Annotated in this window: 49 protein-coding genes and 4 pseudogenes (2 of these 53 running past the window's edge); 35 read left to right on the top strand and 18 right to left on the bottom strand. The window is 71.0% G+C overall.

The window, feature by feature from the left end; all coding sequences use genetic code 11:
• From AMK16_RS28340 to AMK16_RS28285, 12 genes are all read left to right on the top strand, one after another.
• Positions 1–391, top strand: the 3' end of a protein-coding gene (locus tag AMK16_RS28340) for a hypothetical protein (RefSeq protein ID WP_073920162.1). It extends 623 nt beyond the left edge of the window; 391 of the gene's 1,014 nt are visible here — the last part of the coding sequence; its start codon lies beyond the left edge, outside the window; the stop codon is at positions 389–391.
• Positions 388–1,557: a hypothetical protein gene (locus AMK16_RS28335; RefSeq protein WP_073920161.1), complete on the top strand. Its 1,170-nt coding sequence runs from the start codon at positions 388–390 to the stop codon at positions 1,555–1,557. Before AMK16_RS28340 ends, AMK16_RS28335 begins: the two co-directional genes overlap by 4 nt.
• A 3-nt stretch (positions 1,558–1,560) precedes the next feature.
• The gene (locus AMK16_RS28330; RefSeq protein WP_073920160.1) at positions 1,561–2,499 is read left to right on the top strand and encodes an ABC transporter ATP-binding protein; all 939 of its coding nucleotides are present in this window, start codon (positions 1,561–1,563) and stop codon (positions 2,497–2,499) included.
• Positions 2,500–2,510: 11 nt separating this feature from the next.
• A complete protein-coding gene (locus AMK16_RS28325; RefSeq protein WP_158071260.1) occupies positions 2,511–3,251 on the top strand; it encodes an ABC transporter permease in 741 nt (246 codons plus the stop codon).
• A complete protein-coding gene (locus AMK16_RS28320; protein WP_073920159.1) occupies positions 3,248–4,138 on the top strand; it encodes an ABC transporter permease in 891 nt (296 codons plus the stop codon). Before AMK16_RS28325 ends, AMK16_RS28320 begins: the two co-directional genes overlap by 4 nt.
• Before the next feature lie 26 nt (positions 4,139–4,164).
• Complete coding sequence (locus AMK16_RS28315; protein WP_073920158.1) at positions 4,165–5,451, top strand: ATP phosphoribosyltransferase regulatory subunit; 1,287 nt, start codon at positions 4,165–4,167, stop codon at positions 5,449–5,451.
• 96 nt (positions 5,452–5,547) lie between these two features.
• Positions 5,548–6,930 carry a UDP binding domain-containing protein gene (locus AMK16_RS28310; protein WP_242438969.1) on the top strand — a complete coding sequence of 461 codons (1,383 nt, stop codon included), beginning with the start codon at positions 5,548–5,550 and terminating at the stop codon, positions 6,928–6,930.
• A 98-nt stretch (positions 6,931–7,028) separates the two neighbouring features.
• A complete protein-coding gene (locus AMK16_RS28305) occupies positions 7,029–7,946 on the top strand; it encodes an NAD-dependent epimerase/dehydratase family protein (protein ID WP_008741300.1) in 918 nt (305 codons plus the stop codon).
• Entirely contained in the window at positions 7,934–8,635 is a 702-nt protein-coding gene (locus AMK16_RS28300; protein ID WP_242438968.1) for a PIG-L deacetylase family protein, read from the top strand. The genes AMK16_RS28305 and AMK16_RS28300 overlap by 13 nt, the downstream gene beginning before the upstream one ends.
• A gap of 113 nt (positions 8,636–8,748) precedes the next feature.
• Complete coding sequence (locus AMK16_RS28295) at positions 8,749–10,137, top strand: helix-turn-helix domain-containing protein (RefSeq protein ID WP_073920157.1); 1,389 nt, start codon at positions 8,749–8,751, stop codon at positions 10,135–10,137.
• 192 nt (positions 10,138–10,329) lie between these two features.
• A complete protein-coding gene (locus AMK16_RS28290; protein WP_073920156.1) occupies positions 10,330–10,545 on the top strand; it encodes a hypothetical protein in 216 nt (71 codons plus the stop codon).
• A 79-nt stretch (positions 10,546–10,624) separates the two neighbouring features.
• The gene (locus tag AMK16_RS28285) at positions 10,625–10,837 is read left to right on the top strand and encodes a hypothetical protein (protein ID WP_073920155.1); all 213 of its coding nucleotides are present in this window, start codon (positions 10,625–10,627) and stop codon (positions 10,835–10,837) included.
• 99 nt (positions 10,838–10,936) lie between these two features.
• Here AMK16_RS28285 and AMK16_RS38200 read toward each other — a convergent pair whose 3' ends face one another.
• On the bottom strand, positions 10,937–14,032 hold the full coding sequence (locus AMK16_RS38200; protein ID WP_274535387.1) for an AfsR/SARP family transcriptional regulator: 3,096 nt from the start codon (positions 14,030–14,032) through the stop codon (positions 10,937–10,939).
• A 317-nt stretch (positions 14,033–14,349) separates the two neighbouring features.
• Here AMK16_RS38200 and AMK16_RS28275 point away from each other — a divergent pair, with 317 nt between their 5' ends.
• A complete protein-coding gene (locus AMK16_RS28275) occupies positions 14,350–14,550 on the top strand; it encodes a hypothetical protein (protein WP_073920154.1) in 201 nt (66 codons plus the stop codon).
• 252 nt (positions 14,551–14,802) lie between these two features.
• Here the strand turns inward: AMK16_RS28275 and AMK16_RS28270 are convergent, their stop codons facing one another.
• The gene (locus tag AMK16_RS28270; RefSeq protein WP_158071259.1) at positions 14,803–16,857 is read right to left on the bottom strand and encodes an MMPL family transporter; all 2,055 of its coding nucleotides are present in this window, start codon (positions 16,855–16,857) and stop codon (positions 14,803–14,805) included.
• A gap of 231 nt (positions 16,858–17,088) precedes the next feature.
• Positions 17,089–18,006 (bottom strand): hypothetical protein, encoded by a 918-nt coding sequence (locus tag AMK16_RS28265; protein ID WP_143196905.1) that lies wholly within the window; start codon positions 18,004–18,006, stop codon positions 17,089–17,091.
• A 41-nt stretch (positions 18,007–18,047) separates the two neighbouring features.
• Here AMK16_RS28265 and AMK16_RS28260 point away from each other — a divergent pair, with 41 nt between their 5' ends.
• Complete coding sequence (locus tag AMK16_RS28260) at positions 18,048–19,526, top strand: pyridoxal-dependent decarboxylase (protein WP_079191788.1); 1,479 nt, start codon at positions 18,048–18,050, stop codon at positions 19,524–19,526.
• A 166-nt stretch (positions 19,527–19,692) separates the two neighbouring features.
• Positions 19,693–21,024 (top strand): WS/DGAT domain-containing protein, encoded by a 1,332-nt coding sequence (locus AMK16_RS28255; protein ID WP_073920150.1) that lies wholly within the window; start codon positions 19,693–19,695, stop codon positions 21,022–21,024.
• A gap of 106 nt (positions 21,025–21,130) precedes the next feature.
• On the opposite strand, the gene AMK16_RS28250 is transcribed toward AMK16_RS28255, so the two are convergent.
• The 5 genes from AMK16_RS28250 to AMK16_RS28225 all read right to left on the bottom strand — a co-directional run bounded on the left by AMK16_RS28250 (position 21,131) and on the right by AMK16_RS28225 (position 26,036).
• Entirely contained in the window at positions 21,131–22,081 is a 951-nt protein-coding gene (locus tag AMK16_RS28250; RefSeq protein WP_073920149.1) for an acyl-ACP desaturase, read from the bottom strand.
• A 232-nt stretch (positions 22,082–22,313) separates the two neighbouring features.
• Positions 22,314–23,537 (bottom strand): beta-ketoacyl-[acyl-carrier-protein] synthase family protein, encoded by a 1,224-nt coding sequence (locus AMK16_RS28245; protein WP_073920148.1) that lies wholly within the window; start codon positions 23,535–23,537, stop codon positions 22,314–22,316.
• On the bottom strand, positions 23,527–23,784 hold the full coding sequence (locus AMK16_RS28240; RefSeq protein WP_079191786.1) for a phosphopantetheine-binding protein: 258 nt from the start codon (positions 23,782–23,784) through the stop codon (positions 23,527–23,529). Before AMK16_RS28240 ends, AMK16_RS28245 begins: the two co-directional genes overlap by 11 nt.
• 62 nt (positions 23,785–23,846) lie before the next feature.
• Entirely contained in the window at positions 23,847–24,785 is a 939-nt protein-coding gene (locus AMK16_RS28235; protein WP_073920188.1) for an acyl-ACP desaturase, read from the bottom strand.
• Between the two features lie 537 nt (positions 24,786–25,322).
• Positions 25,323–26,036, bottom strand: coding sequence for a TetR/AcrR family transcriptional regulator (locus AMK16_RS28225; protein WP_079191785.1), 714 nt, complete (start codon positions 26,034–26,036; stop codon positions 25,323–25,325).
• Positions 26,037–26,084: 48 nt separating this feature from the next.
• Here AMK16_RS28225 and AMK16_RS28220 point away from each other — a divergent pair, with 48 nt between their 5' ends.
• The 3 genes and pseudogenes from AMK16_RS28220 (at position 26,085) to AMK16_RS36790 (ending at position 28,758) form a co-directional block, all read left to right on the top strand.
• Positions 26,085–27,692: an FAD-dependent oxidoreductase gene (locus AMK16_RS28220; RefSeq protein WP_073920145.1), complete on the top strand. Its 1,608-nt coding sequence runs from the start codon at positions 26,085–26,087 to the stop codon at positions 27,690–27,692.
• 231 nt (positions 27,693–27,923) lie between these two features.
• Positions 27,924–28,505 (top strand): annotated as a pseudogene (locus tag AMK16_RS28215) (IS5 family transposase); the annotation flags it as partial.
• Between the two features lie 55 nt (positions 28,506–28,560).
• Positions 28,561–28,758 carry a hypothetical protein gene (locus tag AMK16_RS36790; protein ID WP_199885635.1) on the top strand — a complete coding sequence of 66 codons (198 nt, stop codon included), beginning with the start codon at positions 28,561–28,563 and terminating at the stop codon, positions 28,756–28,758.
• A gap of 195 nt (positions 28,759–28,953) precedes the next feature.
• Here the strand turns inward: AMK16_RS36790 and AMK16_RS28210 are convergent, their stop codons facing one another.
• From AMK16_RS28210 to AMK16_RS28200, 3 genes are all read right to left on the bottom strand, one after another.
• Entirely contained in the window at positions 28,954–30,597 is a 1,644-nt protein-coding gene (locus AMK16_RS28210) for a pyridoxal-dependent decarboxylase (RefSeq protein ID WP_242438967.1), read from the bottom strand.
• An 827-nt stretch (positions 30,598–31,424) separates the two neighbouring features.
• Positions 31,425–31,976: an EF-hand domain-containing protein gene (locus AMK16_RS28205; protein ID WP_073920143.1), complete on the bottom strand. Its 552-nt coding sequence runs from the start codon at positions 31,974–31,976 to the stop codon at positions 31,425–31,427.
• Between the two features lie 135 nt (positions 31,977–32,111).
• Positions 32,112–34,424 (bottom strand): molybdopterin-dependent oxidoreductase, encoded by a 2,313-nt coding sequence (locus tag AMK16_RS28200; protein WP_242438966.1) that lies wholly within the window; start codon positions 34,422–34,424, stop codon positions 32,112–32,114.
• Between the two features lie 261 nt (positions 34,425–34,685).
• Here AMK16_RS28200 and AMK16_RS37755 point away from each other — a divergent pair.
• The 3 genes and pseudogenes from AMK16_RS37755 to AMK16_RS28190 all read left to right on the top strand — a co-directional run.
• A pseudogene (locus AMK16_RS37755) lies at positions 34,686–34,823 on the top strand (IS701 family transposase); the annotation flags it as partial.
• A complete protein-coding gene (locus AMK16_RS28195; RefSeq protein ID WP_274535390.1) occupies positions 34,797–35,471 on the top strand; it encodes an ExeA family protein in 675 nt (224 codons plus the stop codon). The pseudogene AMK16_RS37755 and the gene AMK16_RS28195, both read left to right, overlap by 27 nt.
• Positions 35,472–35,687: 216 nt before the next feature.
• Complete coding sequence (locus tag AMK16_RS28190) at positions 35,688–36,578, top strand: MerR family transcriptional regulator (RefSeq protein ID WP_073920140.1); 891 nt, start codon at positions 35,688–35,690, stop codon at positions 36,576–36,578.
• 217 nt (positions 36,579–36,795) lie between these two features.
• Here AMK16_RS28190 and AMK16_RS28185 read toward each other — a convergent pair.
• Positions 36,796–37,284 (bottom strand): annotated as a pseudogene (locus AMK16_RS28185) (oxidoreductase); the annotation flags it as partial.
• A 275-nt stretch (positions 37,285–37,559) separates the two neighbouring features.
• Between AMK16_RS28185 and AMK16_RS28180 the strand changes: the two are divergent.
• The gene (locus AMK16_RS28180; protein ID WP_073920187.1) at positions 37,560–38,063 is read left to right on the top strand and encodes a MarR family winged helix-turn-helix transcriptional regulator; all 504 of its coding nucleotides are present in this window, start codon (positions 37,560–37,562) and stop codon (positions 38,061–38,063) included.
• A gap of 372 nt (positions 38,064–38,435) precedes the next feature.
• Here the strand turns inward: AMK16_RS28180 and AMK16_RS28175 are convergent, their stop codons facing one another.
• Together AMK16_RS28175 and AMK16_RS28170 are read right to left on the bottom strand one after the other, a co-directional pair.
• Positions 38,436–39,761: a sensor histidine kinase gene (locus AMK16_RS28175; RefSeq protein WP_143196904.1), complete on the bottom strand. Its 1,326-nt coding sequence runs from the start codon at positions 39,759–39,761 to the stop codon at positions 38,436–38,438.
• Between the two features lie 253 nt (positions 39,762–40,014).
• Positions 40,015–40,485, bottom strand: a complete 471-nt coding sequence (locus tag AMK16_RS28170) for a MarR family winged helix-turn-helix transcriptional regulator (protein WP_242438965.1) — start codon at positions 40,483–40,485, stop codon at positions 40,015–40,017.
• A 79-nt stretch (positions 40,486–40,564) separates the two neighbouring features.
• Between AMK16_RS28170 and AMK16_RS28165 the strand changes: the two genes are divergently transcribed.
• The 3 genes and pseudogenes from AMK16_RS28165 to AMK16_RS38400 all read left to right on the top strand — a co-directional run.
• Positions 40,565–41,629, top strand: coding sequence for an ABC transporter permease (locus tag AMK16_RS28165; RefSeq protein ID WP_242438964.1), 1,065 nt, complete (start codon positions 40,565–40,567; stop codon positions 41,627–41,629).
• A gap of 367 nt (positions 41,630–41,996) precedes the next feature.
• Positions 41,997–42,908 carry an NADP-dependent oxidoreductase gene (locus AMK16_RS28160; protein ID WP_073920138.1) on the top strand — a complete coding sequence of 304 codons (912 nt, stop codon included), beginning with the start codon at positions 41,997–41,999 and terminating at the stop codon, positions 42,906–42,908.
• Between the two features lie 369 nt (positions 42,909–43,277).
• A pseudogene (locus AMK16_RS38400) lies at positions 43,278–43,427 on the top strand (hypothetical protein); the annotation flags it as partial.
• Between the two features lie 19 nt (positions 43,428–43,446).
• Here the strand turns inward: AMK16_RS38400 and AMK16_RS28155 are convergent.
• Positions 43,447–43,863 carry a helicase associated domain-containing protein gene (locus AMK16_RS28155; RefSeq protein ID WP_443333615.1) on the bottom strand — a complete coding sequence of 139 codons (417 nt, stop codon included), beginning with the start codon at positions 43,861–43,863 and terminating at the stop codon, positions 43,447–43,449.
• A gap of 64 nt (positions 43,864–43,927) precedes the next feature.
• Complete coding sequence (locus AMK16_RS28150; protein WP_199885621.1) at positions 43,928–44,818, bottom strand: DUF1206 domain-containing protein; 891 nt, start codon at positions 44,816–44,818, stop codon at positions 43,928–43,930.
• Positions 44,819–44,932: 114 nt separating this feature from the next.
• On the opposite strand from AMK16_RS28150, the gene AMK16_RS28145 reads away from it, so the two are divergent.
• On the top strand, positions 44,933–45,328 hold the full coding sequence (locus tag AMK16_RS28145; protein WP_073920137.1) for a hypothetical protein: 396 nt from the start codon (positions 44,933–44,935) through the stop codon (positions 45,326–45,328).
• Positions 45,329–45,740: 412 nt separating this feature from the next.
• Here the strand turns inward: AMK16_RS28145 and AMK16_RS28140 are convergent, their stop codons facing one another.
• Complete coding sequence (locus AMK16_RS28140; RefSeq protein ID WP_073920183.1) at positions 45,741–46,649, bottom strand: LysR family transcriptional regulator; 909 nt, start codon at positions 46,647–46,649, stop codon at positions 45,741–45,743.
• Between the two features lie 143 nt (positions 46,650–46,792).
• Here AMK16_RS28140 and AMK16_RS28135 point away from each other — a divergent pair, with 143 nt between their 5' ends.
• From AMK16_RS28135 to AMK16_RS28115, 4 genes are all read left to right on the top strand, one after another.
• Positions 46,793–47,143: a carboxymuconolactone decarboxylase family protein gene (locus AMK16_RS28135; RefSeq protein ID WP_073920136.1), complete on the top strand. Its 351-nt coding sequence runs from the start codon at positions 46,793–46,795 to the stop codon at positions 47,141–47,143.
• A 297-nt stretch (positions 47,144–47,440) separates the two neighbouring features.
• Complete coding sequence (locus tag AMK16_RS28125) at positions 47,441–47,905, top strand: hypothetical protein (RefSeq protein ID WP_079191783.1); 465 nt, start codon at positions 47,441–47,443, stop codon at positions 47,903–47,905.
• A gap of 274 nt (positions 47,906–48,179) precedes the next feature.
• On the top strand, positions 48,180–49,175 hold the full coding sequence (locus AMK16_RS28120) for a hypothetical protein (RefSeq protein ID WP_242438963.1): 996 nt from the start codon (positions 48,180–48,182) through the stop codon (positions 49,173–49,175).
• Positions 49,176–49,216: 41 nt separating this feature from the next.
• Positions 49,217–50,218: a clavaminate synthase family protein gene (locus AMK16_RS28115; protein WP_073920134.1), complete on the top strand. Its 1,002-nt coding sequence runs from the start codon at positions 49,217–49,219 to the stop codon at positions 50,216–50,218.
• A gap of 434 nt (positions 50,219–50,652) precedes the next feature.
• On the opposite strand, the gene AMK16_RS28110 is transcribed toward AMK16_RS28115, so the two are convergent.
• Entirely contained in the window at positions 50,653–51,603 is a 951-nt protein-coding gene (locus AMK16_RS28110) for an Lrp/AsnC family transcriptional regulator (RefSeq protein ID WP_073920133.1), read from the bottom strand.
• Between the two features lie 85 nt (positions 51,604–51,688).
• On the opposite strand from AMK16_RS28110, the gene AMK16_RS28105 reads away from it, so the two are divergent.
• The 5 genes from AMK16_RS28105 to AMK16_RS28085 all read left to right on the top strand — a co-directional run.
• Entirely contained in the window at positions 51,689–52,564 is an 876-nt protein-coding gene (locus AMK16_RS28105; protein WP_073920132.1) for a VOC family protein, read from the top strand.
• A gap of 175 nt (positions 52,565–52,739) precedes the next feature.
• Positions 52,740–53,273, top strand: coding sequence for a DoxX family protein (locus tag AMK16_RS28100; RefSeq protein WP_242438962.1), 534 nt, complete (start codon positions 52,740–52,742; stop codon positions 53,271–53,273).
• A gap of 338 nt (positions 53,274–53,611) precedes the next feature.
• Positions 53,612–53,869, top strand: a complete 258-nt coding sequence (locus AMK16_RS28095) for a hypothetical protein (RefSeq protein ID WP_073920131.1) — start codon at positions 53,612–53,614, stop codon at positions 53,867–53,869.
• A gap of 218 nt (positions 53,870–54,087) precedes the next feature.
• Positions 54,088–56,337 (top strand): MMPL family transporter, encoded by a 2,250-nt coding sequence (locus tag AMK16_RS28090; RefSeq protein ID WP_073920130.1) that lies wholly within the window; start codon positions 54,088–54,090, stop codon positions 56,335–56,337.
• 129 nt (positions 56,338–56,466) lie between these two features.
• Positions 56,467–56,822, top strand: the beginning of a protein-coding gene (locus AMK16_RS28085) for a sensor histidine kinase (RefSeq protein WP_073920129.1). Its footprint extends 826 nt past the window's final position; the window shows 356 of its 1,182 coding nt (coding positions 1–356); its start codon is at positions 56,467–56,469; its stop codon lies beyond the right edge, outside the window.

The following is a 56,822-nucleotide window of genomic DNA, read 5'->3' as shown; positions in this document are numbered from 1 at the left end:
CGGCCGGCGCACCTTCGTCGTGTACGCCGACGGCCGCGACCAGCCGATCGGCCACGCCACCCTCTCCGTCGACGCCCACGACGACCCCAGCGGAACGGACTTCGTGGACCTCGTCGACATCCTCATCGACGACGCCGCGCTGCGCCCCGCCGCGATCGCGGCCCTGGTGCGGGCCTGTGCCCAGGTGGCGGACGGCCTCGGGCTGCCCCTGCTCGGCAACGTCTGCCACGGCCTCGACGAGGCCGGCCGCAGCGGGGCCGTGGTCACGGCCCTGGAGGCCCGCGGCTGGCGCCGCACCCATCAGTACCGCCACGCGCCCCGCCCCAGCGCCGGCCCCAGCGCCGAGGACGCGGCCGCGGGCGCATCCCAGGACCAGGAGGAGACCCCGTGAAACCACCGACCCATTCCCCCTTCCCCCTCAGTCTCGGCCTGCTGTACGAGCTGCTGGAGGTCGACCCCGACCTCCCTCCCCGGTACCTGCTGCGCCGGGCGCGGCAGGAGGGCGCCGTCGTGTCGACCCTGGTGCTCTCCCTGGCCGAGCGCGAGGGCCTGGCCCTGGGCGAAGGCGCCCGCGGCGAGCTGGCCCGGATGACCCGGCGGTCCGACCTCTACCGGGAACTGGAGGCGGCGGTCCGCGCGGTACCCGGGGCGCGCACCGTCAAGGGCCCCTCCCTGGCCCGTTACTACCCGGCCGGTCTGCTCCGTTCGATCGGCGACCTCGACGTCGTCGTGCCCGACGAGGCGGCGCTGTGGCGGGTGCTGGCCGAGGTGCTCGACCGCCGGGAGGCGGGCGAGGCCCTGATGACGGAGCTGCACGAGGGCGGCCGGCGGGACCTGCTGGTCTCCGTGTGGTGGCTCGGCGAGGACCCGATGCTCGACCTCGACCGCGGCGTGGAGGTGACCACCTTCGCCTACGGCGGACTGCCCGAGCGGGCGGTGCCGCTGCGTCCCGAGCTGCCCGCCGAGCAGGTGTGCGCCGATGTGCTCGCGGTGGCGGAGGAGCGCTTCCAGCGCGAGTTCACCCTCAAGGACGTACTGGACCTGGTCTGCGTCCTCACCTCGCCCGCGGCCCCCGACCCGGCCGCGCTGGCCCGGGCCGCCGCCGACTACGCGCTGGCGCCGGAGCTGGAGGAGCTGTGCGCCAAGGCCGCCGGCTACCCGGCCCTGGCCTCGGCCGTCCCCGCGGAGCTGGTGGACGGGCTGCGCGAGCCCGCCCGCCTCGAACGCGCCCGCCGGGCCGCCGCCGGCCCCGCCGCCGAGGAGCCGCGCCACTACGGCTTCCAGCTCACCGAACCGCTGCGGCGCGGCGCCGGGGACGCGGTCGAGGACCACGACTTCGGCGGGGTGCTGCTCCGGCGCACCCCGGTCGCGGACTTCCTGCTGGTCTCCGGTGAACTCGTCGACCCCGCCGACCACGAGGCGGCGCTGGCCGCGCTGTCCGCGCTCGCACCGTGGCAGGAGCGTCCGGCCCCGGCCGTGGCCCCCGCCCCGGCACCGTCCCCCCGGGCACCCACTCACGCGGCCGCCGGCGCCGTCCCCGCCGGCAGTGGGAGCTGAACCATGGCGATCGTCGACGTACAGGAACTCGGCCGGGTGTTCACCCCCCGCCGGGGCGCCGGGGTCACCGCGCTGGACGGGGTGACCCTCAGCATCGGGGAGGGGGAGGTGCTCGGTCTGCTCGGCCCGAACGGCGCCGGCAAGACCACCCTCTCCCGCATCCTGACCACCCTGCTGCTGCCCACCTCCGGCACCGCCCGGATCGGCGGCTACGACGTGGTGCGCCAGTCCAAGGAGGTCCGCCGCCTGATCGGCCTGGTCCTGGGCGGCGACCGCGGCCTCTACGGACGGCTGACGGCGCGCCAGAACCTGCTGTACTGGGGCGCCCTCCAGGGCCTCGGCAGCAGGACCGCCCGGCAGCGCACCGACGAGATGCTGGAGCGCTTCGGGCTGGGCTCCCGCGCGGACGACCGCGTCGAGCTGTTCTCCCGCGGCATGGTGCAGCGGGTCCACCTCGCCCGGGCCCTGCTCAGCCGCCCCCCGCTGCTCATCATGGACGAGCCCACCAACGGCATGGACCCGCACGCCGGGGCAGGCTTCCGCGAGCTCGTCCACGAGCTGAAGGGGGCGGGCTGCACCATCATCCTGACCACCCACGACATGCACGAGGCCCAGGACGTCTGCACCCGCATCGCCCTCATCGACCACGGCCGCATCCTGCGCATCGGCGCCGCCGGGGAGCTGCTGGCCCGCATCGGCGCGCCCCGCACCATCCGCGCCGAGGGCGTGACGGCGCAGGCCGCCGCCCGGATCGCGGAGCTGCCCGGCACCGTCGAGGTGACCGAGCAGGGCAGTCTCACCGCCCGGCTCGACGGCGCGCAGGCCCAGTCCGCGGCGCTGGCCGTGCTGGTGGAGACGCGGGCCACCGAGATCGCGGTGGCGCCGCCCGGGCTCACCGAGCTGTACCGCACGGTCATCACCGACCGGGAGTTCGCGCTCTGATGCTCCACTTCATGCGCGCCCAGGCACAGATGCTGATGCGGTCGCCCCAGCTCTTCGCCACCCTCGTGGTGATCCCGTTCTACTCGCTGGTCTTCTTCCACTTCCTCAAGGCCCACCACCAGGGCGAGCTGGCCACCACCACGGCCCTCACCGCCTTCCTCATGGGCGCCTGGTCCCACGCGGTGTTCGTGGCCTCGCAGGCGGTGGACGACGACCGGGCCCAGGGCACCCTGAGCCTCTCCCTGCTGACCCCGACCCGCTACCTGCTGGCGCTGGCGACCCGGACCCTGCTCACCACCTCGCTCGCACTGCCGGTGCTCGGCGAGATGTTCCTCGTCGGCCGCTGGGTGTTCGGGCTGCCGATCCGGGTGGAACGCCCGGGGCTCACCCTGCTGGTCGCGGCGCTCGTGACGGCCGGAGTCGCGGCGACCGCGCTGCTGATGAGCGGCCTGATGATCCTCGTCCGCGCCGCCCGCAGCCTGCAGAACGCCCTGACCTACCCCTTCTACCTGCTGGGCGGACTGATCCTGCCGATCGCGACGCTCCCCGAACCGCTGCGGTGGATCGCCCGGGGCTTCTTCCTCTCCTGGGGCGCGCAACTGCTCCGCGACGCCGCCGCCGGTCCGGTGCCCGAACTGGGCGCCCGGCTGGCCGTGCTGTGCGCCCTGGTCGCCCTCCAGATGGCCGCCGGACTGTGGGCCGTCCGGCGGGTGTTGTCCTTCGTACGCAGTGGACGGGTGGTTCTCCAATGACCGAGCTCGCTCCCGAACGCCTCCCCGGTCGCGTTCCCGGCCGCCCGCGCGGCGACCTCACCCCGGATCCGGTCTCCGGGCGGCGCGCCTCGCCGCTCGCCCGGCTCCGGGCCGCCGGCCGCCAGGTCGCCTACGGCGCGCTGGCCAGCTTCCAGGACTACCGCGCGATGTTCACGCTGCGGACCTGGCTGTTCGGCTGGACCGTACGCCTGATCTGCCAGGTGCTGTTCTTCGCCAGCCTGGGCCGGCTGGTGGGCTCGCCCTCCGCCGAGGCCTACCTCGCGTTCGGCAACGCCGCGATCCTCGGGCCGCTCGGCTCGCTCGGCGTGGTCTCCTCCACCGTCGGCGAACGGGTCTCCGGCACCCTGGAGTTCCTGCTCCTCAGCCGGGGCAGCACCTTCCTGGTGCTGGCCTCGCGGGGTCTGCACTGGATGGCGGACGGTCTGCTGACCTCGACCATCGCCCTCTGCGTGGTCTCCCCGCTGCTGGGGGTGCCGCTGCACTGGGCGGCGTTGCCGGCGATCCTCGCCGTGCTCTGCCTGAGCACGCTCTCCTGCTACTGCCTGGCCCTGTGCATGACCAGCGTCAGTGTGCGCAGGCCCGGCTCCCGGATGTACCTGACCGCCGGCACCACCATCGTGCTGATGCTGCTCGCCGGCGTCACCACGGCGGTGCCGCAGGCCGGCGCCGCGGGTCTGCTGGCCCGGATCCTGCCGCTCACCCACGGCCTGTCGGCGGCGCGGACGCTGGCCGCCGGCGGTCCGCTCGACCTGGGCGCGGTGGCCGGTGAGGCCGCGGTCGCGGCGGGCTGGGGGCTGCTGGCCTGGCTGCTGCTGACCAGAGCGCTGCGGCACACCGTCCGCACCGGATCACTGTCATTGCGCTGAGCGCGCTCCCAGGGGAGGGACGACACATGAGTTACGCGTTCGAGGCGCTGCCCCGAGGGTTCAGCGATCTGGTGGGCGAGGAGGCCGCACAGGGGGTGTGGGCCGAGTCGATGTTCCGGTCGGTGACGCGCAGCTTCGGCTTCGCGCCCGTCACGGTGGCGCCGGTCGGCTACGCCGAGACCTTCGAGCAGTTCGGCTCCGCGGCCACCGGCCGCATCTTCGCCTTCGAGGACCTCTCCGGGAGGCGCCTCGCCCTGACGGCGGACTCGCTGGTGGCCGTACTGCGGGCACTGGCCGGGTCGGGACGGCTGACCGGCGGCGCCAGCGCCCTCGGCGCCGCCTGCGTGCCCATCGCCCGGTACCGGCGCAAGCGGCACCGGGGCTGGAGCCAGGCGGTCGCGGTCATCTGCAACGAGGCCGACGAACTCGCCGCCGACCTGACCCTGCTGCGGCTCTGGGCGGAGCTCTTCGAGGTCCTGGGCCCGGCCGCCGGGGGGCGGCTGGAGTACTGCGACTACGGGGTGCTCGACGCGATCGCCGCCGACGAGGGCCTGAGCCCCGCCGCCGCCCGCAACGCGCTCCACCACCGCCGCCGCGGGCCGGCGCCGGAGCCCGGGGAGCCGCAGGACGCCGCACAGGTGCTGCCGCCCGGGGAACCGCGGGAGGCGGAGCCCGCTCCGCCGTCCCCCGCGGGCTTCCTGCGGCGCCTGGACCGGCTCTCCGCGCTCTGCCGCGGCCTGCCGCCGCATGAGGCCCCGGACCGGGTGGCGGCGGCGGAGCCGGTGACCGGGGAGCGGATGGCCCATCTGCGGACCGTCCTGGCGATCGCCCACGAGCTGGGCGTACGGGTGGAGTTCGCCCTCGACTGGGAGCACGCGCCGGAGTACCAGGCCGGGTTGTGCTTCCTGGCCCGCACCGGTGACGGCCGCACGCTCGGGGACGGCGGTGGCTACCACCACATGGTGCGCACCCTGGACATCGGGCTGAGCAGCTGCTGGAGCACCAGCGCCTCGGTCAACCTGCTGGCCGAGCTGGGGCCGGTGCCCGAGGCGGAGTGCGTGCACCTGATGCGCATGCCCTCCGCCGATCTGCGCACCTTCATGGCCGTCGCCCGGCGGCTGCGCGGAGCCGGGTACGACGTGCTGGAGCACTGGCAGCCCCGGCGGCTCGGGCGCCAGCTCCGCCGGGTGCCGGCCCGGCCCAGCCAGTGGTTCGCGCTGGTGGGGGAGAAGGAGGCCGCCTCCGGGCGGCTGACCCTGCAGAACGCGGCCGCCACCGGGGTCACCAGGGACCTGGACCTGGACCCGGTGTAATTTTTTTTGACTTCGTTTGTGACTGGAATATTGACTAGCTTGTCAATCTCTCCATATGATCAAGTCAATTAGATTCGACCCAAGGGAGCAAGGCCGATGAAGCCCTCGACGTCCCCGCGCCCGCTGTCGGTGGCGCTCCAGGACCGGACGGAGTCCGTCACGGTGTGGGGGGCGGGCTACATCGGTCTGTCCGCCGCGTGCGCCCTGGCCGGAGCGGGATTCCCCTGCACGGTGCTCGACACCGACAGGAACCGGGTCAGCCAGATCAACGCCGGCGTGGTGCCGCTGCCGGGCTTCGAGGACGTCATCCCCCTCGCCGAAGCCCGCTCCGGCGGGCGGCTGCGGGCGGCGTCCCCCGAGGATGCCGCGGCGATCGCCGCCCGGGTGCACCTGGTCTGCGTCAACACCGACCGCGACGGCCGGCCGGTGACCGGGCCGCTGACCGAGGTGCTCACCGCCATCGCCGGGGCCCGCACCGGCGGCGAGACCCTGATCGCCCTGGAGAGCACGGTCAGCCTGCGCTGGCTCGACGAACTGGTGCCCGCCGCGCTCGGCGCGGCCCCCGCGAGCGATCCGTCGCTCCACCTGGTGGCCGCGCCCCGCCGGGACTGGATGCTCTCCCCCGAGATGAACCTGCGGACCCTGCCCCGCGTGGTGGGCACCGCCCGCCCGGAGTCCCTGCCCCTGGCCCGGGAGCTGTACGAGGCGATCAGCGAGGTCGTCCATCCCGCGCCGGACTCGCGGCACGCCGGGCTGACCAAGCCGGTGGAGAACCTCTACCGCTACCTGGACCTGGTGCTGACCAACCAGCTCGCCGAGGCGTACCCGGGCCTGGACGTGCCCGAGGTGCTGCGGCTGGCCGGCACCAAGTGGAACGTGCCCACCTTCCACCCCTCCATCGGCATCGGCGGCTACTGCATCCCGCTCAGCCCCCGGTTCGCCGTCGACGGGGCGGGCGAGGGCCCGGGCGAGGGCCCGGGTCCGGCCGAGGACGGCCTGCTGCCGCTGGTCGCCGCCGCGATGGCCTGGGACGGGGACCACCCGGCCCGGGTCGCGGAATCGATCCTCCGGATCGCCGACGGCCCCATCGGCATCCTCGGCCTCAGCTACGCGCCCAACGCCCGGATCGTCGAGGGATCGCCCGCCCGGCGGCTCGCCGAGCACCTGCTCGCCCGCGGCGCCGACGTGCTGCTGCACGACCCGTACTTCACCCCCGAGGAGATCACCTCCCTCACCGGCGCCAGGCCGCTGAGCTGGCCGGACGACCTGGGCAGCCTCGGCACGCTGGTCGCCGTCACCCCGCACGACCTCTACGGCGACCTGCCCGCCCGCCTCGCCGCGCTGGCGGACCCGCCGGCGGTCGTGGACAACCTCGGCAGCTACGGCGCCACGCTGCGCGGCACCGCCGTCCGCTACGCGGAATGGGGCACCCCCGCCACGCGACCCGCCGCCGAGCCCGGCCCTGAGCCCCGGCCCTGAGCCCCGCCACCGCGCCCGGCCCTGAGCCCCGGCCGCCCGGCCCCCCGTACGCACACCCTTCACCCACCGCGCCCGCGCACCAGCACCAGGGAGACCTCATGAAAGCCGTCGTCACAGGCGGAAGCGGATTCCTCGGCAGCACCATCGCCTGCCGACTGATCGAGGAGGGCCACGACGTCACCGTCCTCGACCTGAAGCCCATCGGCACCAAGGGCCTGCGCCCCGACGCCCGCTTCGTCCAGGGCGACGTCCGCGACTCCGAACTGCTGATGAAGACCTTCCAGGACGCCGAGGAGGTCTACCACCTGGCAGGCGTCCTCGGCACCTCCGAGCTCCAGGAGACCCCGCAGGAAGCCATCGACGTCAACATAGGCGGCACCGTCAAGGTCTTCGAGGCGGCCGGCACCTGCGGAGTGCCCCGGGTCTTCTACCCCGGCAAGCCCAACGTCTGGCTGAACACCTACACCATCACCAAGGCGGCGGCCGAGTCCTTCGCCCAGATGGCCAACGAGTCCGGCCCCAGCCGCATCTGCTCCCTGCGCTACTACAACGCCTACGGCCCCGGCCAGGCCCTGCTCCCCATCCGCAAGATCGTCCCCGCCTTCGCCGCACAGGCCATGCGGGGCTTGCCGATCCAGGTCTACGGCGACGGCGAGCAGATCGTCGACATGGTCTACTCCCACGACCTCGCCGACATGACCATCCGCTTCACCCGCACCGAGCGCACCGACGTGATCCCGGACTGCGGCAGCGGGATCAGCGTCAGTGTCAACGAGGTGGCCGCCTCGGTCAACGAGCACTTCGGCAACGCCGCGGGCATCCGGCACCTGCCGATGCGCCCGGGCGAGGTGCCGCGCACCGTCCTCACCGCCGACATGACCGAGCTGCGCGAGGTGCTCGGCGAGCCGCGGCTGAGCGACTACACCACCTCGCTCGCGGAGACCCTGGACTGGTACGCCCGGCTGCCCGCCGAGGAGATCGACAAGACGGTGGCCTTCTACGGATGGCAGGTGTGAGCGGCGCCCCCGCCGCCGCACCGGACGCCGGGCACCACCCGGCCACCGTACTGGTGGTGGTCGCCCACCCCGACGACGCGGAGATCGCCGCCGGGGGCACCATCGCCCGCCTCAGTTCGTCCGGGGTCCGGGTGGTCACCGCCGTCCTCTCCCTGCCCGAGTCCGGTGCGCAGGGCGAGCGGCGCACCCGGTACACCGAGCGGGCGGCCGAGACCCTCGGCTACGAACTGCGCTGGCCGACCCGCGGCGAGAACCGGCAGGTCGCCGACATCGGGGAGATCGCCCTGGTGGCCGCCGTTGACCGGCTGATCGCCGAGCTCACCCCCCGGGCGGTGCTCACCCACTGGAGCGGCGACGGCCACGCGGACCACCGCCTCACCGCCCGGGCGGCCGCCGCCGCGACCCGCACCTGCCGCGTCGACCTCTACGGGATGCGGCCGGGCGAGACCCGTACCCCGGCGTTCTCCCGCTTCGCCCCGCAGGTGTTCGTGGACATCACCGCGCACTCCGCCGCCAAGCGGCGCGCCCTGGAACCCTTCGCCGCCGCCCGGCCCGGCTTCCGGCCCGTCGACCTGGCTGCGGTGGAGGCCGCGGACCGCTTCCACGGGAGCCTGAGCGGAACCGACCGCGCGGAGAGCTTCGTCGTGGAGCGGGCCCACGGGCTCGGGGGGCTGCTCGCCGCCGGCTAGACGGGCGGGCTTCGGGGCGGCGGCACCGCCCGGGCCGCCCTGGCCTTGACCGAGTATATTCACTATATTCACTCGGGAAGTCCTGCCGTCAGTCACAATAGGGGGAAGCCGTCATGGCGGAATCGCAGACTCTGGGGTCACGGATCCGCCGGCTGCGCCGCGAAGCCGGCCTGTCGCAGATGGACCTGGCCGGCGACAACCTCTCCCCGAGCTACATCTCGCTGCTGGAGGCGGGCAAGCGCACCCCCTCCCCGGAGGTCCTGGAACAGATCGCCGCCCGGCTCGGCTGCGCCCCCGAGCAGCTGCTGGAACTGCTGGCGCCCGAACGGCACGACACCCTCCAGACCGACCTGCGCTACGCGGAGATCAGCCTGCGCAACGGCGACCCCAAGACCGCCCTGGACACCTACACCGCGGTCCGCGACAAGGCCGCCGCAGCCGGGCAGGACGGCATCCGGCTGTCCGCCGAGTACGGCGTGGCCCAGGCCCTGGAGCACGGCGGCCGGCTGGAGGAGGCCGCCGACCGCTACCAGGCGCTGCTGGACCACGCCGGATACGGACAGTCCCTGATCCCGCGGCTGGCGGTGGCGGTGGCACTGTGCCGCTGCTACCGCGAGACGGGCGACCTGGCCCATGCGATCGACCTGGCCAACGCCACCCTGGAGGAGGCCCGCGCGCTCCGGCTCACCCCGACCGTGCTGGGCGTCGAACTGCTGGCCACCCTCGTCGGGCTGTACTGCGAGCGCGGCGACCTGCACCGCGCGGCCGCCCTGGCCCGGACCGCCATCGAGGAGGCGGAGGGCATCGACGACCGCAAGGCCCTGGGCGCCGCCTACTGGAACGCCGGAGTGGTGGCGCACCGGGGCGGCGCCTCCGCAGATGCCCTGCTGCTGCTCGAACGCGCCCTGGCCATCTACTCCGAGGGCGACGACGCCCGGGCGCTGTCCCGGCTGCGCAACGCGTACGCGTCGGTGCTGATGCAGTCGGAGTCCGGCGACATCGCGGAGGCCAAGTCGCAGCTGGTGCGCAGCGCCGAGACGCTGGCCGACCACGGCAGCACCGTGGACATGGCGTACTGCGAGACCGCGCTCGCCCGCGCCTGCCTACTGGAGTCCGACCCCCGGCAGGCCGAGCAGCATGCCCGGCGGGCCCTGGAACTGCTGGGCTCCGGTCACCGGCTGGAGACCGCGCGTACCCTCCTGGTGCTGGCGGGCGCCCAACTGCAGCTCGGCGACGACGCGGCAGCCGAGGCCGGCTGTGAGCGGGCCGCGCTGCTGCTGGAGGCCTCCGAGGCGGACCGACAGGCGGCCTCCGCCTGGAACGACCTCGGGGAACTGCTGGAGCGCTCCGGGCGCACCGAGCGGGCCGTGTGGGCGTTCCGGCAGAGCCTGCGCTGCCTCGGCCAGCGCAGCAGCCTGCTCCCTGCCGCGGGTGGCCAGGCTGCCGCCGGGTCAGCCGCCGGCCGCGCGCGAGCCGCCGGGCCCGCCGACCGCGGGCGATAGGCGAGGCGGGGCGGGGCAAGCGACAGGCGAGCAGGCGAGCCGGCGACGGGCGATAGACGCGGCCGTAGATCAGTTGCAGATATCGTGTTGATCGCCGGCGCCTAACGTCGGAGGAGACAGCGCGGGAACGGGCGGCGCCCCTTCCCGACACCGCTCATCGGTTCCTCTCCGCGACGAAAGCAGACGCTCCGCATGCCGCACGCAGCCAGCCGCCCCACCGGTGTCCGTACGTCCGGCGGGGCCGTCACCGGCCCGTTCTACCACCGCGCCGCCCGGGCGGTGGTCCTGGCCCTGCTGCTCGCGGCCTGGCCCGCCGAACTCGCCACGGCGACGGCACCGGAGTTCCGCGGCGTACTGACGGGGATCGAGAGCGCCGCGCACACCAAGGACATTCCCCTCTGCTGCTGACGGAACCCGTCAGCGGCCACGCACCACCCGCTCGACCCACCGGCAGACCACCGGTGGTGAACGTCAAGGAGGACCCCTCATGTTCAAGCTGCCCCGTGCCTGTGCGGCACTCGGTCTGACGCTGCTCGCCGCGACCGCCCTGGGCGCCGCCGGACTCACGCCCGCCGCCCTCGCGCACACCCCCACACCGGTGGGCCAGCGCATCGCCGTCCAGGCCGACGGCGTGGGGGATGACATCCTGCCGGAGGTCAACAACACAGGGTCCAGCTTCGACCCGCGCGAGAAGATGTGATCCACGGCTGACGGGTGGCCGTCCGGCGGCGCGGGGTACCCCCGCCCCGGACGGCCTTTTCCGTACGCGCCCCCGGCCCCCCGTCGCGCGGTGGCGTCGTCAGCCCAGCCCGGCCAGCAGCTTCGACACGTCGGCCGCGTCGGGCAGCCCGAGGCGGGTGAAGACCCCGTGGGCCTCCTCCAGATGGCCCCTGGCCCGGCCGGTCTCCCCCAGACCGGCCAGTGCCCGGCCCATCGCGACCAGGGAGTGCGCCCGGTCCCGCTCGGAGCACGCCTCCTTGCAGCGGGCGACCGCCGCGGCCGCGTGCTCCACGGCCTCCAGCTCCCGCCCGGTGCTGCGCAGGGTCTCCGCCAGCCGGTAGAGCACCTGCGCCTCCCGCTCCCGCAGCCCGGCCGCCCGGCACACCGCCAGGGCCTCGCCGTAGCGGGCCACCGCCTCCTCGTAGCGGCCCAGTTCGTGCAGGGCCAGGCCCAGCACGTAGAGGGCGTAGGCCGCGCTGGCGACGTCGTCCAGCTCGCGCATCAGCGACAGCGCGGACTCGCAGGCCGGAATGGCCTCCTCGGACCGCCCGCTGCGCACCCGGGCCAGCGCCGCGTTGACGGTGGTCACCGCCGCACCGGAGCGGTGTCCCAGCGTGTGCGCGAGGGCGATCGCCTCGTCGTAGCAGGCCGCCGCCTCCTCGAAGCGGCGCAGGAACTGCGCCACCAGACCGAGGTCGTTGAGCGCCTGGCGCAGGGTGTACACGTCCCCCGCGGCGCGGGCCGCCTCGACGGCCAGCCCGGCGTGCCGCCCCGCGTCGGCGATCCGGTCGGCGCGCAGCGCGATGCCCCCGCAGAGCATCCGGGCCCGCCCGATGATCCTCGGGCAGCCGGTCAGTTCCGCGGTCTCGGTCAGCGCCAGCGCCACCGGGGTCATCCGGTCGTACCACACGGCGTGGGTGTACGGGCTGACCGCGAGCAGCAGGTCCACCGCGGTCCCGAGCCGGTCCTGCGCGGCGTCCGGCAGGCGCAGGGTGACGGTGCTCAGCGCGGCCGCGACCAGGCCGTCGATCTCGGCCGCCACCCAGGCGCGGGCGGCGTGCACATCGCGGAACTCCAGCCCGGCCGACCTCAGCGGCCCGAACGCGTCCGCCACCGGATCCCCGGGAATAGCGTGCGGGAAGGCGCTGGCCGCCGTCGCCAGCAGGAAGTCCAGCAGCCGGCCGAGGGCGGCCGCCGCCTCCGCGGGGTCGTGCGACTCGGCACGCTGCCGGGCGAAGACCCGCACCAGGTCGTGGTAACCGTAGCGGCCGGGCTTGGCGGACTCCAGCATCGCGGCATCGGTCAGCGACTCCAGCAGGACCTCCGCCGTGGGCTCGTCGACACCCATCGCGGCCGCCGCCGCCGGCACCCCGATGTCTGCCGCACCGGCCAGGGCGACCAGCCGGAACGCCCGCGCCTGGGCGGCGGTGAGCTGCTGGTAGCCCAACTCGAAGGCGGCGTCGATGGCCAGCGCGCCGATCCGCAGTTCGGCGATGCGCCGCTGCTCGTCCGCCAAGCGCGCGGTCAGCGTCGCCACCGACCAGGCGGGCCGGGCCGACAGCCGGGTGGCCACGATCCGCACCGCGAGCGGCAGATGGCCGCAGGCCTCGACCAGCCGCAGGGCGTCCTCCCGCTGCGCCGCCAGCCGCTCCCGGCCGATGATCGAGCCGAGCAAGGCCAGCGCCTCGTCGGTACGGAACGGCTCCAGCAGGAGCTGGGACGTCAACGGCAGGTCGAACATGGGCGATCTGCTGGTGAGGATGACGGCGCAGCTGGACGATCCCGGTATCAGCTCCCGGACCTGGGCGGCGTCCCGGGCGTTGTCCAGGACGATCAGCAGCCGTCGCCCGTCCACCAGCGACCGGAAGAGCCGGCAGCGCTCCTCGACGCCGTCGGGCACCTTGTCTTCGGGCACGCCGAGCGCGGCCAGGAACCCGGCCAGGACGAAACCCGGCTTGGCCGGGTCGGCCCCGCTGCCCCGCAGGTCGGCGTGGAGCTGGCCGTCGGGGTAGTGGGCGCGGGCCCGATGGGCGATGTGGAGGGTGAGGCAGGTCTTGCCGACGCCGCCCATCCCGGCGGCGGCCAGCACGACCGGGGTCCGGCGCACCGGTTCGGTGAGCAGCGCGTGCCAGGCGTCGACCTGCTCGGTCCGGCCGACGAAGTCCGGTGCGTCGTAGGGGAGCTGGGCGGGCACCGGTGCCGCCGCCGGATGCGCGGCGGTTGGGTGCGCGGCGGTCTGGTGCGCCTGCGCCGAGGGCGGCGGATTCGGTCGGTCGGGCCCGCCGTCCTCCCGGTCCGGCCCGCCGTCCTCCCGCTCAGGCGGGTACCCGTCAGCGTCCGCGGCCCCGTCAGCGTCCGCGGCCCCGTCGGCGCCCGGTTCCGGCGGCTCCGCGGGCAGTGCCTGGCCGGACTCGGCCAGCGCGGGGTCGCCGACGAGGATCCGCCGGTGCACCTCGGCCAGTTCCGGGCCGGGCTCGATGCCCTGCTCCTCGACCAACAGGTCGCGCACCCGGCTGAACACCGCGAGGGCGTCGGCCTGACGGCCCGCCCCGTAGAGCGCGCGCATCAACAGGCCGTACGGGCGTTCCCGCAGCGGATGCGCGTCGGTCAGCTCGACCAGATCCGGGATGGCCGAGCGGTGGTGGCCGAGTGCCAGGGCCAGCTCGAAGCGCTCTTCGAGCAGGGCCAGCCGCAGCTCCTCCAGCCGGACGCGCTGCCGCTCCGCGAACGGGCCGGGCACCCCGGCCAGCGGCTCGCCCTGCCAGAGGTCCAGGGCCCGCGCCAGGAACTGCCTGGCCTGCGGCACCCGGCCACCGGCGGAGGCGCGCGCGGCCTCGGCGGCCAGTTCCTCGGCCCGGCGCACGTCCAGGGCCGTGCCGGGCACGGCCAGCCGGTAGCCGTCGCCGGCCAGTTCGAGGACGGTCGGCGCGGCGCCGTCGGGCTCCAGCAGCTTGCGCAGCCGCCAGACGTAGGTGCGGATGGTGGTCACCGCGCGGGTCGGCGGCGCGTCCGCCCAGAGCGCACCGACGATCATAGCCATGGAGACGGGCTGGTTGGCGCGCAGCAGCAGGAGCGACAGCAGCGCCTGCTGCTGCGGCGGCCCCACCCGCAGCTCGACATCCCCCCGGTATGCCCGAACCGCGCCCAGAACCTCGAAACGGAATCCTCCAGCCATCCTGCGTATCCCCTCACAACTGCCAGTAGTGCGAAGGTTCATGATCGCTCGTGAACACGGCCTGATACTGCAACGGTCTTTTGTTCTGGCTGTCGAGTAGTTTCTGGTGGTGTGTGTCCGCGGCGTTCGTAGTGGCTGATGCGGGCTCGGTGTTGTCGCCTGCGGCGCCAGTGTGACCAGTGCAGGACGTGTTCGACGGGTGCTGGCCGGCGGTGGGTGAGGCGGGTGATCAGGCGTCGGAGTTCGGAGAGGGTGAGGGGTATGAGCTGGGAGGATCCGTTTCTGCTGTGCGGTGCGCTCCCAACTCGCTCTAAAGCGTGGGCTATTTACATGAATCAGGGCCCGCCCTCCTCGACCGCCACGTCCACCTCGGCCCGGACCAGGCGGCGGTCCGCCTGGGGGTCCGGAGGACGGATTGGGACCAGGTGGTCAGGCTTGGTTGGGTGTCCCCGGTCGCCCCGGTGGACGTCGACTACAAGCGGCGGGGCGGAGTGACCACGGTCCCGCTGTACTCCTGAGCCGACGCACGATAGTTGTCACACAGGCAGGTTTGTTGTCATCGGCGACGCGGTGGGCCGTTGCCGATCGCCGTGGCCGGCTTCGTCGCAGGTTTCAGTCTTGCCCTGGAGTCCGCCACCCTGGATACCAGGCCTTCACGGATGCCGGGCTTCACCACGTTGTTCTGGAGCCGCTCGCGCATCGAGCGGTTGCCGTCCCTGTTCCCGTAGCACAGGCGGTTGGGGTGCGGGTGATGGCCGGTGGCCGGGCGGTCAGCCCGCCGCGGCTTCACTTGCCGCAGTGCGCGGGCCGCGACGACGTTGTCGGCCGATGCGTGCGGGCTTCCACCAGTTGGCCGGACCGAGAAGCGCCATGACTGCGGGGACGAGGATTCCGCGGACCAGGATCGCGTCGAGGATCGCTGCGGAGGCGATGCCCGTGCCCATGAGTTTGAGGATGGTGACGTGGGAGGTCGTGATGGCAGCGGTGGAGATGGCAAGGGCCGCTGCGGCAGAGGTCATCAGCCGGCCCGTGCGGGAAATGCCTGTGACGATGGCCGCCTGGTTGTCCAGGCTGCGGTCGAACTCCTCCTTGATCCTGCCCAGGAGGAAGACCTCGTAGTCGATGGAGAGGCCGAACGCCACGGCCAGGGTGAACAGCAGCAGACTTGCGTCGAGGGACCCGGTGACGGTGAACCCGCCCAGCACGTCCGCCCTGTGTCCGTTCTGGAAGATCCACACGATCAATCCGAGGACGGCAGCCAAGCTGACGACGGCCACCACGAGCGCTTTCAGGGGGGCCATCGCACTGCGTGTGAACACGGTGAGGGCGGCCAGCAGGAACACACACATCGCCACCACCACCCGCGGCAGCGCACCGCGCACCGCGTCTATGGTGTCGGTGATCTGCGCGGCCCGACCGCCTACCAGGACCGGGCCCAGCGCCGGAGCCTTGCGCAGCCCATCGACCAGGCGCGCGGCCTGGGGCGTGTCCGGTCCCACCGTTGCCGCCACCAGCACCACTGCCAGGCGCCGCTCCTGCGCCGCCTGTCCGGGCTGACCCGCCGCAGGGTGGGGCACCTCGCGCACCGCACCTACATGCGGCAGCCGGGCCACGGCGGCCGTGTAGCTTCCCAGGCCCGCGCCCGGCCGTTCGAGGACCACCACCTGGACGCGTTCCGGGGGTACTTCGAAGCGCCCGCGCAGGTCCGCGGCAGCGGCGGCGGCTGAGGCCGTCGGCGGCAGCGTCCGCTCGTCGATCGCGCCCAGCCGCAGAGCCGTTGCGGGCCAAGCCGTCACGGCCAGTACGGCGAGCGCCCCCAGGCCGGCCGCCACGGGCCGGGCAGTGACACGGCGGGCGAGCTCCCGCCAGAGCCGGCTGGCTCCTCCGATCGGAGCCCGGCGCAGCCTGCGCAGCGGATCGGCGCCGTCGACACGATCACCCAGGAGCGTCAACACGGCCGGCAGCACCGTCAGCGCGGCCAGCGCCGCCAGCAATGTCACCGCGACACCCGCGAGGGCGAGCGCGCGCAGCAGCGGGACGGGGATGGTGGCCAGCGCCACCAGGCATGACGAGATCACCACAGCCGAACAGAACACGCAGCGACCCGATGTACCGAGCGCCACGTCCAGTGCTCGGGCGCGCGGCATTCCCTTCGCGTGCTCCTCGCGGTAGCGGGCCAGGACGAACAAGGTGAAGTCGATCGACAGGCCGAAGCCGATAGCCGCGGCCGCGTTGACCGCAAACGCGGACACATCACTCACCTGAGCCAGCAGGCCCAGCAACGGCACACAGCAGACGACGGCCGGCATCGCGACCACGAGGGGCAGCGCGGCCGCAGCCCACGAACCGTAGGTCAGCAACAGGAGAAGCACGATGAGCGGCGCAGCCCAGAGTTCCGCCTTCAGCAGATCGGCCCCGCCCTGCTGGTCGATCTCGGCCGTCGCCCAAGCGGCGCCGCTCGCGTCCACCCGCATCCCCGGCACCGCCGTCCGCGCCTTGGGCACCAGACGCAGCGCCGCTTCCTTGCGGTCCGCGTCGCTGCCCGACAGCGAGACCGTCACCAGGCCGGTGCGTCCGTCCCGCGACATCGCCCACGGATCTCCCGTGGCGGCCGACTGCACCGTACGCACAGCCGGCTCGCCTGCCAGCACACGGGCAACGGCACCGGCGCCGGCTGCAGCCGCCGACCGTGCGCCCCGGTCGCGCACCGTCACGGCAATCACCAGATCCGGGGTGCCGACCCCCAGTACCTCAGCCTGAGTCTGAGCCCTGGTTGCCTCGGTGCCTGTGGCGATGGTCCCTCCGGCGCCGAAGGCGCCGGACACCGCTGGGAGGCTCAGGAGCGCCGCGACCAGCGCAACCGCCGCGCACACCACCACCCTCCAGGCCCGGGAAGCCGACCACGCCCCCCTGCCTGTCCCGTCCTCGCTGTGTCCTGGCATACCCGCACTAACGATCAAGGCGCACACAAGTGATGTTGCTCTGGCCGGGAAGACCACCCAGCCGCCGGGGCGAGCCGGCTTCCCCCGCCCGCCAGGGGCGCGTCAAGTGCGGGTTCAGTGGTGAAGGGTGAGGTTTTCATCCCGGGGGTCGGGCAGTTCGGCCGGCCTGCCGGCGGGCACGGCGTCCAGAGCGGTGCGGCGCCTCTGGCACAGGCGGTCCAGGACCCGCACCCCCGGTTCCGCGCCGCGGAGCAGGGAGGGTCCCGCGCCCACGAAGCGCGAGCAGACGCCCACATGCGCGTGGTGAACATCTGTCAGGACCTCCACCAGGCGCCGGTGGGCGGGACGCAAGCGGGAGGACTTCGCCGGTGCGGCCAGCCCCCACGCGCGCAGGCTCTGTACCAGGACGCGGTGATCGGCCGACCACAGGCCTGAGAATCCACCGGGAGCCTGCGGTGGGGCCATCGAGGGCCGGACAGTGTCGTGGTAGTCCTGCGCGTCGAAAGACGCGGTGATGCGCAGGGCGGACGCGCTGGCGCGCAGGAAGTGAGCGGCGCTTTCCAGGCCGAGGACGGAACCCGCGGGGGAGGGGGCGCGAAGGGCGTGTCGCAGCGCGACCACGGTCGCCTGGGTGAGGGCGAAGAACAGCCGGTGCCCCTGAATCCAGCGTTGGCGCACCGTGGCCTGCGTCCGGGACTCGGCAAGGCCGGATTTCGGGGTCAACCCGGCCGCGTGCGCGGCGAGATCGAGGTCAGGCTCGGTCGGAGATCCGTCCGGGTGACGGGAGAAGGCCCGCACTGTGGCCAGGGTGTCGTCGAGGGCGTCGATCAACAAGGGGGCGGGGGCGCAGGCGCACCGTGCGACCGCGAAGTATTCGTCGAACGCGGCCTCGCGGGGGTCGCGTTCGGGAAGCGGGCGGTGGGCTGGGGCTCTGTGGTGACGGTCGGGTCGGTCCGCGGCCTCGCGCAGGGTCCCCAGGTCGTGGGGCAGGTGCTGGGGCGGGGCGAGCCACAGCACGGATTCGCTTGTCATCTGGGCCATTTCACTAGTTTTTATGCGGTACGTTACCCGGCATGTCAGTGACTCCTGGTGATGATTCGTTTCGCAGCGCAATCGGCGAGGTCGCCGCGATCCTCGAGGACTACTGGGAGGACCTACGCGAGGAACGCCTGCCGGTGACGCCAGACCTTCACCCCGGGGACGTACGTGCCATGCTGCCGGACTGCGTACCGGTGCACGGCGAGCCGATCCGGGATGTCCTGGCCGATGTACGGCGGGTGGTGATCCCCGGGCTCGTCCACTGGCAGCACCCTTCATTCCTCGGCTACTACCCGACCCAGACCAGCCCCGCGTCGGTGATCGGCGAGCTGTTGGCCTCCGGCCTGGCGGTCCAGCACATGATGTGGTCGACGGGCCCGGCCGCCACCGAACTCGAAGAGGCGGTCCTGGACCACCTCGCGGTCGCGCTGGGCCTGCCGGAGCGCTTCCTCAGCACCGGGGACGGCGGCGGGGTCCTGCAGGACTCCGCGTCCTCAGCGGTCCTGGTTGCCGTAGCCGCCGCCCTGTACCGGGCCTCGGGTGGGCGCTGGCGCGAGCACGGCACCGAGGGGCGCTACCGCCTGTACTGCACCGACCAGGCGAACTCCTGCGTCCCCAAGGCATCACGCATCGCCGGCCTGGGGGAACCGACCCAGATCCCCACCCTGGCAGGCACCTGCGAGATGGACCCGCGCGCCCTGCACGAGCAACTGGCAGCCGATCGCGCCGCAGGTCTGGTACCCGCGATCGTGGTCACCTCCGTCGGCACCACCGGCACGTGCGCCATCGACCCGATCACCGCCGTCGCCGCCGTGTGCCGCGAGTTCGGGGCCTGGCTGCACGTGGACGCCGCCTACGCCGGCTCGGCCGCCGTCTGCCCGGAGAACCGCTGGATCAACGAGGGCGTCGAGCACGCCGACTCCTACGCCGTGAACTGCCACAAGTGGCTGCTCACCGGGCCGCCCTGCGACGCCATGTGGGTGGCCGACCGGCACAGCCTCACCGCCGCCATGGACATCCGCCCGCCTTTCCTGCGCAACCAGGCCAGCGACTCGGGCGACGTCACCGACTTCCGCGACTGGCAGGTGCCGCTCATGCACCCCTTCCGTGCCCTGAAGCTGTGGTTCGTCCTGCGCACCCACGGCGTCGAGGGCCTGCGCGCGCACATCCGCGAACAGCTCTCCCACGCCGCGCTGCTCGCCGACCTGGTCCGGGACAGCCCCGGCTTCGAACTGGTTTCGCACTCACTCGGACTGGTCTGTTTCCGCCTCACCGGTGACAACGTTCGCACCGAGCGCCTGCGTGCCGGGCTCGACGCCACCCACCGGATCCTCGTGACCCCCACCACCGTCGACGGCCGCTACATCCTGCGCGCGGCCCTGGGCTCACGCCTGGCGTCCCAGGCCTCCGTACGCAACGCCTGGGCCCTGGTGCGCGAGATCGCCGCCGCGATCCCCGAGGGCCGGCCTGCGTCATCCGAAACGTCGCCGACGACCTCGGTAGGCGCCCGGTAACCAGGTACCTGCTCCGACGACGCCCGCCGGGAGACCGCGGTGAGCGAATGAGATCCAGCCGCACCGGCGCTCCGCCGAGGCCGCGTCCCACGGCGCGACGTGCCTCATGAACACGAGCCCACCGCCCCAGCCTTGGCCACGCGAACGACCTTCAGCGGAGAATCCTGTGCACGACCATGACGACGCGACCACGGCGGGCGAACGCTGGTTCGACTACGCGGCGGCACACCCCCACACAACCGTGGAGATCGGCGGGGTGGCCGTGGCCGCCGGCCCCGCCCCTTCGAGCGTCGAACTGCACGCGTTGATCGACCTGATGCGGATGGCCCACCCGCCGCTGCGCGACCGGGCCCGCCCCCGGGGCGCGAACGCGGTAGGCCCGACCGTGCCAGCCGATCACCTCGAGGATGTCGCGCTGACCAGGCAGGGCGGGGACCTCGCGCTGCACTCGGCGATCGAGCGCGTGTGCGCCCAGCCGCTCACGGACGTCACCTGGGGCATGACCCTGCTCCACGGCCACCGTGACAACGAGTTCGCCCTACTCCTGCGCGCCCACCACGGCCTCCTCGACGGCATGTCCCTGATCGGGATCACGCTCGCCGCGATGGGGGAACCCGGCCTCCCGCGCCGTCGCACACCCCCCGCGCCCCCACCCTCCCGGACGAGCGCACGTGTGCGCGCCCTGGTACGCGCGGTCGCCGGCATCGCGCTGCCCGCGAACGCCATCAGCCTCGGCCCCGACCGCGTTCAAGCCCCGACCGGCCCACCCAGGCGCATGTGGGTCCACACCCCCCTTCCTCGTATGAAGGCCATCGCCCGGGAAGGGGGTGTCAGTCTCAACGACGTGTACCTGGCCGCCCTCGCCGGCGCCCTGCGGCCCTGGCTGCCCCACAAAGGCACAGGCACCGTACGGGTGACGGTCCCCCTCAACACCCGGCGCGGCGACACGAGCGCCGCGCTGGGCAACTTCCACCGCGGCATCCCCGTCATCCTGCCCTGCCACCTGCCCACCGCTGCCGAACGCCTGGCCGCCACACGCCTGGCCACCAGAAACATCCGGATCAGCCACCGCGATCCCGACGCGGATGTTCTGTTCGACGTCCTGCCCACGCGCTGGCACGGCAGAGCCCTGGCACGAATCCTGCACCCACGGCGCACCACCATGGTGGCCACCCACGTCCCCGGCCCCGCGCGGCCCCTTCGACTCAACGGCCGCAGGACCCGCGCCATGTTGCCGCTGATGTTCCTGCCCGCAGGACACCACCTGTCGGTCTGCCTGGGAGAATACGCCGAAACCGCGCACCTGGCCGTCGTCGCCGACCCCAGCCTGCCCGACATCGACGAACTCCCCGCCCGCTGGCTCGCCGAGCTCGACGCGCTTGAAGGCGCTTTCACACAGCCCCGCCCTGTCACAGCCTCCATGCCCAGCACGATCACGGATCCGGTACCCGACCAGGCAGACCCCGCCGCGACGAGGTCTTCCGAACAGGACGCGTAACCGGATCAGTACGGGCTCCTGGACGCTGACGGACCGCCCCGACTCCCGCGGCGAAGGGGATCGCACCTGGCATCCAGGGGGCCGGCGTGCGCATCTGCAGCCCTGTTCAGTGAATCGAGTCCGGGTTGGTCCGGGTTGAGGATGCGAAGATGCGGGTGAACCGCGCGGCCTGGGCGGCGGAGTGCTCGAGCACGGCAGCGAGTTCTTCTCGTGCCTGTTCGCCGTCCGGGCGCAGGCCACAGGCGTCGAAGATGCCCAGGAAGCGCACGATGGGCTGCAAGACCTCTTCGTGGTGGGTAACGGGACTGTAGATACCGGAGCGGGCCATCGACTGGGCCAGCCGCGCATAGCCTGGGGCGCCGTGGCCGGGCGCACGGATGGAAGCGGCGACATCTGCCACAGCCCGTACGGTTCGGTCAGGATGCAGATCCATGGCTGCCGACAGGACCGTGCGGTAGAAGAGCATGTGCCGGTTCTCGTCCTTGGCGATGCGGTTGAGCATTGCCTCGCAGGCCGCGTCGCCGCACTGCAGCTTGATGTTGCGGTAGGAGACGCGGGTGCCGAGTTCCTGGAAGGTCACATAGACCAGGGAAGCGACGACATCGTCGCCGTAGTCCATGCCCCAGCCGTTTTGGACGTGGGCGGTTCGGTCGTTCTCGAGGGCGACAGGATCAACCGCGCGGGTGACCATGAGGTAGTCCCGGATGGCAATACTGTGGCGGCCTTCTTCGACTGTCCAGCGATTGACCCAGGTTCCCCAGGCTCCGTCCCGGGTGAAGAGCTCGGCGATCACCCGGTGGTAACTCGGCAGGTTGTCCTCGCTGAGGAGGTTGTGCACCAGGCCGTCCCGGGCTGCTTTGCCGAGAGTGCCCTGTTCCGGCTCCCAGGGTGTCCCGCCCAACACGCCGTCGAAATCGGCGCCCCGACTCCAGGGGGTGTACTCGTGGGGATACCAGTCATCCGCGCTCTCCACATGGGCGTCCACCGCCTTCGCCACCACTGGCTCGAGCTCGCGCAGCAGGCTGACGTCACGGCGAGGTGCCTGGTAGCGGTCCATTGCTACTCCTAGGGGTTTGGCCTGCGGAGCGCCGCTGGTCCGGCCCTTCGACAGGGGTGTCACGTGATGGCTGGGTCCTCCCCGGACGGCTACACCTGCGGGTGGTGGCTCCTGGACCTTCACCCGTCGATGGGGGCGACGTCCGGCGCAGCCTTCGGGGCCTGTGGCAGGACCGTTACCACCGGCTCAGGTTCAGCTCGATGGCCGTACGATGCGGCGGCGCTGCGGTTGGCTACGTGCTGCTGAGCATCAGGACCGCGTTCTGGCCGCCGAAACCGAAGGCGCAGCTGACGGCCGTGTGGGTGGTGACCGGACGGGGCGGTCCGGCCACGATGTCCAGCGTGTGCTTGCTGTCCTGCTGCTGGAAGTTCGCGGTGGGCGGGACCGTGCCGTGGCGTAGCGCGAGGACCGTGTACGCCGCCTGGATCGCGCCCGCCGCCCCCAGGGAATGTCCGATCACTCCCTTGGACGCCGTGACGGGAGGCGTGGTGTCGCCGAAGACGCGCGCCAGGGCTGCGGCTTCCGCCTCGTCGCCGAGCGGGGTGGAGGTGCCGTGCGCCTGTACGTGTCCGATGTCGTGAGGGCTGCACCCCGCATCCCGGAGGGCGGCCACGATTGCCCGGACGGCGCCGTCGCCCTGTGGATGCGGGGCGATGGGATGGTAGGCGTCGGACCCCGCACCGTAACCGCGCAGCAGGGCCAGCACCTCGGCACGCCGTGCGCGTGCGTCGGCGGCCCGTTCCAATACGAGGACGGCAGCGCCCTCACCGAGGACGAATCCGTCCCGAGCCGCGTCGAACGGCTTGCTGGCCAACTCGGGTTCGTCGCGGCGCGGCGACAGCGCACGCATCCGGGTGAAGCAGGTGGCCGTCATCCGGGACCGGCCCGATTCGCTGCCGCCCGCGAGCACGATGTCGCAGGTTCCCGACCGCAGCAGATCCCGTGCCACTCCGATCGCGGTCGCCCCGGAGGCGCAGGCGCTCGCGGTGGTGAAGTTGGGGCCCTGGGCGCCGAGGTCCAGGGCGACCTCGCCGGCAGCCATGCTCGGCACGCTGCGCGGCAGCGCGAGCGGCGAGACGCGCACCGGCCGGTCCGCGCCGAGATGGCCGAACTCGGTGATGTAGGTGCTCAGGCAGTTCGATCCGACGCCGAGCACGACCCCGACCCGTTCGCCGAGTCCGACGTCCGTGGGCAGACCGGCGTCGGTGACTGCCCGACGGGCGGCGAGAAGCGCGAACTGGATGAACCGTCCCACCCGCCGGGCCAGCGGCGGGCCGAGTCCCGCCGCAGCGTCGAGGCCGGTCACCTGGCAGGAGAAGTCAACGGGCAGACCGACGAGCTCGGGGTCCCTGGCGGCCAGCGATCGGCCCCGGCACAGGGCCGCCCAGTTCTCCTCGAGCGTGTGCCCGGCCGGGGTGACGAGCCCCAGTCCGGTGATGGCGACGTCAGCGGGCATCGGCGAAGGCGCGGGCGGCGGCGGCGAGGGTGGCAGACGGGGCCAGGTCCATTGCCTCTTCGGAGGGCACGATCCCAAATCGCTCCTCCGCCGCCACGACCAGTTCCATCAGAGCCAGCGAGTCCATGCCGAGACTTTCGAAAGTGAGGTCCGGCGTGAGTTGCCGGGCCTGAGCCTCGCCGCCCAGCTGCTCGTTGACCAGGGCCACAAGCTGCTCGGGAAGGGCGTTGTATGCGGCTTGGGTCATGTCTGGTTCCTCCTGCAAAAGTTTTCTGTCTGTACCGGGCTCGCGGCAGTCACCGCCGGTCCTCATTCGGATGAACAACTCATGGCCTCCATGCGCTCGAACAGGTCCCGAGCTCGGGCCGCCCGTACGGTGAGCTGCTCCACATGCGCACCCAGGCGTTCCTGCGCCTGCTCGCCGACCGCTCCGAGGCCGCTGAGAGAGGTGACCTTGAGCGCCCGCACAAGGGGGGCCACCACGTGCTCGAGGTGGACATCCAGGTTGTAGATGCCGGATGCCGCGATGCGCGCCGCACGCCTCCGGAAGCCAGGGATCATCGCACCGGGCATCTCGAAGTGTTCGAGGACATCGGCCAGGGCGGCGAGCGCCGCGCCTGGGTACAAGGCGAGCGCGTCGGCGAACAAGTCCCGGTAGAAGAGCATGTGCAGGTTCTCATCGGCCGCAATCCGCGCCATCAGCTGCTCGCCGGCCCGGTCCCCACAAGCTGCCCCGGCGTTCCGGTGGGCCTGGCGAGTCGCCAGTTCCTGGACGGTGACGTAGGCCAGCGCATGCAGGGGCGTCGTCGCACCGGAGTGGTAGCCGGTGCCGACGTGCCGCATCCGCAGATCCTCAAGGGCGATGGGGTCCACGACGCGGCGGGCGTGGACGTAGGCACGCAGGACCGAGGCATGCCGGTCCTCTTCGGCCGTCCACCGATGTACCCAGGTGCCCCAGGCGCCGTCCCGCCCGAATCGGGTGGCGATCTCGAAGTGGTAGCTGGGCAGGTTGTCCTCGGTCAGCAGATTGACCACCAGCACGTCCTGTACGGCCTGGGGCAGTGCTGTCTGCTCCGGTGACCAGGCCGTGCCGTCCAGTGGGCCGTCGTAGTCGTGTGCGGCGCTCCACGGCACGTACTGGTGTGGGAACCAGTCACGGGCGGTGTCCAGGTGCCGCTCGAGGAGTCGCTCCACCGCCGGCTCCAACTCCCGCAGGACGCGCTCCGCCGCGGCAACAGCCTCGGTCATCCACCTGTGCCCTTCTTCATATGCAGGGACATGCCTGTCCGCAGACTGCAAACGCATACGGCGGGAACCAGAAACGATCATTCACCCGTTTGATGTACTGGCGCCAACACACTCCTCGCGACCTGACCACGTGGCGCGCCCGTCCGGCGCCCAGGTGAGTTCGTAGACCCCTGGCGCGACCCGCACTCCCTTCACGCGCAACCCCGGTCGGAATGGCCGGCCGGTGCGCAGGTCGGGCACGAAGGCTTCCAGGACTACACGGCGGAAGCGTCGGCGCTGGACGTGGGTGAGGTGGCGGAGGTCGGTGGTGAAGCGCGGGAGGGTCTCGAAGGTGGGCACGGTGGGGGGCCGCGTACGCGGCCCTCTCGGCCACGTGCTCCGTCACCCGGGGCGCGTACGCCGCCGGGAGTGCGGACGCGGCGCGCTGGCGCAGCTGCCCCGTCGAGGTGGCCGGGCTGACCGCGGCGGCCCGGGTGACCGTCGGCGCGACGGGAAGCCGACGGCCCTGCCGGCCGCTCGCGCCTCCGGGGCGATCCGTCAGCGCGCCGTGAGAAGCGCGCGCTCCAACGCGTCGAACGCGCCGTGCACGCGTGACCGGTGGTCGTCGGCCACATCGGCCGCGCGCTCGCCCGCGAGCAGCTGTTGGGCCGTGGTGACGTAGACGGACCGGTACGCGGCGACGGTCAGTGCCGCCGCGAGGCGGGGGTCGGGGCCGTCGCCCCCGGGGGCGGTCTCGGCCATCGCGTCCCCCAACGCCGTCTCCACCTCCTCGACGCCTTCGCGCGCCCGTGCCCGCAGGGCGGGCGAGTCCAGCACGATGCGCCAGAAGTGCGGGAAGTCGTCGCTCACCGCCGCCAGGGGGTGGCGCTGGTCGAGGAGCCGGAGCAGCAGGCCCCGCAGGGCGGCCACTGGGGGCTCGCCGGCCGGGCGGTTCCGGACCGCGGCCGTGAAGAGCTCGACGGCTTCCGGGATCCGGTCCAGGAAGAGGTCTTCCTTGCGGGGGAAGTGGTTGAAGACCGTCATCGCCGAGACGTGAGCGGCCTTGGCGATCTCCGCCACGGTCACCTCGTCGAACCCGCGGGCCACGAACAGCATCGTCGCCTCGTCGGAGATCCGTTGCCGCGTCTCGCGCTTCTTGCGCTCGCGCAAGGTCAACGCCTCGTCGGGCACGCCCCCACTTCCACCCCCACCCACGGTCACGCCCTCACGTGCGTCCTCGCGGGCGCCGCGCTTCTCGGGATCCTTGGTCATGGACCACACTATAGCGACTCTAAAATTTTAGTGACTATAGTGAAATCCATGAACTCGGACTTTGACGTAGTGGTGTCCGGAGGCGGCCCGGTCGGACTGATGCTCGCCTGTGAGCTGCGGCTCGGCGGCGCGAGCGTGGTGGTCGTCGAGCGGCGCACCGAAGTGGACCGGACCATCAAGGCGGGGTCGATCAACACGCCGACCGCCGAGGCCTTCTACCGGCGCGGCATGCTGCCCGCGCTGGCCGAGGTGCAGCGGCGCTCCGCCGAGCGGTTCCAGGCGTTCGTACGCGAACAGCGGGGGAAGCGGGCGGACGGGCAGCCTCCGGGCGCACCTTCCCGGTTCGTCGGACACTTCGGCGGGATCATGCTGCGCGGGGAACTCCTGGACGCGACCGACCCGGACCTGCACGGCGCCGGCCCTGCCGGGGACGTCAGCCTCGTACCGCAGCAGGAGGTCGAGCGCGTGCTCGCCGAGCGCGCCCGGGAGCTCGGCGTCGAGGTGCGCGGCGGCACGGAGCTGACCGGGTTCGAGGCGGACGGAGACGGGATCGAGGTCCGTGTGGTCCGGGTGGCCGACGGGGCGGCCGAGGCCGTACGGGCGGGCTGGCTCGTGGGGTGCGACGGGGGCCGCAGTACGGTCCGCAAGCTCGCCGGGTTCCCCTTCCCCGGCACGGATCCGCAGATTACCGGTCACCAGGCGCTCGTCGAGATGACCGGGGCCGAGGCCCTCCGGCCCGGCTGGCACCACACGGACACCGGGACGTACGTGCACGGGCCGATGCCCGGTCGCATCCTCACGGTCGAGTTCGACGGACCGCCGGCCGACCGGGAAGCAGCCGTCACCGCCGAGGAGTTGCAGGCGAGCCTGCGGCGCGTTTCCGGGGCCGACGTCACGGTCACCGGGGTGCACACCGCCACCCGCTTCACCGACAACGCGCGCCAGGCGGCCGACTACCGCGCGGGCCGCGTCCTCCTGGCGGGCGACGCCGCGCACGTCCACTCTCCGTTCGGCGGCCAGGGGCTGAACCTCGGCATCGGGGACGCGATGAACCTCGGCTGGAAACTCGCGGCGGTCGTGCGCGGCCGGGCACCGGAAGGGCTCCTGGACACCTATACGGCCGAACGGCATCCGATCGGCGCCTGGGTGCTCGCATGGACGCGGGCGCAGATCGCGCTGATGCGGCCGGAACCGCAAGCCCGCGCCCTGCGCGAGATCGTCGCCGAGCTGACGGAGTCCGTCGCCGGCACTACCTTCCTCGCCAAGAAGATCTCCGGCGTCTGGCAGCGGTACGACCTCCCCGGCAGTCATCCGCTGGTCGGCTGCAGCGCCCCGGACCTGGAACTCGCCGACGGGACGCGCCTCGCGGACCTGCTCCACGAGGGGCGGGCCCTGCTGCTCGACCTCGCCGACGACGCGGGGCTCAGGGTGCGCGCCGAGGGATACGGGGAGCGGGTGCGCGTCGTCACCGCCGCCTGCCCCGGCAGACCGGAACTGGCCGGCCTGCTCGTACGCCCGGACGGCGTCGTTGCCTGGGCGTCCGACGCGGGGGACGCGTCGGAGCCGGACGCCGGGGGCGGGCTCGCCGACGTCCTGCCGCGGTGGTGCGGAGCGCCGGGCCGTGCGGGGCGAACGGCCGAAGATCCGATGCTTTGAACGCGTTCAGATCGATTGTTCGGAACGTCGGACCGGTGGACGGGCGCGGCCGTAACAGAGGTGACGGACGCCGGCCCCGTCCTCCTGCTCGCCCTGGCCCGCGGGGGTCCCGGAAGCCGCGCGCCCTGCGGACGGCCTAGGCCGTGTTTCAGATCGGGGTTCCGGTTCACGCCTCGCTGCCGTGATGATCATGGTGTGGGGCGCGGGGATCTTTCTGATGAGCAGTGATCGGTGCTGGAGTCGTTGCTACCTGCGGCAGGTGTGAGCCGCAGGTCCGGGAACCGGCGGCGGTTGATCAATGGAGTTCGGTGGCGGGTTCGGACGGGTGTTCCGTGGCGTGATCTGCCGCACGAGTACGGGCCTTGGCAGACCGTTTACGGGCTCTTTCGCCGTTGGCGGCGCGAGGGTGTGTGGGCCCCGATTCTCACCTTGTTGCAGGCGAGGGCTGATGCGGCCGGGCTGATCACGTGCGAGGTGAACGTCGACTCCACGGTCTGCAGAGCCCATCAGCATGCTGCTGGTGCCCGCCGGGACGGGGCCGGGCAGAAGGAGCCCCCGGGAGGGGTCGCTACCGAGCCGGAGGACCACGGGCTGGGCCGGTCGTGGGGCGGGTTCTCGACAAAGATCCATCTGGCCTGCGAGCAGGGGCAGAAGCCACTGTCATTGCTGGTCACGGCGGGTCAGCGGGGTGACAGTCCGCAGTTCGAGCCGGTCCTCGAAGCAGTCCGGGTGCCCAAGGTCGGCGGTGGCCGCCCCAGGCGCAAGCCGCTGCGGGTGCGTGGTGACAAGGCGTACTCCTCGCGCGCCAATCGAGATGTGGTTTTGTTCTGGCGGGTCACCGCGCGTCAGTCTTGCGTTGGGTGTGTGCGTGTTGGCGGAGCCGGTCGACGTGGCGGGTCAGGGCGTCGATGCGGTCGACCAGTTCGGTGTGCTCGGGCCGCAGGTGTGCTCGGGTGTGGCCCGGGCCGCGGTGGTGAACTGGCGCCGCCGGCACTCCAACTTCCCCGACCCGGTGGTTGGCAAGGACGTGCACCCGCAGCTCGGCCGCCACACAGTCGTTGCCTGACTCCTCGCCCGCGACAAGATCGACATCCCCACGGGGCCGACGGTCTCCCCAGGGCTGCTGGCCGGTACCGGGGGCGCCACGCACCGGTTCCGGCTTGATGGCCCGTGGCTGACCCTGGCCGAGGACGCCGACGGGGAGGACCAGTTGTCCGGCTGGTCCACCGATACGGACGCCGAGCGCCCGGATGGTTATGGGTCAGCGTTGGTGGGGGAGTGGGGGGCGTTGGGCGTCGGGGTCGGTGGAGCGGTCGAAGGCTCCGGGCTGGGCGAGGTCTTCGAGGAGTTCGTCGATGAGTTGCCTGGTGACGTGGGGCATGACGTAGACGTGGCTGTAGTCGTGGCGGCGGCCGCCGAGGTTGAGGGGCATGCAGGCCAGGGAGTATTTGCGGGTGATGTCGGCGCGGGGTTGCTGGAACCAGATGCTGAGGGCGTGGTCCGCGTGGCCGACCTCGATGCCGTCCTCGGCCCATGGCTCTGAGCGGTCCCGGAGCCGGTCGCTGAGTTCACGCAAACACCGGGCGGTGTACTGGGCGATTCCTGAGACATCGGCGGCCTGGCGGATCTGCTGTTCTTCGCTGAGCTGGGCGAGGTGGTTCCACATGGCGAGGGCTGCGAAGCCGCTGCGGGAGCCGGCGAAGGTGCTGTCGGGGGAGGAGACGTAGGCGGGGTCGGACGGCGGACGGAGCTTGGCTCCCGCGCGTGCCATGTAGATTCCCGTGGGGACGGGCGCGCCGGGGTATTTGTGGCCGCTGGTGACGATGGAGGACACCTCAGGGATCCGGAAGTCGAAGACCGGGGGTGCGGTGTCGGTGAGGCCGGTGTCGCGGGCCTTCTCCAGGTAGGGGGCGTAGGCGGCACCCATGGCTCCGTCGACGTGGATCCAGTACCCGTTGCGGGTACTGACACGGCTGGGGTCGTCGGGGTCGAAGCGCACGGTGCGGTCGACGAGTCCGTGCCGTGCGAAGACCGGCCGCAGGCGCTCGCAGGCTCCTTGGACGTCGTCGAATGCGCCCTTGAAGACGCTGCCGACGTTGAAGTTGACCAGGACGGGGTGGCCCTTGGCGGCGAAGAAGTCCACGACGGCGACCAAGGCGTCGACGTCAACGGTGCCCGGCCCCTCCTCGCCGCCGGTGGTCGGGACCCCGCCCAGCGGCCAGCCGTTGTACGTCGCCATCCCGGCACCGGACACATCGATCGGGCACTGGCCCGGGTAGAGGCTTCCGCCCAGGTCGTAGAAGGTCGGGATGTCCAGCACCCGCATCGCCTTGATGTGCGAGTAGTGAGTCTCCCGGGAGAAGAACGCCACCGGCAGGTAGGCGTTGGGGTTGTCATCGGGATGCTGGGCCCGCAGGTAGCTGGTGCGGCAGCTGGCATCGCCGGAGACCTCGTCACGCACCAGGGCGTTGCCGTCCAGGTAGTCCCGCGCGTTCCACATCGCGTACAGGTTGCCCTCGGTGCTGCCCATGGACAGCACGTACCCCCACCCGTCCCCCTCGCGGGGCCGGTCCGGATCCTCGGGCAGGGCCACGTGCCACAGGCGGGCATAGTGCTCCAGGACGGCCCGCTCCAGCCACCGCGAGTGCAGGCTGTAGTGGCTGTCGACGAACGGGTCCCCGATGTTGTTGAGGTGAAAGCCCAGGAACCGGCCGAGCGCGGCGTGGCCGTCGAGCGACAGGTTCACCTGATAGCCCAGAAGACGACCGCGCTGCTCGCCGAGGTATCCCTCCAGCTTGGCGAGGACCGCGGTCCGCTGCTCGTCGGTGTAGGCGTCGGCACCCAGCCGGTAGTCGTCGTTGGTCGGCGGCGCCGTCACTGGGATTCCTGTGTACTCGGTCGTCATGCGGTGTCCGATTCTGAACAGAATCACGAAACGGCGGCCTATCCGCGTCATAAACGGACGGCACTCGCGTCGGGAATCGCTCGGATCCGAAGGGATAGGGGCGGGGGCGAGGTGCGCGGAAGGAGCGGCCGCAGCGACGGCCGCCGGAGCGCTGAGCAGCCCAAAAAGCAATCGCTGGAGGAGGATCGGCCGTTGTCCAGGCACCTCGCGGCATCCAGAATATGTGCCCTGCGATGTAGGAATTCCCGTCCCACCCGCACAACATTCCTATTACCTGATTCGGGTGGCCGGAGTTTGAATTCGGTACCTCAAAGGCACCATGGGCAGTGACGTTTTTGCGCGCGCCGGAGGTGACGGCGAAGTGCTGGCTCCGAACTGACGTCCGTTCCTGCAGCCGGTCCTGTACGCCCCCGTCCGGGCGGCGCTTGGCGGCCCGGGCCACGCTGTTGCCCGGATCCCGGGCACCCGAAGGCGTGCCGACGACGGCGGACTGTTGGACGATCGGAAACCTTCCAGTCCGGCCAGGGCCGGCCGGACTGGACGAACACCAGGTCACACACTGGACGTCCTGGCACCGCTGGCTCACCCTCGCGATGCTCGTGGCACGCCTTCCGCCCCGTCATCCGCGCCGACGAACACGCCGGCCACCCCGGTCTGGACGGGCTGCCCCCTCGCCTGCAACGAGATCCAGCACCTGTTCACGCTGGCCGTCCGACGCGTCTACGACACAGACCACCGGCTCGACTGGTCCCACAGGCGACGCGCCACCATGCCCGATCCAGCAACAAGCCAATCAAGCATGAAGATCGCGATCCAAAGCTGGAGTATCAGGCGGTGACTTTCCCGAAGAGGTGGTTGGCTGGAGCGTCCGGGTTGTTGCCGTAGAAGAACTCCGTGAGCGCCTGGTGGAACTCGGCGCGGTCCAGCGCGCCGGAGCCATCCCGGTCCAAAGCGGCGAAGACCGCGGCACAGTCCTCGCCGGGAACGCCGGCGACTGAGTCGAACATCTGCTGGAACTCCGCCTGATCGATCTTGCCATCGGCGTTGAGATCGACCAGGTCGAAGAAGCAGTTGGTCACCGGCTCGATCTGTTCCGGGTACAGGGCGGGGTCGGTCAGGACCCGCTTGAACCCTTCGGTCATTTCCCGCAGATCGACCTTCCCGTCACCGTCCTGATCCATGGGGGCGATCACGTTCGTCCAGAACCCGTCCATCCCCTCGGTGAGCTGGTGGGTGGTGGCGTAGTCCGGCGTGGCGCCGCGGGCGGCGATGTAGCGCTCGCTCATGTTGCGGACGTCCCGCTGGGTGATGAATCCGTCGCCGTCGACGTCGGCGCCCCTGAACCACTGGCCGTACTTGAGGTCTTGAAGTGCAGTCATGGCTGCGCACAGTATTCACGTCGTCACACAGACGCAAACGGCGAGTGAAGGGGCTTTCGACGGCCTGACCGGCCCGCTACGCGCCTAACTAGGGCGTACACGGGAACGCGCCCGACGAGCCAGGAAGTCTTCGTGTCAATGTTCGAGGTCGGGTGGCGTGAAAGCGAGCACACCGGGCGGAAGATCGGCACAGACCTCGACGTCGACCAGCGCACTGAGAGCGCTGGGCCCTTGGGACAGGCGTGAGCACGGCCGATCCGCCGTGAGGACGTTCGGATTGCCGTGACGGTCCAAGGTTCCGCTGAGGCCCGGCTGGACCGGATCCCACCACGCGCCGGTGGACAGTTGTACGACGCCTGGCATGACGTCGTCCGACAGGACTGCGCCCGCGAGGCAGCTGCCTCGGTCGTTGAAGACTCGTACGATCATGCCGTCTTCGATGCCACGCGACGCAGCGTCCGATGAGTTGAGGGTCACGGGCTCGCGGCCACGGATTTTTGAGCTGAGGCTGTGGCCGCCGTTGTCGTACTGGCTGTGTAGCCGCGAGGCGGGCTGATTCGAGATCAGGTGCAGCGGGAACCGGTCCGCCAGATCAGCGTGGAGCCACTCCGTCGGTTCGAACCACGTCGGATGCCCGGCGCAATCGTCGTAACCGAACGAGTCAATCTCCTCGGAGAAGATCTCGATCCTGCCCGACGGCGTCGGCAGGGGGAAACGCTGCGGATCTGAGCGCAGCGCCTCGAAGCTCCCGGGAAACGGTCCGGCCAGCGCCGGCAGCTCAGCGGTGGAGCTGCGCCAGAAGTCCTCGAAACTCGGCAAGACGGCCTCGTCACCGAGCCCCGCCTTCGTCTGCTCGTAAAGGTGCCGGACCCATTCGATCTCGGAACGCGACTGTGTGAATTCCTCCTCGTATCCGAGCCGGCCGGCCAAGGCGGCGAAGATCTGATGGTCGGTGCGCGACTCGCCCTGCGGCTCACGGACCTTCGGCATCGCGACGAGGTGAGGATCGGAGAATCCGGCGGCGAAATCGTCGCGCTCCAGGCCGGTGGCAACGGGAAGGACGATGTCCGCGAACTTGGCCGTGGTGTTCCACCAGGCTTCGTGAACCACCACGGTGTCGGGTTTCTGCCAGGCGCGGGTCAACCGGTGCAGGTCCTGGTGGTGGTGGAACGGGTTTCCTCCGCACCAGTAGATCAGGCGCAGCTCGGGCAAGGTGAGCCGCTGCCCGTCGTAGTCGGTGGTCTTCCCCGGATCCAGCAAGGTGTCGGCGATCCTCGCGACCGGGATGAAATCCGCAACGGGGTTGGACACCGCCGGAATCGTCGCCACCGAGGGGCGGCCTGGGGCAACGCCAGTCGCGTCCATCGTCGCGTAACCTGCGCCCCAGCCGCAGCCGGGCCGGCCCATCGATCCGGCCATGGCGGCCAGCACGACGGACATCCAGATCGGCTGTTCGCCGTGGTCCGCTCGTTGCACCGCGTAGTTGACCATGATGAGCGAACGCTGGGTGGTCAGGCGGCGTGCGAGATCGGTGAGCGTGTCGCGGCTGATTCCCGTGATCTCTGCTGCCCAGGCGGCGTCCTTGGGGACGCCGTCGAGCTCCCCGAGCAGGTAGGAGGCGAAGCGGTCGAACCCGGTGCAGCACCGGCGCAGGAAGTCCTCGTCGTGCCACCTGTTGACCAGCATCGTGTGGGCGATGCCGAGCATCGCGGCGGTGTCGGTGTTGGGGACGACGGGCAGCCACTGGGCGTCGAGGAAGCCGGCGACGTCGCTGCGGATGGGACTGACGTTCACGAACCGCACCCCTGCCTCACGGCACTGGCGCTGCAGGTCCTGTGTCTGGTGTTTGGCCAGCCCACCAGGGTTGATCTGGCTGTTCTTCAGGGCCAGCCCGCCGAACGCCACCACGAGCTCGCAGTTCTCGGCTATCTGATCCCACATCGGCATCCGGGACTGGTAGCTCCACGGATGCCCGCCGATCACATGGGGGAGGATGACCTCCAAAGCCGCAGTGCTGTACGTATTCCGCGAGTCGGTGTATCCGCCGCCTAACGCCAGGAACCGGTGGAGTTGCCCCTGCGCGTTGTGGAACGCGCCCGCACTCGCCCAGCCGTAGGATCCGCCGAACACCCCGCTGTCTCCGTGCTGTGAACGCACCCGAGACAGCTCATCGCTCACCAGCGTGAGCGCGTCGTCCCAGCTCACTTCCACGAAGGCGTCCGCGCCTCTGGCCGTGTCGTGGGCACGCGGCAGGCCGTTCAGCCAGCCCTTACGCACCGCGGGGCGCAACACGCGGGCCTGGTCATCGGCGGCCGTCACCATTCCGGGGCCGATAGGCGACGGCGCAGGGTCATCGCTCCTCGGCTCGATTCGCACCAACCGGCCGGATTCGACCACCGCGATAAAACTGCCCCAGTGCGTCCCAACCGACATGCGTCGTTTCACCATGCATCAACCCCACCCTGGAAGTTTCCCCGGCTTCCGCACAGCGGTTGCCCACGCCACAGGGCCCCACGTCCAGCCGACGGCCCGCAGAGCAGAGACTTCCCCTGAGGTCTGCTGAACAACCCACCTGTCAGCCGTTCGGCACCGGCGCAGGGCGCGCGGACAGCGGTGTCGCTGGGTGTTGTTCCACGCAGTCCAGGCACGGTGCAGGCCCTCGACGCGGCGAGCTCGGCCCTGTGCGTAGGCGAGGACGCCGCACCCAGACTTGCCCGCCGCAGCATCACCAAGCCGGACGAGCTCGCCTACTTCCTGGCTTCGGCACCCCTGCAGGCCACCCTCGCCGACCTCGTGCGGATCGCCGGCTGCCGCTGGGAGATCGAGGAGTGCTTCCAGAGTCGCCGTCTGCTGGCAACTGCCCGCAAGGGCGCCGTTGCCTCGCTCGACCCGGCCCGGTTTACGGTCATCTACCAGCCCAACCCCGAGGTCGGCATGCGTGGCCTCTACGACCGCATCGTCACCAGCCTGAACGGGACCCCCAAGTTCCACCTGGCCGCGCTCGCCACCCAGGCGTCCGCCGCGCTGGCCGCCGAGGTCGACGAACGGGGACGGACGCCGGCCGTGATGATCGACGAGTCACACCTCCTCGACCACCAGGAGCTCGACGCGATCCGCATGCTCACCAACTACGACATGGACTCCACGACGCCATTCGCGGTGTTGCTGATCGGCCAGCCCACCCTGCGCAAACGCATGAAACACGGCGTCCTGACAGCCCTGGACCAGCGGATCTCGATCAGCTACCAAATGCCCACGATGACGAAAGAGGAGACCGCCAGCTACATCAAGCACCACCTCACCATCGCCGGACGACAGGACACCCTGTTCTCCGACGACGCCGTCGAACTCCTCCACCTCACCAGCCGCGGCCTGCCCCGCTCGGTCAACAACATCGCCTGGCAGTCCCTCATCGCAGCCTTCACCGAAGAGAAGGGAATCGTCGACGAGTCATCCACCCGCACCGCCATCACCGAGACCCACGCGACAGAGTGAGCACGAAGCCGACACCGTGTTCACGACGACCCCGGCGGCCTGACGGCCACCGGGGTCGTTTCATCCCGTCCCATCGACAACCAGCACGTCGCCTTCACGCACATCTTCAGCGTCGCTCAACACTTGGCTCCGGTGGCACCTGGATGGGGTTGTTGCACATGCCGTAGCGGCATGTGGTGGGGTCGGGGCACCACAGCACGAAAGGCTCTGTCTGCGATGTACCCCTCCCTCACGCCTCCCCGACAGGTCAAGATCGGTGATGCCGCTGCGTTCGCCGGGATCACCCCACGCGCCATCCGCCACTACCACGAGATCGGTCTGCTGCCGGAGCCCGAGCGCGGCGGGGACGGCCGCCGCCGCTACGGCTATGACGACATGATCCGCCTGCTGTGGATCCGCAAGATGGCTGATGCCGGTATCAGCCTGGACGACATGCGGGCCGCCTTCGGCGAAGCCCGGGACGAAGCTGGAGACGAAGCCCTGGACCAAGCCCCGGATATCGAGTCGGTCCTGAGCAGGCTGGAGGAAACCTTGGCGGCGCAGGAGGCCGCCATCAAACGTCGGCGCGCGGCTGTACAGCGCCTGCAGGCGGTGGGCAACCCGCTGGGGCTGCTTTCCGAACTGGTCACGGACCGGCTCAGCCACCTGCCCCCGGGCGCGTTGCGCCCCTCCGATCTGGACGCCCTGCTAGTCACAGAACGGATCTTCGGGCCGCTGGGCGCCGCCATCCAGGCCGGCACGTTCATCGTGCTGGCCACCCACCCCGACCTGCGGGCCGAGGAGGACCGTCTTGAGGCGGCAGAGGCCGCCCTCGACGACGGCGTCGAACCCGACGACCCGCGCGTCGAAGAGCTCGCCGTACAGCGATCCGCTCACCAAATGGCCCTGAATCAGGCCATCGAGGCAGATGGTCTCGGCGCGGCCGAGGAGAAGATCTTCGAGATCTACGACGCCGACCTGAAAGGGGAGGAGGGCACTGAGATGAGTGCCGCCACAGCGATCACCAAGATGCCTTACGACTTCTCTCCTGCCCGGACGCGCTGCATGGAACTCGCCGGACGGCTCTTCGGTGAGGCCCTTGCCGACGCCCACTCCGCGGACAGCTGATCGCCTGTGCCTGGCACTGACGTGGTCCGACAACCGATCGCGCTCATCCGCATGTGACCGATCGGGTCAGACGTCGAGCCCGGGCCGTAACCAAGAGTGACATCACAACCGCCGTACGTGGGATTCCGAACTGGCCGCCGACACGGGGTTCAGAAACAGTTACTCATCTTGTCTTTTAACCTCTGTCCGCTTGGGTCTGCGGGCGCCTCTCCGGTAAGACGGCGTTGCGGGCGGCGATGGCGTAGTCGGTGATGGTTTCGGCGATCTGTGCCTCGGTCAGCGCATGTGGGGTGACGAAGTCCTGCGGGCCCTGGTGGGTGTATACCTGGCCCACGGCCCTGACCGCAGAAGGCCCGACGGGGGTCAGGCCCATCAGGCTCGGGTGGCCTACCCGCCCGGTGTGCATCAGCTGCATGAAGATCACCCCGCCGCGCTCGTGGACGGCGCCGGTGACCTTCTTCCACGCCTCGATCTGCTCCTCGGAGTGGATGCCGGGGGTGTCGGGGTAGCCCTGACCGACCGCGGACGGTTGCGTGCCCTCGGTGACGATCAGGCCGGCACCGGCGCGCTGACCGTAGTAGGTGGCCATCAGCTCCGTGGCGGACAGGCCCGGCCCGTAGGCCCGGCTGCGGGTCATCGGCGCCATCACGATGCGGTGGGCCAGACGTGTGCCGGCCAGGTCGTAGGGGGCGAAAGCCTTGCTCATGTCTCGTTCCTCGTTCGTACGGGCCCCTCGCAGGACCGCTGACATTTTCACGTTACCTGCTCGAACAAGTAAAGTCACCGGAGCATTCCCGCCTCGTGCGACTCGACGAGAAACGGGCGGATTTTGTGCTCTGTCAGCGTTCGGTCCTGACCGCTGTAGACGGGTAGACTCGGACATACATGTTCGAGCAGTTGCCTGAAGGAGCGCAGCATCACATGATCGGCCCAGACTGCGAGGCTTCCGGGCCTGATGCTGCCGAGGCGGCCGGCATGCCGATGCCGCCCTCGGTCCAGGCCGGGCGGATGGCCCATGCGATCTTCCGGGTGGCCCGGCTGCACCGCATGCTCGCCGGGCAGCTCCTGCGCCGGGTCGGCCTCCACCCCGGCCAGGAACTGGTGATGATGCAGCTGTGGGACCTCGGGCCTCAGCGTCAGATCGACCTGGTCCGGCTGCTCGGTTCCGACGCGGCCACCATGACCCGCACCGTCAAGCGGCTCGAACATGCCGGGTTCATTCGCCGCCGCCCCAGCCCCACCGACAAGCGGGCGACCATCATCGAGCCCACCGAGGCCAGCCTCGCGCTGCGCCACCAGGTCGACGAGGTCTGGGCGGAGCTGGAGGAATGCACGGCTGGGCAGCTGCCCAAGGAACGGCAGGCCGAGGCTCTCCAGATCCTGGAGCAGATCGAGGCGGGCCTGGCCGTCGCCGCGACCCGGCATGCGCAACAGGAAACCGGCGGCCAGGCGGCCTCACCCACGGGGCAGGCCCATCAGGTGTAGACGACGCTCGGGTGCAAGGGGGCGCCCGATGCCTCGACGCGTGTTCCGGCAGCCCGGGCCTGTGTCGCGTCGCCGACGTTGGGCTTCCCGCACGCGAACCTGGGGGACGTCCAGCCGCCGGGCGGTGTCCCCTTCGCCGAGCAGTGTGCCCGGCGGCAGCCCACCGCTGGTGATCTCGGCGAGCAGGGTCTCGTGAACACGTTCGCGCAGTGCGTGGGAATCGTCGGTGCCGTAGCCGGCGTCGAGCGGTGTGCGGGCGTCTTGGGGCACGGCCTCCTCGTTCGTGGTGTCGGTCCGTTCGTTTCGGCAACAGCCGCGGTTCCTCGGACGGCTGCCCTGGGCAGGGCGGGCGACGCCACGCGCCAACCGGTGTTATGTGCTGCTCTTCTCCGTATGCATGGCGTCATCGCGGTGGGCGGCGAGGCGCCCACTGAGCGGGATGTGCGCGCTGACCCGGTAGCCGCCGGTGTTATCGGGCCCGGCGGTGAGGTGGCCGCCGAGCATGGTGGTGCGCTCGCGCATGCCCAGGAGTCCGTGTCCGGAGCCGGGGGAGGGCGGAGCGGGCGTGGTGGAGGCGGTGTTGGTGATGTCGAGTTCGAGGGCGTCGTCGGTGTGGGCGAGGCGCAGGTGGACGTGGGCGCCTGGGGCGTGGCGCAGGCAGTTGCTGAGGGCCTCTTGCGTGATGCGGTAGAGGGCCAGCTGCGCGCCGGGGTCGAGGAGCCGGACAGGGCGGCCCGTGATCTCGGTGGTTATGTTCAAGCCGGCGCCGCGCACGTTGGCCACCAGCGCATCGAGGTCGTCGAGGGTGGGCTGCGGGCCGTGGGGGTTTTCGGTGTCGTCGGACCGCAGGACTCCGAGCATGCGGCGCAGTTCGGTCAGGGCGTCCAGTGCGTTCTGCCGGATGCCCGCCAGGTTCTCGGCCAGCGCGGTCGGATTTTCGGTGAGGTGGGGTGCGACCTGGGCCTGGATGGAGATCACCGACATGTGGTGGGCGACGACATCGTGCAGCTCGCGGGCGATGCGCCCGCGTTCCTCCAGCAGTGTGCGCTGTGCCCGTTCCACGGTGGCCAGCGCCGCCTGCTCGGCCAGCTGCGCCCGGGCTGCACGCCGGCCGCGCAGGGTGGTACCGAGAGCGACAGCGAGGGAGAACAGCACCAGGGTCAGGAAGGTGGTGCCCTGGTGCCGGCCGGCGTCCGCAGCGAGTTCGATCAGGAAGGGCAGGAGGACGGAGGCGGCGAGGGCCGCGCACGCGGCGGGGGCGCGGACACGCAGGGACAGCAGCAGCAGGACCGCGGCATGTGCGCACAAGCCTGGGACGGTCCATGGCCAGGGTGTGTTTTCAAGGAGATGAGGAGTGCTGGCCGCGGCGGCGATGCCGGCCCCTGTCAGGGACAGCCACCAGGCGGGGGCGGGGTGGGCGAGAGCGAGCAGGAGCGCGCCGCCCTGGAGCAGTGCGAGGAGGATGCCGTAGCCCAGGCCGAGCTGGTTGCGGTGGCCGAGTTGATCGCTGGTGGCGATCACCACGACGGCAGCGGCCGCGGCAACGCATGCGTGGGGCAGCCGGCGGAGCCGACGGGGCCGACGCAGGGGCGGCAGCGGGTCGGACCTGAGCGTCAGCAGATCCTGCAACAAGGAGCGCGCACCCATCCGGAGGGCGTTCACTTCTCGTAGCCGGTCTGCGAGTGCCTCGTCGTTCACGTTCACCTGTATCGAGTGAGGCCGGCCGTCACCGGGTACGGCGGTGCAGGCAGGGGAGTGGCGTCCATGGTCTGAGTGTCGGGAGGGCGTCTCAACCGACGTTAGGGATGAGCGGCCGTGGTCGGCATCACCCTGCAGAGCTGCTCTCCTGCGTAGCTCTGAAGTATGACGAGAACAGGGCCGCCCCACGCGCGCGCCGGGGCGGCCCTTCAGTCCCCGGCGCGGATGCCGCCGGTGGGTACGGCGGCTGGTCTCACGGGTCGGGCGTTTCCGTGGGACCGGCGGTGGGGGGCAGTGCGTCGGGGTTGAGGTGGGCGACCAGGCGGTGGAGGAGGCGGTGGACCGCGGTCTGCTCCGGGGGTTCCAGAACGGCCAGTGCCTCTTCGTTGACCTGCCGGACGACTTCTCTCGCCTGCTCCAGCAGGCGGGAGCCTTCGGGAGTGCTGTGCAGGCACAGGATGCGGCGGTTGGTGGGGTGGGGCGAGCGCGTGAGCAGCCCGCGGTCGGTGAGGCTGGCCACGGCGGAGCCCATGGACTGGGCGGTGATGCCGGCGTGACGGGCGGCGTCGGCGCTGGAGATCCCCGGCTGGCGCTCGGCGTGCTGGAGGGCGTTGTACTGCGCGAGGTTCAGCTCGACAGTGCGCAGTTCTCTCTCAAGGCGGGTGGCCATGGCCTGGGCGAAGTGCCAGGCCAGATAGCCGGTGTGGATGGGCTGCTCGCTCACATGGACCCCACTTGTAAGGCAGCTTATGTTTTACTGCTTCGGTTATCAGGCACCTTACAACTCGTGGACGGTTCTCTTCATGCCAGCCCCCACCTCCCTCCATCTTGCCGACGCCCTACCGGCCACCCACGGGGACATACCCGACCCCGCCCCCGAACCGCATCCTCGCTCCGGCCTGAAGGGCGTTCTGCTGCCCGTCGCCGTGGTGCTCGCCATCGGGACGATCTTCGTGAGCGTCTACCTCGCGGCCTTCCACGCTCCCCGCCCGCATGACCTCCCCGTCGCGGCCGTAGGCACCGCCGCCGAGGCGCACCGCCTCGAAGCCGGCCTGGAGCGGGCCCTGCCCGGCGGCTTCGTGGTCCGGCCCTACGGCGACGAAGCCGCAGCCCGCGAGGCGGTCGAGCACCGGGAGGTCTACGCCGCCTACCTCCCCGACCACGGCCGGGGCAGCGGCAAGCTGCTCTACGCCGGCGCCAATGGCCCCTCCGTGACCGGCACCCTGACCGCCGCCTTCGCCCAAGCCGCAGCGCAGGACGGCCCGCCCCCGGCCGGCGAGGACATCCTGCCGGTGTCCGCCGGCGACACCCGCGGCCTGTCGGTCTTCTACGCCGCCTTCGGCCTGGTCCTGGCCGGTTACCTGTTCGGCATGATGACCTACCAGGCCGCGCCCGCCCTGCGCTTTCGCCAGCGCATCGCCAGCCTGACCCTCTTCGGCGCCCTCGGCGGCATCATCGTCGCCCTCCTCGCCGGCGACACCGGTTTCGGCGCCCTCCCCGGCTCCTTCGCCGGCACGGCCGCGGTCACCGCCCTGATGGCCATGGCAGCGGGAGGCGCGACCATGGCGATCGTGAAATGGACCGGATCCGCGGGCGCCGCCATCGCCTCGGTGATCCTGCTGATCTTCGGCAACGCCACCAGCGGCGGCGTCATGCCCCCCTTCTACCTGCCCGACTGGCTGCATCCGCTGTCCGGCGTGCTGCCCGTCGGAGCGGGGGTGCGCGCTCTCCAGGGGATGTCCTACTTCCACGATGACGGCCTGTGGTCCGGCCTCGCCGTGCTGGCCGCGTGGATCATCGCCTGCGTGGCCCTGCTCTACCTGCGCGACATGCGCGGCGCCCGCGGAAACCGGCTGCGCACCGCCTGAGGGAAGCTAGCCGCCTGACCTCGCCGGCCCCGCGAACGCCGAAGTTCGCGGGGCTTGCGGGGGCAGCCTCGAAGCGTTCCGGGATCCGCGCCGCCAAGCGGAGAAGGAAGGGGACGTCCCGCCGCAGGTGTGGGGATCGCCCCCACCGCCGGAATTCGTGCACAACCTGGAGTCCCACCCCACCGCACGCTAGACGCCAGCGCCTCCGCGCCCTGCCGGGGCGCGGAGGCCCCCATGACAGTCCCAAGGGCACGGCCGCCCATCGCCGAAGAACGGGCCGGCAAGCTACCGCCAACCGTTGCGTTCGTTTGAAGCCGACGACCTGCCCATTGCCGCAGGTGGACTTCACTCATCCAGGGAAGTACCTATGCCTATCGCTATCACCTACACCCGCTTCGGTGACCCCGACGTTCTCACCGTCTCAGAGACCGACGTCCCTCAGCCCGCCCCGCATGAGGTCCGCGTGCGGGTAAGGGCGGCCTCGGTGAACCCGGTCGACAACAAGATCCGCCGTGGTGACCTGGTCAACGTTTTCCCGCCCCACTTTCCGATCACCCCGGGCCTGGACGCCGCCGGTGTAGTTGACGCCGTCGGAGAGGCCGTCAACGGTGTTCGGGTCGGCGACGACGTCTTCGGTGTGACACCGTCAGGCTCCTACGCCGAGTACGCCCTGATGTCCGCACCAGTAATAAAGCCGCAGGGCCTGTCGTGGGAGCTGGCTGCTGCCCTACCCACAGTCGGCGAGACCGCCTACCGGGCACTACGGCACCTGGATCTCAAAGCCGGTCAGACGCTGCTGATCCATGGAACGGGAGGTAGCGTCGGCGCCATCGCCGCACAGCTCGCGGTTGCCCGCGGCATCACCGTCATCGGTACTGCCGCACCAACTGACCTTGAGCGCGTCTCGGGCCTGGGCGCCATCGCCGTGCCCTACGGCGACGGCTGGGCTCAACGGGTGCGCGCGGTCGCACTGCAGGGCGTAGACAAAGTGTTCGACACCTCTGGTGCGGGCGTGCTTGCCGACTCGATCGCGCTGGTCGGCGGGCCGGAGCGTGTGATCACGATCGCCGACATGAACGCCGCCCAGCATGGTGTGCGTTTCACCGGTATGGACCCCTCCGACCGCGTCCCGGAGGCGTTGCCCGAACTGGCTGAACTGACTGCCTCCGGAAAACTGACCGTGCCGATCTGGCGCACCTACCCCTTGGCCGAGGCCGCTCTGGCTCAGGCCGACTTGGAAGCCCACCGCAACCGGGGCAAGGCTGTCCTGTTGCCTTGACGCCCACCTCACGTCGCTGGAACGAGCGACGTGGTCCCGGGCCGTAGCCGACACACCGGCCGGCTACGGCCCCATACCGGACGTCACACCACCAAGACGCAGTACCGCAGCCGTTCCGCCCCCCGGCTACCGGCTGGTGGTTCGTCACCGAGCTGAGGACGGACAGCCGTTTGCACACCGTGGGCCTGGCGACACCAGCTGGTATCTGGGTTGCATCGCATCGAGGTCACCAGCGGCCTGCGTAAGAAGGTCGGAGCGGGCGGCGGCGGCGACGTCAACAAAGAATTCGAGCTGGTGCCAGCGTTGTAGCCTCCGGCTTGGACGAGGCTCCGCCTTGTAGGGGTTCTCGCCCAAGCTCGGCCCTGCTGGATGCTGTGGCACGTTTCCGCGGGCGATCGTCGTACGCAAGAGGCGTTCCTGCGTGAGGGGAGCGTGCCCGCGGACGACTCGGAGTTCTGGAGCGGGTGGCTGCGGCTGGTGGAGCGGACCGTCGCTTGCGGGGTGAAGGTCCGCCGGGCCCGGATCGTGTCCGAGTCTGTCACCAACTACATCCGCTTCCCGCTCGACCCACTGCGTGAGGGCCTCCAGGCCCCGCTGGAACGCTTGCTGTGCCTTGTTCGGACCCCTTCGCCCCGCGGCTGGCTGCGGGGGCGGGAGTGGGTGCCTGGTTGGGCTTGACGCCGAGCTTGGTCAGCCGTTCCTGCTGCTCGGGCAGGAACCGTGCCCAGAAGGCCGCCCGCTTCTGCTGCTGGAGCCACTTGCCGATGTCGTCGCCGTCGAAGATGACGCCCGGTGCGATGTCGGGCAGCTGGCCGTCGGCGTCGACCAGGTCCGCCAGGACGCGGTAGTGGCGCTGCCAGTCCAGCGGCCACGGGCAGTCCCAGTCCTTGTCGATCGCGGTCAGCTGCGCCGCACGCACGGCGGCCCGGTCCGGATCCGCCGCAAGGCACAGCACGGCTTCCGCCGCCGCGGCCGGGGCCGGGTCCGCAGCGCATGGGCAGGCCGGGCGCGGGCAGGGATCAACGGGCGTTGCGGTTGGCCGACTGCTCTGCCGGGGCGTCGTGTTCCGGGGCTTTGCGCCACCGGGCCTCGCAGAAGGAATAGAGGCCGAACATCAGCAAGCCCAGCGCCGCGGCGATCAGCAGCGCGGGCCCGGCGGGCGTGTCGGCGAAGGAGCGCAGCGTCTCGTCCAGGCCCTTTGCCTGGCCGGCGTCGAAGCGCACTGCGGCCAGGAGAGTGAACAGGCCGGTCGCCACCGCGACCACCCCGCACGCCGCGCCGCCGATGACGCCCAGCGTCGCGACGATGCGCCGCGTCCTTCGGCTCATCCGGTCCGTGCGGAGGTTCTTCTCGAACTTCCGCATCAGGCTGCGTATCAGGATCACCACGCCCACGACGGCCAGCACGGCGCCGAACGCGCCGACCAGTACCCGTCCGAAGGGCCATTGCAGTACTCGCGCGGTGTAGTCCTTCGAGGTCTGGTCGCTGGCGCGGGTCCCGGCGGATCCGCCGACCAGCGCGGTCTGTACCACGCCGATACATACCACGATGTAGAACATGGCCAGCCCCAGGGAGCCCAGGCGGCGGGTCCATTTGTCACCGCCCGCCGTCGCCTGCCCGAATGCGGCCTCGGACAGGCGCCACAGGGCCATTGCCGCCAGCCCCGCCACCAGCGCCCACAGCAGCACCCGGCCGTACGGCTGCTCGCCTATGGTCCGCACCGCCCCGGACCGGTCGGCCTCCTTGCCACCGCCGCCGCCGAACCCGATCCGGACAGCAAGGAGGCCGACCAGAACGTAGATCACTCCCCGGGCGCAGAGCCCGACCCTGGACGCGACCTCCATGGCGCGGCTGTCGGCCACGCTCTGTCCCCGGGTCTTGGCCTGGGCGCCACCCTCGTCGATTGCCATATGTGACACCTCCCCGTGCCCTACCGAGGCCGACGGCGCCCTGGCCAGGGTGCTGGGAGGCGTTCTCGCCACAATCCGCGACGAGTGCCCTGACCGGGCGCGGACCCGCACCAGGTGCCCTCCAGGGCCCCGGCGCTCGGTCACAGCGGCTCCTCCCACCATGACACCACCACGCAGCACACCCGACCAGCGCAGCCCCCCCGCTTCCAGCTGCTGGTGCATGAAGTCCGCCAGGTACTTGCGGCCGGCGGATTCGCGGACCTCGAAGGCGACACCGGCGGCGGCCTGCTCCTGCGTGAGGACGCAAGTGGTGTGCTCATCACGTGGCAGGTGAACGTGCGCGCGGTCACCGACATGCACGGCCGCGGGGACGACAAGCTGGAGGGCCTGACGTCCCTGCCCGGCCTACGCCAAGCCGTCGCCTGCGCCCTGACAGCGATCCTCGAAGGCGCAGGACCCCTTGTCCACCCCGATCCCGCTGGCAGGTTTCTGGTGACCCGACTCCGCTGACAGCGGTGCCGGCCGAACATCCCCCCGCACGGGTCGTTGCCCGACGCGCATCCCAGACGGGTGCCCACATCGCGATCACAGTCAGGATCCCCGTGGTCCGCCACCGCGCCCGCCTACCTGCGTAAACGCGGCATCAAAGCGGTCATCCCGGAGAAGGAGGACCAGGGCGCCAGCGCGGAAGAGGAAGGGCGCGAGAGGGGGCCGGCCCATCAGCCACGACATCGATCTCTCCAAGGAACGGAACACCGTCGAACGACTGATCAACAAGCTGGAGGCCTGGCCTGGCCCGGCATCGCAGGCCGCTACGGCAGGACACTCGAAAGCCACCCCGCGGGCTTCCACTCGGCGCCGCAAATGATGTGGAGCGAAGGCCTCCTCAAAACCGCCGGCTGATCACGACATCACACAGTCCTCAGCCGTTGGCGGGCGCGGGCGCATCGTGCCGCCCCTGTCGCGCCCGTGGGTGCCGCGCCGCGTCGAGGGCGTCCGCGAGCGCATCGACGAGCGGGTCGGTGACACCTGCCAGCCGGGCGGTGACGACACGGCTCGGCGGATGGCTGTGGACGGGTACGAAGGCGATGCCGGGCCGCGCGTGCCGCAGCGCGCCCCCGGCCGGAAGGAGGCCGACCGCGCCCTCCCACAGGACAGCGTGCAGGCACTCCTCGACCGACGCCACGACCGGGCCGGGCGCGTCCTCCTCACCGGCGAGCCAGTAGGACCGCCATCGGGCATCGGTTCCCGGGGGCAGGCGGAAACGCGGGCGGTGGGCCAGCTCGGTGACGTGCAGGCGCGGGCGGCCCGCCAGCGGATCGTCCGCAGGGACGGCCGCGACCAGCGGCTCCTCGCCGAGCAGCCGAATCGTCAGGCCGGCGGTGTCGAAGGGCAGACGGGTCAGCGCGAGGTCCACCCGGCCCTCGCGCAGACCGGCCGTCGGATCGGTGACCGCCGCTTCGCGCAGCCGCACCCGCACCCCCAGGCCCGTGCGCCGCAAGGCTGCCAGCGCTGCCGGTCCGACCTCCAGGCCCGCGCCCGCGACCGTGCCCAGTACGAGCACCCGGTCAGCCACCGCGCCGCGGACCCGCTCACGGGCGCGTTCGGCACGCTCCAGTAGATCCCGCGCCTCCGCCAGCAGCACCTCGCCCGCGGGGGTGAGCCGAGCCCCCGTGGGGATCCGCTCGAACAGCCGGCACCCGAGGTCGGCCTCCAGCTGCCGGATGCGGCGGCTCAGCGGCGGCTGGGCCATGTGCAGGCGTACGGCGGCGCGGCCGAAGTGGCCCTCTTCGGCCACGGCGACGAAACAGTGCAATGCCCGCAAGTCCATGACCAGCCACGATACCCAGAACGAACCCACCCACCCGAAACCGGTCTTGGACAGCGCCGCAGCGCCCGCGGTGAGGTGGTGCCAGACGCCGGGCAACAGCCCCGCCGCGCCCTGCCCCCACCCACCGCTTCAGGAGCCCGCCCATGTACGCACACCCCGACGACCTCCACCGCGCCCGCTCCGTCGGCGGCAACGCCCCGGCGGAGTTCACCGCGTGGGTCGCCTTTCAGCAGGCTGTGGACCGGGAGGACGGAGCGGTACCGCGCCGCTACCGTGAGCTGATCTCGGTGGCGGTCGCGCTCGTTACCCAGTGCTCCTACTGCCTGGACGTACACACTGCCGCCGCCCGCCGTCACGGAGTGACCCCCGAGGAACTGGCCGAGACCGCCTTCGTGACCGCCTCCGTCCGTGCAGGCGGCACACTCGCACACGCCCTGCTCGCCGACCGCCTCTACGAGCAGCACACCCACCCCTCTACGCCCGTCCACGGCTAGTGCTGTGGCCGGAAAGGTTGACCGGGTCGCGGCGCCCCGCACGGCACCTCGCGGCGTTGTCGGACCACGCATGCACGTCCAGTACGAGGCATGGCCCTCCGCCTTGCGATGCACCGCACCGGACACCGCGATCCGGCAAACCGGTCAGTGGATGTTCATCGGGCCGTACCTGCCGATCGGCAGGTACGGCCCGGTTCCCCGAACGGTTGCGGTAGCAGTTCGAGGGGGTGATCTGGCGGTTCCGCTCCAGCGGCCAGTGGCGGGAGACCCCTGCCGACTTCGGTCTTGCCGCAAGGCATGGCCGCCGAAGGGATGGCCACGGCGCCCACCCATCAGCGGACGGACGGGGGGACGCCGTTCATCTGCGATGAGGACACCTGGCTGACCGCCACCGCGGGGACTGCGCGGCACGCCGCCGCAGCCGACACCACCGTCCTGGACGCCGTGGCCGGACACCTCCTCGCGCTCCAGTGGCCGGGCGGCGGCTGGTCGTACACCGAAAGCGCCCGTCTCACCGATGTGGACTGCACCTCGGCTGCCGTCCAGGTCTTCCACCTGACCGGCCCGCGCAGACACCGTGCTGCGATCAGCCGCGGGATCGGCGCGCGGCACGCTCTTCGCGGCCCGGACGGCGGCTTCCCCGCCTACCTGGCGGGCGCGCCGTCGGAAGCCTCCATGAGCGCGGCCGCCGTCCCTGAGCTCCATGCCCGAGGCCGACACCGGTTTCGGGCCCCTTGCGAGATGAAGGGCATCCTCCTATGAGCAACAGTCGCCGCTCGGCCGCCCCCGCCGTGCCGCAGGGACAGGTCTGCCTGGTCACCGGTGGTGCCCGGGGCATCGGCACCGGATCGACTCCAGGCTGACGACCCGCAAAGGGTTTCGGGTGAGGTGTTCATGGCAAACCACTATGACTATGGGCTTATCTCCGGTTGCCGGTCATCCTGCTGTCGCTGTCTTTCGCCTGCCCCGAGGCGGGCGCGCCGCCCCTGCGCTGGGCACGCGGGTCGAAGCCGAGGCGGAGGAGACCGGGCGCGTAATGGCGGCGGTGCCGACTCACGCCAGACCTGTCGACCGGACCCTCGCGCTCCGGCATGCCGCCTCCGCTGCCAGTGCGTTGGTAGCCGCGCTGTCGGATCAGGCTCCGGCCGTGGCCGGTGAGGGGCTGCCGGCCGAGTCGGCCAGCCAGTCCTTCTTCCGGGTCCGTGAGGGACAGCTGTCCGATCAGCAGGCCGCCCTGCACGGCGTCCTGGTCATCCACCGCGCTCTGGAAGACCTCTGTGATGCCCCGCTGTCGGGAGGCGACCTGGCCCTGGAGATGGCCGGGATGCGTCAGGCGGTGGCCGACCTCACCGGCGCCGCTCCGGGCGCCGGTCGCGACTTCGAACCGGCACCGGCCGTTCCCGAGCCTGGGCCGAGGGCGCCGTTGGAGGACGTGTGGAGCGCTCGGTGGCTCATCGGTCACCAGGTCCATGTCTTGTTCAACGTGTGCGCCGCTGTCGCCGTGGCCGACGCCGCCGGCCACCTGCGGCACGGCGACAGCGACGCCGCGCTGTCGAGACTGGCAGACGCGACGGTGTACGTACGGGGATTTCCGGCGGCCATGACCCACGCCAGTACGATCCCGGCCGACTACTACATGGCGGCGATACGCCACACCATGGCGCCGCCGTCGGTGGACATCCCGTTGAGCGGGCGCCAACACCGCGGATACAAACTGTTCCGGGCGGCGATGAGGGACCTGCTGTCCGTGGTTCCCGGCCCCTACGAGCACCTGGCGGCCCGCGCCCCGGAGTTGGCCGAGGCGAGGGGCGCCCTCCTGGAAGCGGACATCGTCGATGGTGAACGGCACGTCACCCTCGCGTACTCGATGGTGCATCTGGATCGTTCCATCGCTCAGAAACCAGAAGGCCCTGATAACGCCGTCGCCGAACTCCGGCTCATGCGCCATCGCCGCGCTGCCCAGTACGCCTCCTTGATCTGCTTCGGGGATCACTACATCGCCGACGCCGTGGCCGGCCTGCGCCACTCGTGAGCCCGCGTGTCCGCCGCCCACATCCCCGGCAGGAGAATTTGATGGCCGAGACGACGCCCGACAGCACCCACATCACCGGTGCCGCCGGCTGGGAATGCGATACGGCCGATACGGACGCGTGCGAACGCACGGCCCGCACCTTGTGCACCGGCGGGAACGACCAGGTCGACAGCCCCGAGTGGGTGGCACGAGCCCGGGACGCCTGGGAGGACCTTCCGCTACGGCTGCGCCGCGAGGTGCGCCGTTTTCGAAGGCATTCCGGCCCGAGCGGCACCTTGGTGATCGGCGGCCTGCCCGTCGATCAGGCCGCCCTGCCCCCCACACCGGCCCTACCCGGCTCAGTCCAGCGCCAGGCCACTGTTCCGGCCGCGGTGCTGACCATGGTGGCGTGCGGACTCGGGGAGCCTCTCGCCTACCGGGCTGAGAAATCCGGCGCGCTCGTGCAGGACGTCGTGCCCGTGCCCGGGCAGGAGACCTTCCACGGCAACGCCGGATCGGTGCCCCTGTCCTTCCACACCGAAAACGGCTTTCACCCCCATCCACCCGACTATGTGATCTTCCTGTGCCTGCGAGCCGACCACGAACGACGCGCCGGCATGCGCATCGCCGGCATCCGCCAGGCACTGCCGCACCTCTCCCCAGACGACCGCCAAGCCCTCTTCGCACCGGAGTTCCGCACCACCCCACCCCCCTCCTTCGGCCCCACATCCCCTCACTCAGACGCGGAGCGCCGGGCGGTGCTGTCCGGGGCAGCCGAGGATCCCGACATACGCATGGCCCAACTCGTCACCACCCCACTCACCCCCCGGGCCGCCACAGGGCTGACCGAATTCGGACGCGCCTGCGATGCAAGTGCCCACACCCTGTGCCTGACCCCCGGCGACCTCGTCATCATCGACAACCGCGTCACCGTCCACGGCCGCACCGCCTTCAACCCCCGCTACGACGGAGCAGACCGCTGGCTGCAACGCACCTACGTCACCGCCGACCTGCGCCGCTCCCGTGACCACCGCCCCGACGACGGCCACATACTCACCGGGTGACCCATCTGCAGGAAGGACAAGGGCTCGTGGCTGGCCGCAGAGCCCACGCCCTGATCGTGCACGGCGCAGTGCACCTGGCCGGCCACCTGATGCTGGAGCCGCTGCACCGGCGGGCGTCAGAGCTTGGCTCCAGATGGCCCGTCGAGGCGGTCCCGCCCGCCACGGTGGCTGGGGCGCGGGCGGTTGAAGGGAAGCCTGTACGCGGGCACCCGCAGCGGCCAGGCGGGCAACCTGTAGTCGCCCCGTACAACGGCACCGGCTGGGGAACCACCCTCCAGCTCCCCGGGCAGAGCGCCGCTCGAATCCCGCGAGCCGGCCCGTCCGAGAGCGCATCGAGGCTGAGGTGCTCGTCGAGGTCACCAACCTGGTTACGCCCGCTGGCAGACGTCATCGACGCGTTGGGCGGTCTGATGCGGACAGGCGCTGGACCGCTCTCAAAGCGCCGGGGCGGCTCGTTTGATGTAGGCGGTGATCAACGCCGTTTCCATGTGGCCGACGCCGTCGAGTGAGCCGATGCGGTCGGCGAGGTAGGTGTGGAGAGCGTTGGCGTCTCGACAGACAGCGATGGCAACCAGGTTGTGGGGGCCAGTCGTGCTGCCGACGAAGGCCGCTTCAGGATCACCAGCCAGCGTCCGGGCGACGCTGCTGAGCCGGGCAGGCGTGACGGTCAACCAGAGCAGACATTGCACGGAGAAGCCGAACAGACCCGAGTCAACCTCAACGTCGAACTGGAGGACGCCTGACCGGCGGAGTTCATCCAGGCGGCGACGGACGGCGGATTCCGACCAGCCGACCTGCCGGGCGAGATCCGGGTAGGCGGCACGACCGTCTGCGGCGAGGGCGGGGAGCAGGCGACGGTCGAGATCGGTCAGGGGGATCGGAGTAGTGTCCGCGGTGGCGGCTGGCCTCAGTGTGGCGATCTGCTCGTCGGTGAGAGCCGAGGTCCGGCCGATCCAGCGGTGGTCCATCACCGGGCACAACAGCCGTTGCGCGTCGACCTGCGTGACCCGCGGAAGGCTGCCCAACGCGTCCAGGGGCGCCGGTCCTTCTTCAGTGACGCGGAAGATACAGAAGATTTCTGTGCCGCTGGAAGCGACGGTCACCCAGGCGGTGTCGGGGCGCCGGGCCAACGCGCGGGCGAGCGGAGCGATGCCGGGAGGCAGGACACGCAGGCGCACCAGCCATTCGGCATGGCCGGTGCGGTGGCTGCTGGTCACACCGGCCACGCGGGCGATTCCCGTGGTACGCAGCCTGCTGAAGCGGCGGGCCACGGTGCGGTCAGAAACACTCAGGACGTCGCCGATCTTGCTGAAGGCGGCGCGCCCGTCGAGTTGGAGAGCGTGCAGGAGCCGCAGATCTAGTACGTCCAGCGTGACGGAATGCACCAGGCCAGTGTAGGTCGATGTCGGATAGCGGCGTGGGAGCGGCAGTTGGGGAGCCGGGGCCGTCGGTCGGTGAAGCATCGATCCCATGACAGGGGACATCCACGGCATCCATCACACCGGAATCCTGACCCGCGACCTCGACGGACTGGAGCGGGCCTATGCCTCCTTCGGATTCACCCTCAGCCCCCGCTCACGGCACCTGCTGTCCGGGCGGCCCGGCGAAGCACCGGTGCCCGGCTGCACCGCCAACCGCTGTGCACTGTTCGGCGGGTCGTACATCGAACTCCTCGGCATCGTCGAGGAATCGGCGCCCGACCCCTGGCACACCAAGGCGATGGCCGACGAATACGAGGGCTTCCGGCTGATCAACCTCGACACCGGTGACGCCGAAGCCACACACCGCAGCCTGGCCGGCGCCGGCTTGCGCACCTCAGGCGTGCTGGACCTGGAGCGCGACGTCGATACCGAGGAGGGGCCGCGCACGGTTCGTGCCCGCGCCGTTCACCTCGAGCCGCGCTCGACCCCGGAGGGCTACGTGGGGATCGCCCAGCACCTCACCCGCCGGTACGTGCACCAGCCGCGCTATCTCAGCCACCCGAACGGCGCCCGTGGTCTCGGGGCCGTATTGATAGTGGCTGACGATGCCGAGTTCGATGCGATCACCAACCGGTACACCCGCATTCTGCAGGTAGCCCCCAGACGTGAAGGCCCCCTCACCCTGCTCTGTGCGGCGGCTGCGCGGCTGCAGTTCGTCCGCGCGTCGGACGCCGAACAGGTACTGCCCGGTGAACCGGTCCCGGCCTCCTCGTACCTGGCGGCCATGACCATCCTGGTCGGCGATGTCGACGACGCCCGCAAGATCGTCGAAAGCAACGGCACGATGACCCGGCCGACCGGTGACGGGTTCTTCATCTCCGCGCGTCACGCGTACGGAGCCGGCCTGTTCTTCACCGCCCGTTGAACATTACGACGGGCGCTACCCCGAAGATCCCGCCCGAGGTACGCCGGGTCGTTTCCGCCCGGCCCTCTCCCCGCATGTACGTGCAACACCTGGCATGCGCCCGCAGCCGAACCGAACGATGGGCACAAGCATCGCCGCTCGTCCTGCATCTCTTGTCCCTACCCGAAGGAGTCTCATGTTCGGAACTCTCATGCTTCTCACTGGCCCGACCGTGGGATTTCGTCTCCTCGGCAGGCTGGGCGTCAGCCGGTTCGCGACCTGGCGAGCCAGCGTCGTACATGGTCTCGCCGTCATGCTCGTTGCTACCGCGACCGCGCACTTCACCCCGCCAAGCATCAGCGTGATGCCCAGCCACGACGATCTGGCAGCCATGGTCCCGCCCTTCGTTCCACTTCCCCACGTGCTGGTCTACGTGACCGGTTTACTGGAACTGCTCGGCGCCGCCGGACTCGTCCGTGCGGTGACACGCCCGATGGCCGGGATCGGACTGGCGGTGCTCTTCGTCCTTATGCTCCCAGCCAATATCTACGCCGCCATCGAGAACATCCCGCTCAACGGCGAGCCCGCCACGCCGTTGTGGTTCAGGATTCCCGAGCAGTTGCTCTTCATCGCCATCGCACTGTTGGCAGTCGGCGCGCGGATGTTTGAGCTTGGTTCCTGCTCCCGCGCCCGCGGGGATGACCCCAGCAGGTCACCGAGCAGGACGTGACGATCGGATTCACCGCCACAGACCTGGCTGTCACCCCACCGGCCCCACCCTGAAAACCTCAGTGGACGCTTCCGCAGGGCGCCCTGACGTGCAGCCGATCAGCAGTTGCCGTGTGCGGGGGCTCCTGCGGTGACATTCCCGCAGCAGCCCGTCATCCCCCGCGCGGCAGCCCTCGATTGTCCGGCTTGTACCTGGGAATGAGAACAGACGATGCGGCCGATACGGGCCGCTGTGCGGGTCGCCGAGGGTGGGGAGACGGGGACGGGCGCCGTACATACCTGGCCGGGGGAGGCTGTCGGGTGCCAGGCCCGGAGCGCGGTGAAGGAGGCCATCCCCGAGTGGTTCTCACCCCGCCCTTCGAGCCGATGCTCGCCCAGGCCGCCGAGTACGTCCCCGGTTCCGGCGTCCTGGCGAGCGGCTTCGCGGCGGAGGAGAGGTTCGACGGCCACCGCGCGATCCTCTTCACCCCCGCCAGCCCGGGCGGCCGGCTGCTCCTGCAGACCCGGCGCGGCTCCCTGGTCCAGGACCGGTTCCCCGACCTGGTCGCGGCCGCCGAGCAACTGCCGGACGGCCTGGTCCTCGAAGGCGTTATGTGACCTGTCGGTGTGTCTCAGCCAGTGCATGTCTCAGGTGACCCACAAGTTCAGTCCGCCCATGGATGGGGTTCTGCTGCGATTCCTCTGCTGACAGGAGCGTGAAGGCTCGGGTACTGCGTAGGTTGCAGAGGGTTTGCCAGCAGGTGCATGACGACGTGGCGGGCGGCCGGACGGCACGGTGGTTCAGTACCCGAACCAGATGTGGAGCGCTTCCTGCCGTGGCTGATTTCCTGTATCGACTGGGCCGCCTGTCCTTCCGACGGCGCTGGTCCGTGACCCTGATCTGGATCGTGATCCTTGCTGCCGTCGGTGGCGGTGCGGCTATCGCCGCCACGGCTCCCGACGACGGACACTCCATGCCGGGCATCGAGGCCCAGCGGGCGTTCGACATGATGCAGCAGCGATTCCCCGGGAGTGCGGCCAACGGTGCCAACGCCCGCGTGGTCTTCGTCGCCCCGGGCGGGGAGAAGGTGACGGCAGCCGACAACCGTGAGGTCATCGACGCCTTCGTCGACCAGGCGTCCAAGGGCAGTCAGGTCGCCAGTGTTGTCAATCCGTTCCAAGCGCAGGCGGTGAGTAGGGACGCCTCCACCGCGTACGCGACCGTCACCTACAAGGTGAGGACCGATGATCTGACCGACACCTCCAAGGACCATCTGCGGGCGGCGGTCGACCAGGTCCGTGATGCCGGGCTGACCGCTGAGGTGGGAGGCAACGCGCTGGCTGAGCAGCCCGCAGCGGGCGGTGGGACGGAAGCGGTCGGCATGCTGATCGCCGCTGGGGTCCTGCTGATCACCTTCGGCTCGCTGGCGGCGGCCGGGCTGCCGTTGCTGACGGCCATCCTGGGCGTGGGTATCGGGATGGCGTCCATCAAGGCACTGGCGAGCCCGCTGGGTCTGTCCGGGACCACCGGATCGCTGGCCTCCATGCTGGGTCTGGCCGTCGGAATCGATTACGCGCTGTTCGTCGTCTCCCGCTACCGGGAGGAACGCGACGCCGGCTGTGCTCCTCATGAGGCGGCGGCCCGCGCTGCGGGCACCGCGGGCTCGGCGGTGGTGTTCGCCGGTCTGACCGTGGTGATCGCGCTGGCCGGCCTGTCGGTGGTCGGCGTGCCGATGCTGACCAAGATGGGCCTGGCCGCGGCCGGCGCCGTGGTGATCGCCGTTCTCATCGCGCTGACCCTGGTACCCGCCCTGCTCGGCTTCTGGCCGAACGCCGTCCTGGCCCGCAAGACACGCAAGTGCGGACGCAAGGGCAAGACCCGTGGCGAGACGCACCACGCGTGGCAGGGCGCACCGGCGGTGAACGGCGGCACCCGCTGGGCCCGGTTGGTGATGCGCCGCCCTGTGTTCGTGCTTCTCGCCTCGGTGCTCGGCCTCGGCGTGATCGCCATCCCCACGCTGGACCTGCAGATGGGCAGTCCCGGGGACGAGGCTAAGTCGACCGTCACCACCGAGCGCCGTGCCTACGACGCACTGGCCGAAGGGTTCGGCGCCGGCTTCAATGGTCCGCTGTCCGTGGTCGTGGACGCCCGCAATGCCGGCGACCCCAGGGCGGCCGTCGTCGAGATCTCGCGGGAGATCGCCGGTACCGAGGGTGTGGTGTCGGTCTCTCAGCCCCGGTTCGATGAGGCGGGCAGCACCGCGGTCCTGTCGGCCGTGCCGTCCACCGCACCGACCAGCGAGCAGACCAAGGACCTGGTCCACACCCTGCGTGGCGAGCGGACCGGGCTGGAGAAGGCCACCGACGCGACGTTCCTCGTCTCGGGCAGCACCGCGATGAACATCGACATGGCGCAGAAGATGCAAGACGCTCTCGTGCCCTACCTGATCGTCGTGGTCGGCCTGGCCATCCTGCTGCTGCTCGTCGTCTTCCGCTCCATCCTCGTCCCGCTGAAGGCGGCGTTCGGGTTCCTGCTGTCCGTGCTGGCTTCCCTCGGCGCGGTCGTCGCGGTTTTCCAGTGGGGTTGGGCCGCCGGTCTCCTCGGTGTGGAGACGACCGGGCCGATCATGAGCCTGATGCCGGTCTTCCTGGTGGGAATCGTCTTCGGCCTGGCCATGGACTATGAGGTCTTCCTCGTCTCCCGGATGCGTGAGGCGTACGTCCACGGCGAGAAGCCCGGCCAGGCGGTCGTCACAGGTTTCCGCTACAGCGCCCGGGTCGTGACCGCGGCCGCGCTGATCATGGTGGCGGTGTTCTCGGGGTTCGTCGGGGCCCAGGCATCCATGATCAAGATGATCGGGTTCGGTCTCGCGGTCGCCGTGCTCTTCGACGCCTTCGTCGTGCGCATGGCGTTCGTGCCCGCCGTCCTGGCCCTGCTCGGCAAGCGCGCCTGGTGGCTGCCGCGCTGGCTGGACCGCATCCTGCCCAACATCGACGTCGAGGGCGCCTCCCTGCACAAGCATCAGGCTGACACCGACAGCCAGCCGCTGGCCGCCCGGCCCCTGCCGGAGACCGCCCGCGGCTGAATCAGCCAGCCGCCCAGTGCACCCGATGGGGTCCGCCGCGCACCTTGCGGCGGGCCCCGCTCGCCACCGGGGCGCACCGCGTTCCACCATGAAGATCCCTTTCAGGCCCTGCGTCGTCCGGAGTGCTCCATGACCATCGACTGGCGGCAGTACGCGCGCGACCACCGCCGCCTCACCGAAGCCGTCCTGATCGTGCTGCTGGCCGCCGCCTCCGGTCCCGCCACCCTCTACAGCAGCCTCCCCTACGCCGACGACCAACTCGGCGCGATGCCCGGGGTCCCTCTGGCCTTCCTGGCTTCACTGGCGCTGGTCTTCAGCCGCCGCCACCCCCGGGCCGTCGTGGTCGTCACCGCCGTGTGCGCCAGCGCCGCCGCCGGAACCGGCTACCTGATCACCCCACTGCTCCTGGCGCCAGTCATGGTCGCCCTGTACGGACTGGCCCAGCTCGCCGCCCCACGAACCTCCCACTGGTACTGCCTGGCCGT

The sequence above is a fragment of the Streptomyces sp. CB00455 genome (assembly GCF_001905445.1).
In the GTDB taxonomy this organism is placed as follows: domain Bacteria; phylum Actinomycetota; class Actinomycetes; order Streptomycetales; family Streptomycetaceae; genus Streptomyces.
Note: the sequence above shows the minus strand (reverse complement) of the source record. Positions and strands in the feature narration are given on the sequence as shown.

What these genes read in the sequence shown, in the direction of transcription:
- AMK16_RS28165 (WP_242438964.1), top strand. Translation starts at nt 40,565, where the DNA reads ATGCCAGCCCCCACCTCCCTCCATCTTGCCGACGCCCTACCGGCCACC.
- AMK16_RS28180 (WP_073920187.1), top strand. Translation starts at nt 37,560, where the DNA reads ATGCCGCCCTCGGTCCAGGCCGGGCGGATGGCCCATGCGATCTTCCGG.
- AMK16_RS28225 (WP_079191785.1), bottom strand. Translation starts at nt 26,036, where the DNA reads ATGACCAAGGATCCCGAGAAGCGCGGCGCCCGCGAGGACGCACGTGAG.
- AMK16_RS28125 (WP_079191783.1), top strand. Translation starts at nt 47,441, where the DNA reads ATGGCCGCCGAAGGGATGGCCACGGCGCCCACCCATCAGCGGACGGAC.
- AMK16_RS28245 (WP_073920148.1), bottom strand. Translation starts at nt 23,537, where the DNA reads ATGCCCGCTGACGTCGCCATCACCGGACTGGGGCTCGTCACCCCGGCC.
- AMK16_RS28140 (WP_073920183.1), bottom strand. Translation starts at nt 46,649, where the DNA reads ATGGACTTGCGGGCATTGCACTGTTTCGTCGCCGTGGCCGAAGAGGGC.
- AMK16_RS28285 (WP_073920155.1), top strand. Translation starts at nt 10,625, where the DNA reads ATGTTCAAGCTGCCCCGTGCCTGTGCGGCACTCGGTCTGACGCTGCTC.
- AMK16_RS28235 (WP_073920188.1), bottom strand. Translation starts at nt 24,785, where the DNA reads ATGACCGAGGCTGTTGCCGCGGCGGAGCGCGTCCTGCGGGAGTTGGAG.
- AMK16_RS28220 (WP_073920145.1), top strand. Translation starts at nt 26,085, where the DNA reads ATGAACTCGGACTTTGACGTAGTGGTGTCCGGAGGCGGCCCGGTCGGA.
- AMK16_RS28295 (WP_073920157.1), top strand. Translation starts at nt 8,749, where the DNA reads ATGGCGGAATCGCAGACTCTGGGGTCACGGATCCGCCGGCTGCGCCGC.
- AMK16_RS28250 (WP_073920149.1), bottom strand. Translation starts at nt 22,081, where the DNA reads ATGGACCGCTACCAGGCACCTCGCCGTGACGTCAGCCTGCTGCGCGAG.
- AMK16_RS28330 (WP_073920160.1), top strand. Translation starts at nt 1,561, where the DNA reads ATGGCGATCGTCGACGTACAGGAACTCGGCCGGGTGTTCACCCCCCGC.
- AMK16_RS28265 (WP_143196905.1), bottom strand. Translation starts at nt 18,006, where the DNA reads ATGACAAGCGAATCCGTGCTGTGGCTCGCCCCGCCCCAGCACCTGCCC.
- AMK16_RS28190 (WP_073920140.1), top strand. Translation starts at nt 35,688, where the DNA reads ATGTACCCCTCCCTCACGCCTCCCCGACAGGTCAAGATCGGTGATGCC.
- AMK16_RS28300 (WP_242438968.1), top strand. Translation starts at nt 7,934, where the DNA reads ATGGCAGGTGTGAGCGGCGCCCCCGCCGCCGCACCGGACGCCGGGCAC.
- AMK16_RS28150 (WP_199885621.1), bottom strand. Translation starts at nt 44,818, where the DNA reads ATGGCAATCGACGAGGGTGGCGCCCAGGCCAAGACCCGGGGACAGAGC.
- AMK16_RS28160 (WP_073920138.1), top strand. Translation starts at nt 41,997, where the DNA reads ATGCCTATCGCTATCACCTACACCCGCTTCGGTGACCCCGACGTTCTC.
- AMK16_RS28100 (WP_242438962.1), top strand. Translation starts at nt 52,740, where the DNA reads ATGTTCGGAACTCTCATGCTTCTCACTGGCCCGACCGTGGGATTTCGT.
- AMK16_RS28200 (WP_242438966.1), bottom strand. Translation starts at nt 34,424, where the DNA reads ATGGTGAAACGACGCATGTCGGTTGGGACGCACTGGGGCAGTTTTATC.
- AMK16_RS28105 (WP_073920132.1), top strand. Translation starts at nt 51,689, where the DNA reads ATGACAGGGGACATCCACGGCATCCATCACACCGGAATCCTGACCCGC.
- AMK16_RS28320 (WP_073920159.1), top strand. Translation starts at nt 3,248, where the DNA reads ATGACCGAGCTCGCTCCCGAACGCCTCCCCGGTCGCGTTCCCGGCCGC.
- AMK16_RS38200 (WP_274535387.1), bottom strand. Translation starts at nt 14,032, where the DNA reads ATGGCTGGAGGATTCCGTTTCGAGGTTCTGGGCGCGGTTCGGGCATAC.
- AMK16_RS28260 (WP_079191788.1), top strand. Translation starts at nt 18,048, where the DNA reads ATGTCAGTGACTCCTGGTGATGATTCGTTTCGCAGCGCAATCGGCGAG.
- AMK16_RS28120 (WP_242438963.1), top strand. Translation starts at nt 48,180, where the DNA reads ATGGCGGCGGTGCCGACTCACGCCAGACCTGTCGACCGGACCCTCGCG.
- AMK16_RS28210 (WP_242438967.1), bottom strand. Translation starts at nt 30,597, where the DNA reads ATGACGACCGAGTACACAGGAATCCCAGTGACGGCGCCGCCGACCAAC.
- AMK16_RS28115 (WP_073920134.1), top strand. Translation starts at nt 49,217, where the DNA reads ATGGCCGAGACGACGCCCGACAGCACCCACATCACCGGTGCCGCCGGC.
- AMK16_RS28315 (WP_073920158.1), top strand. Translation starts at nt 4,165, where the DNA reads ATGAGTTACGCGTTCGAGGCGCTGCCCCGAGGGTTCAGCGATCTGGTG.
- AMK16_RS28135 (WP_073920136.1), top strand. Translation starts at nt 46,793, where the DNA reads ATGTACGCACACCCCGACGACCTCCACCGCGCCCGCTCCGTCGGCGGC.
- AMK16_RS28205 (WP_073920143.1), bottom strand. Translation starts at nt 31,976, where the DNA reads ATGACTGCACTTCAAGACCTCAAGTACGGCCAGTGGTTCAGGGGCGCC.
- AMK16_RS28310 (WP_242438969.1), top strand. Translation starts at nt 5,548, where the DNA reads ATGAAGCCCTCGACGTCCCCGCGCCCGCTGTCGGTGGCGCTCCAGGAC.
- AMK16_RS28290 (WP_073920156.1), top strand. Translation starts at nt 10,330, where the DNA reads ATGCCGCACGCAGCCAGCCGCCCCACCGGTGTCCGTACGTCCGGCGGG.
- AMK16_RS28305 (WP_008741300.1), top strand. Translation starts at nt 7,029, where the DNA reads ATGAAAGCCGTCGTCACAGGCGGAAGCGGATTCCTCGGCAGCACCATC.
- AMK16_RS28240 (WP_079191786.1), bottom strand. Translation starts at nt 23,784, where the DNA reads ATGACCCAAGCCGCATACAACGCCCTTCCCGAGCAGCTTGTGGCCCTG.
- AMK16_RS28325 (WP_158071260.1), top strand. Translation starts at nt 2,511, where the DNA reads ATGCGCGCCCAGGCACAGATGCTGATGCGGTCGCCCCAGCTCTTCGCC.